We start from the raw sequence: 55,314 nt of genomic DNA, 5'->3' as shown, positions 1-55,314 counted from the left end.
CATGCCGCGCTCGCCCTGGTTCAGGAGGAAGTCCATGATGTGCGGCAGGCCGCCGGTCAGCCAGGTGCCCAGGGCTACGGCGGCCGTCACGGCGGCGCCGGCGAGCACCACCTGGATGCGCTTGTGGCTGGCGATCACGATGGGAACCAGGACCGCCGCGGGCCACACTTTGATCCAGGTGGCGATGCTGAGCAGGACGCCGGCCACGACGGGCCGTTCGGCGGCATAGAGCAGGGCAATCAGCACGATCGGCGCGGTAATACCCTCCACCCGGGCGAAGCTGAGGTAGCCCATGAAGACGGTGAAGAACAGCCACCACCAGGCCGGGGCGATGCCCGTGACCTTCCGCGGACCACGGGTCAGGTAGAGCAGGCCGACGGCGTTGAGCAGTGTGATGATCAGGAACCAGGCCAGCAGGTACAGGCTTGGCCCGGCGATGTTGGCGAGGAAGATGGGGATCTGCGCCAGCACGGGGTAGACCCAGGGGCTGATCTTGCCGGTCAGGTCCGCCGGGTTGTAGCCGGCCATGGCCCACTGCCGGTACTGCTCGGTGTCGCTGAACGTGTCCCCGTTCAGGAAGAAGGACGCCATCCAGCCCAGGAAATACAGATGGACGACGGCGAAGCCCCACCACACGCTGGACGGACGGGCGAACCAGTCCACCACCTTCGCCGGCAGGACTTTGCTGCGGACCGCCACCAGGCGGTCAAAGAACCTCGTGGAAATCTCAGGACTCCTTGAGCGCGGGGGCGGGCACGGCGGTCTTCCGGCCCAGGGAGTACAGGCGCCGGACGCTCCACAGGAACAGGACCACCAGCAGGACGTTCCTGATGGTCAGCACCAGGGCCATCCACGGGTTGTTGTGGCTGAGGGCGTCGTAGAACAGCGGGTAGATGAAGTACGTGGCCACGGCGATCGCGATCAGCATGGCGGCCGGGACGCGCCATTCGCGCCAGCTGTGCGCCAGGCCTACCGCGACGGCGGGGCCCAGCCAGACCATGAACTGCGGGGACCCAACCTTGTTGAACACCACGAAGGCGGTGGCCAGCGTGAGGGCGCCGGCCAGGAGCAGTTCGGTGCGGTCCACGCCGCCGGCCACCTTGTGCTGCTTGCCGTTGTGCAGGGCCCAGAAGGTCAGCCCGGCCACCAGCAGGGCGGCCAGGACCAGCAGGGGCTGCATCAGCACGGACATGGTGGCGGTGCCGGGGCCGTCCACCTGCATGGAGTTGATGTCCGTGTTCATGTACATCCGGGAGCCGCCCACGTTCAGGACGGAGAGCCAGAGCCAGGGCGTGGTGAAGGTGGCTTCGAGCTGCATGCCGCGGTCGCCCTGCTGGGTGAGGAAGTTCAGCAACTTGGGGACGCTGCCCAGGGCTGCTGCCAGCGCAACGACGCCCGCCGTCGCCGCAATTCCTGCCAGGACCACCAGCAGGCGGTTCTTCACCACCGCGAACAGGGCCAGCATGATGGCGGCGGGCCAGACCTTGACCCACGTGCCGATGGCCAGCAGGACCGAGGCGATGAAGGGTCGCTTCACGCCGTAGGCCAGGGCCACCAAAACCAGGGGGGCCGTAAGGCCGTCCACACGGGCGAAGCCAAGCCAGCCCATCAGGAAGGTGAAAGCCAGCCACCACCAGCCGGCCGGAATGGCCTGGTTGTCGCGGCCGCGTTCAGTCAGTTTCAGCAGCGCCCAGCCGTTGAGGAGCGTGGTCATGAGGACCCAGAGGAAGAAGAACGGTCCAGGCCCCGCCAGGCCGGCGATGGCCATGGGGATAAGCGCCAGGATGGGGTAGACCCAGGGACTGGGGCCGCCGCTCAGGTTCGCGTCGTTGAAGCCGGCCATGGCCCACTCGCGGTAGATGAAGGTGTCGCTGAAGGCCTCGCCCCGCAGGGACAGCGACGCGGCGAAGACCAGGAAGACCAGGTGGACCACGATGAAGCCGCCCAGCAGGCCGCGCCCGGTGTTCAGCCCGCGCCGGACCGGAGCGGGGAGGATGACATTGCGGATCCGGGTGAGATTTCCGAAGAGAGCGTCGGTGGAAATGGCGGAATCCTTGTCAGGTCGTTGCACAGTCAGCGGTCGCGCAAAAATGGCTCGGGTCATGCCGCGAAGCGGGCGTCAGGGGCACTGGAGGCCTAAAATACCGGCTTCCACTCCCGTCCAACTCTAATTCACGGCACCTTGCCACCGATAATTGTCAGGACAAAGGAGGACATGCGGGCCTCTGACCTGCAGCGTTTATCTAAAGTTGCTGGCCCATGCAAGCTCAGGCACCATGGTTCGAGGCGCTTCGGCGCCCACCGCCTATGCAGCCAGCGGGGAGCGCTGGGCGGCGTTGTGCCCATCCACCCCTAAAGACATAAGGCAACACCATGAACTTCCCGCTCACCCTCACCGTGTCCGACCGCCAGAGCATGGACAGCGAGCTCGACGCCGCTGTTGCAGCCGCCAAGGCCCACGCGCTCACCGGCAGGCGCCACGGGATTTTGGTGACCCGGCACGGCGTTGACAAGTTCACGGTCGACCTCAGCGAGGCAGTTCCCTTCGGCCTCACCCGGGAGTGCCAGGCCTGGTAGGCCCCAGCCCGGCCGGGGGAAGGCGGTCCCGGCTCAGCTGCCCGAACTGTCCCCTTCGCCGGACACGCGGTTGCTGCGCTGCTGCAGCCTGTCGATGTGTTTTGACGCCTCCGCCTTGCTCAGGTCTGCGGGAAGTTCCTCCCCGGCCTCCCGCGCCAGCGTATCGAGGTAGCTGCGCTGCGCTGCCGTCATGGGTTCGTCACCTGTCACCCAGTCTTCCGGATCCCTGTTAAGGCCTGCATTGGGCTCGGGTTCGGGGCTGCCGATGGTTTCCTGGTTGCTCTCGCTCATGCAACCGAGTCTAGGACGGGCCGCCGACATTCGGCAGGAACCGGCAGTCCTGATGAATAACCAGCTCAATCCTGGAAACGTTGCTTTGGTAGGCAAAACCAAACAATTGACCAGGAGGATGACGTGACGGACAGCAAACTCAATGTGGCGGTGCTGGGGACCGGAATCATGGGGGCGGCCATGGCCCGGAACATTCTCCGCGCCGGCCACCGGGTGTGGGTGTGGAACCGGGACCCGGCAAAGACGGAACCGCTGGCCGAAGAAGGAGCCACGCGCGCAGCAGACCCTGCCGAGGCCGTGGCGGCGGCCGACGTTGTCCTGACCATGCTCTATGACGCCGCGGCTGTTGACCAGGTCATGCGGCAGGCCCGGCCCGGCGTCAAGGCAGGAACGGCCTGGATCCAGTCCACAACGGTGGGCGTGCAGGACGTTCCAGCCGTGGCAGCTCTTGCCGCGGAACTTGGCCTTGACCTGGTTGAGGCCCCCGTTTCAGGCACCCGCGCGCCCGCCGAAGCGGGCCAGCTGCTGGTTCTGGCCGCTGCCCCGGAGCCTGTGCGCCAGCGCGTTGCTCCGGTCCTGGACGCCATCGGGGCCCGCACCATCTGGACAGGCGACGACCCGTCCGCCGGTTCGGCGGCCCGCCTCAAGCTCGTGGTCAACAGCTGGGTCATCGCCGCCTCCAATGCCGCCGGTGAAGCGGTTGCCCTTGCCCAGGCGCTGGGTGTCGATCCCGGGCAGTTCCTTGACGTGGTGGACGGGGGGCCCCTGGACCTTCCCTACCTCCGGATGAAGATGGACCTCATCCTGAACGACACACTTGAACCAGCTTCCTTTGCGGTGGACACCGCCTGCAAGGACGCCCACCTCATTGTCGATGCCGCCGCCGAACACGGCCTGAAGCTTGACGGCGCTGAAGCGTTCGCGGCCAGGCTGGACCGGGTGGCCGGCCAGGGACGCGGCAAACAGGACATGGCTGCCGCCTACTACGCGGGCCGGTAGGCCGCCGGACCCCGCCAATCCGCCGGGATAGCGCTTGCCCGTTGACGTTGCGTACGTCACGTCCTATAGTTGGTGAATCGATTCAAGAGCTGCCCTCCGGTCCAAGCGACCGGCGCAGACAACCCCCTGAACACCTGCTTCAGCCAGCAGTTCCGGTTTCCTTGCCAATGAAGACGAAGGACAAGCACATGAGCACCACCCCAACCCGCGTGCCCCTCACCAGCCAGGGTGCTGGAACCGGTTCGCGGGACCCCAGGAAAGCCGCGATGAGCGGCTGGATCGGAAGCGCCCTGGAGTACTACGACTTTGCGCTGTACTCGCTGGCCGCCACGCTGGTCTTTCCCACCATCTTCTTTCCTTCGGAGAACCCCACCGTTGGAATCATCGCTTCGCTCGCAACATACGCCGTCGGGTATGTTTCGCGCCCGGTAGGCGCGGTGGTCCTGGGCGCCTACGGTGACCGGCACGGCCGCAAGAAGGTCCTCGTCTTCGCCATGCTCCTCATGGGGTTCGCCACCTTCGCTGTCGGCCTGCTGCCCACCTACGGGCAGGTGGGCCTCCTGGCCCCGGCCCTCCTGGTGGTCCTTCGCCTCATCCAGGGCTTCGCCGTGGCCGGCGAACTGGGCGGGGCCAGTGCCATGATCGTTGAGCACTCTCCGGACGCCCGGCGCGGATTCTTTGCCAGCTTCAGCCTCCAGGGCACCCAGGTGGGCTCCATCCTGGCCACCGCCGTCCTGCTCCCGCTTGCCGCCGTCCTGCCGGCGGACCAGTTCGGCTCCTGGGGCTGGCGCATCCCCTTCCTGCTCAGCGCCGTCGTGATCCTGGCGGGCTACTTCATTCGCCGGCGGGTCCAGGAACCGCCCACCTACGTTGCCCAGTCCGGCCAGCCGGAGGCCAGGCGATTCCCGCTCGTCGAGCTCCTGCGCACCCGCCCCGGCGTCCTGGTCCGCTGCGTCGCGATGACCTTTACCAACGTGATCGGCATGGCCACCCTGATCTTCGGTGTTTCCTACGCCACCCAAAAGGGCTATGGCAACGGCTTCTCCAGCAGCGAGTTCCTCTGGGTGACGCTCGTGGCCAACATCGCCGCGGTGGTGACCATCCCGCTGTTCGGCGCGCTGTCCGACAGGATTGGCCGGCGGACGCTCATGGCAGCCGGCGGCGTGATCGGCGGCGCGCTGGTGGGTGGCTACCTCTGGGCAATTGAGCAGGGAAGCCTGCCGCTGGTCTTCGTTTGTGTGGTGGTCGTGCAGGGCATCTTCTTCCAGATGTGGAACGCCACCTTCGCCACGTTCTTCCAGGAGCAGTTCCCCATGCGGATCCGCGTGACCGGCTTTGCCGTTTCCCAGAACATCGGGCTCATGATCGCCTCCTTCTTCCCGAGCATTTTCACCGCGATCGCACCCCCGGGTTCCGCCAACGTCCCGCTGACCATCGGCCTGACCACCCTCGGCATCTGCCTCGTCTCCGCCGTGGCCACCATGCTTTCCCCGGACACCAAGGGGACCTCGCTGCAGGACCTCGAGGCGCAGAAGGCGGGGCGCCCCTAGGCGGGCGGCACCAAACCCAGGGCCGACGACGGCGGGACGTCCCGCCGTCGTCCGTTCGCCGGATGCCCGGCAGGGAAGTCCCTGCCGGGCAATTTTGTGCGCGGGCACCCGCCGGTACCTGCCTGGAAGCGCCCTGTATAGATGTATACAAGTATGATTCCTGGTGGAGGTGCATCTTGCCCGAAACGCCAGCCCGGAACACCGGAGCACATGTTGTCTACGCCGAGCTGAAGCGGCGCATCCTTGCCCTGGAGCTGAAGCCGGGGGAGCGGATCTACGAGCCTGCCATGGCTGCGGCGCTCCATGTCAGCCGCACACCCCTGCGCGAGGCGGTGCGGCGGTTGATTTCGGAAAGCCTGCTGGAACAGCAGCCCACGGGGGCCGTGCTGGTGCCCGCGCTGGACGAGGCGGCCATGTCCGACCTCTTCGAAGTCCGCGCGGCCATGGAGTCCCTGATGGCACGCAACGCCTGCCCCAAGGCGACGGCGGCGGACATCGAGGTGCTGCGCGGCATCCTCGCCCGCAACGCCGCCATGGTGGGGTTTGCTGATGATGCGATGCAGCAGGGGATGTCGCTGCACGCCAAGATCGCCCAGATGGCGGGCAACGCCTGGGCGCGCCGCTTCCACGGCCAGATCACGGGCCATATGGAGCGGTACCGGCACTTCACCAACAGCACCCAGGAGCGGCGCGACCAGGCCCTGGTCCAGCACCGCGCCCTGGTGGAGGCCATCGCCGCCGGTTCCCCCGACGAGGCAGCGGGTATCGCCTTCGAGCACGTCATGGCCGCCCGGGACGCAGCACTCCGGGCGATGTCCGGCAACGCGCAGGCCGGCAATCCCCCGGCTGGCGATCCCCCGGCCGGCGACGCCGCCGCCGGCGCATGATCGGCGAACTCGGGCGCCGCTCCGCCACCGCACTCCTGCTCCATTCGGCGCTGATCCAGGCGGTCACCTTCCTGGTCCGGCCTGCGGCCACCTACCGCGCCCTGGAGCTTGACGTCCCCGACTTCGCGCTGGGCCTGCTGGCCGCCAGCTACGCGGTCTTTCCGCTGCTGCTCGCGGTTCCCACGGGCGGCCTGGTGGACCGTCTGGGTGAGCGGCGGCTGATGGGGACCGGGTCCGCCGTCGTGCTTGCCTGCTCGGTCTTCCTGCTCCTGTGGGGATCGTCCATTGCCGCGCTGGTGGTGGGCACCGCGCTGCTGGGCGCCGGCCAGCTCGCCTGCGTCGTGGGGCAGCAGGCCGTCGTGGCCAATAACGCCGCCCCGTCCCGGATGGATTCGGCCTTCGGCTACCTGACCTTCGCCGCCTCCCTGGGGCAGGCGCTGGGGCCGCTGGCGATTTCCCTGGTGGGCGGCGCCACCGTCCGGCCCGACACCCAGGCCATCTTCCTGCTGGCCGTGTGCATGGGCCTGGTGCTGTTCGCGTCCACCTTCGCGGTCTCGGCCCAGGTCAGCGGCGGGAAGCGGAAGGCGGTCGCCGCCGGCGGCAGTGCGGGCGGTGCCATGGCGCTCCTGAAGACACCCGGCGTGGCCCGCGCCCTTGCCACGAGCGCAACCGTGCTGGCCGTGGTGGACCTGACCATGGTCTACCTGCCCGCGCTTGGCGCCGACCGGGGGCTCACGGCCGCAACGGTGGGCGCCATGCTGACCGTCCGCGCCGTATTTTCCATGGTCTCCCGGCTCCTGCTGGGCAGGGTTTCCCGGAGGATCGGCCGGATGCGGCTTCTCGTGGTGAGCCTGGCACTGTCCACCGTTGCGCTGGCCGCCGCGGCGGTCCCCATGCCGGCGTGGCTGCTCTTTATGGTGATGGCCGTGCTGGGGCTGGGCCTTGGCATCGGCCAGCCGCTGACCATGTCCTGGCTTTCGGCGCAGGCACCCGCCGGGCAACGCGGCCGGGCACTGGCCCTGCGCCTCGCCGGCAACCGGGTGGGCCAGGTGGTGCTGCCCAGTGCCATCGGCGTGGTTGCCGCAGGGCTTGGCTCCGCGGGCGTCTTCCTCGCCTCCGCCGTGGTGGTGGGCGGGACCATGGTGCTGCTCCGCGGCGTGCAGCTGGATTAGCTGCCGCGGCCGCGTCACGCAGGGCAGGTTTCAGGCAGGGCACGACGGCGGGAGGCCGGGTTTCCGGGGCTTCCCCGCCTAGGGTGGGCCGAAAGCCTGCCGTGCGTGACGCCGTCGTGCGTCTTTTGGGGGCTGGCGGTGTCAGTAGACGGAGCCCTCGAGCAGCTCGGAGAGCCGGCTGGCCGCGCGGCGCAACTCCGGGACCCCGGCTTTCAGGGTGGCCTCGCTGGCCGCTTCCACCGGGCTGGTGAGCGAAATGGATTCCGTGGGCCGGCCCGTCCGGTTGGGGACCGCCATGGCCACTGACAGGACGCCGGTAGCGCGCTCATCGGCGGAGAATGCGTAGTCGGTTCCCGGCTCCGGGAGCCGCGCTCGCAGTTCCTTTGCCGTCAGGTCCGCGTCTTCCTGGCCGGCTGCCACGGCCGCCGCCACCGCCTGCTGAAGTTCGTCATCGGACGCCGATGCGAGCAGGATCTTTCCTGCGGCACCGAGCGTCAGGGGCAGCCGCTTGCCCAGCGGGAGGTCGTAGCGGAGGGGTGCCTCGCCGTCGACGCGGGCCACCAGGATGCGCTCGAAGCCGAGCCGTGAATACAGCGACGCCGTCAGTCCGGTCTGCGATGCCACCTGCTGCAGGACGGGGCGGGCCGCGACCACCAGGGGATCGTTCTCCAGGAAGCTCCGTGCGGCGGGCAGGACGGCCGGGCCGATCCGGTAGGACTTGTCCGTCTGGCTCACCATCCCGAAATCCTGCAGCACCCGGAGGATCCTCAGCGTGGTGGGCAGGCTCATGCCGCAGTTCCGCGCCAGATCGCTCAGCCGCTGCGGCCGTTCGGCCCGCTGCAGTTCGGCGAAGACCTCCATGGCCCGCGAGAGGGAGCGCATGTTCGAGGACTTGGGGCCCTCTTCTGCCGTGCCGGCCGTACTGGAAGTCGTCGTCGCCATTCTTCCATCCTATGTAAGTTCCTTGCGCTTGACAGTACCTGTGTCTCCTGTCACTATTTCTCAGTACGCAATATAGTTTCATTCTATGAAACGCAATGACGCGCTGTGAAAAGGAAACTCATGACAACGGAGTCAGTCACGACGAAAGCAGGGAGCACGCTTCGGGTCGCCCCGGGTGTGCTGGCGGGAATCGGCGCCTTTGCCGCCGTCGGCAGCTATGTCCTGGTCAGTTCGGTCGGTCTGGGGCTCTGGACGTCCCTCGGCCCGGGCGCCGGACTGTTCCCCTTTGCGATGGGGGCGCTCCTGGTGGCGATGTCGGCAGTCTGGCTCCTCCAGGAACTCCGCCGGCCGAGCGCCAGGGGTGACGGTGTGGACGCGGGGGTAGTCATTTCCGTCGTGGCGAGCCTGGTCATCCTGGCATCCGTCATGGACCTGGTGGGCTTCCAGCTGGGCATGTTCGCGTTCCTGCTCTACCACCTGAAAATCCGGGGACGCCGGGCATGGGTGCCCTCACTGATCATCGCCTTGGCGGGAAGCGTCGGCGCCTTTTACGCCTTCAACTACGGCCTGAATGTGGCCCTTCCCGTGTCGGCATTTACTCCGCTGAACCTGATCGGACTCTAGGCATGGAAACCCTGAACGAACTGCTTGGCGGCTTTGCCACCGCCATGACCTGGCAAAACCTGCTGTTTGCCTTCCTGGGCTGCCTGCTCGGCACCATCATCGGCGTCCTGCCCGGCGTCGGACCCGTCGCGGGCGTGGCACTGCTGATCCCCCTGACGCTCAACCTGGACCCCGCAGGGTCCATCATCATGTTGTGCGCCATCTTCTACGGCACCCAGTACGGCGGCACCATCACCAGCGTCCTGCTGAACACTCCCGGCGAAGCGTCCTCGGCCATCACCACCATCGACGGTTACGCGATGACCAGGATGGGGAGGGCCGGAGCGGCCTTGACGCTGGCCGCCGTCGGGTCCTTCGTCGGCGGCACCATCGCCACCGTCGGCCTTGTCGCCGCCGCCAAGCCGCTCGGCGAGCTCGGCCTGCTGGTGGGGCCGCCCGAATTCTTCGCGCTCATGGTGGTGGGCATCTCGCTGCTGGTGGCATTGGCCGGAAAGTCCATGGTCAAGGCCCTCATCTCCGGCGCCCTGGGCCTGCTCATCTCCATGGTGGGCATCGATCCCGTGGCCGGCGCTCCGCGCTTTACCTTTGGCATCGACAACCTGATGGACGGTGTCAGCTTCGTGGCTGTCATTGTCGGCGTCTTCGGGCTTTCGGAAATCCTCTCGTTCCGCCGGGACGCGCCCACCCCGGTGGTGCATGCCCCCGGTTTCCGGCAGTTGTTTCCATCCAGGACGGAATGGCGCCGCAGTGCACCTGCCATGGCCCGCGGGACCGGCGTCGGCTTCGGTCTGGGCCTGATTCCCGGCATGACCGGGTCCGTGTCAGCGCTGCTTTCGTACGCCACGGAAAAGCGGTTCAGCCGCTTCCGCCACGAACTCGGCAAGGGTGCCGTCGAAGGCGTTGCCGGGCCCGAGACCGCCAACAATGCCCACGCCAACGCGGCCCTCATCCCGCTGTTCACCCTCGGCATCCCAGCGTCGCCCACCATCGCGGTGCTGATGGGGGCGTTCCTGCAGCAGGGCCTCACCCCGGGACCCAGCCTGTTCACGGAACACTCGGAGATCGCGTGGGCCATCATCGCCAGCCTCTTCATTGGAAACGTCCTCCTGCTGCTGTTGAACGTCCCGCTGGTGGGGCTGTGGACCTCCATCCTCCGCGTGCCCACCCCGGTCCTGACGGCAGTGATCCTCGTGTTCATGGTCATCGGCGCCTACACCATCAACTTCAGCGTCTTCGATGTCTACGTCATGATCGGGTTCGGCCTCCTGGGCCTGGCATTGCGGAACCTTGACATTCCGCTGGCCCCGATGGTCCTCACCCTGGTGCTGGGGCCGCTGATGGAACGCTCCCTGCGTGAATCGCTGGAGATATCCCAGGGCGACTTCACCGTCTTCGCCAGCCGTCCCATCTCCGCCGTACTGATCGGTATTGGCCTGCTCATTATCTGCAGCCCGCTGCTCAAACTCCGTAAGCCCAAGGCGCTCACGGAGGACCCCGAAGCCTGACCTCCACCCCAAACCGCACACCCGCACCACTTCAAAGGAGAAGACCCATGTCCCGCAGGAAAATTTTCGCAGCCGTCGCAGCTGCCTCGCTGCTCGCCCTCACCGGCTGCGGTGCCAATGCCGGAGCCAGCAATTCCGGTGCAGCAGCCGGTGACTTCCCGAAGAAAGGCAAATCCATTGACCTCATCGTCGCCTTCTCCTCGGGCGGCGCCGTAGACACTGCGGCCAGGCTCATCCAGCCGGTCCTCGAAAAGGAACTCGGCACCAACGTTGAGGTCATCAACAAGCCAGGTGCCGGCGGCCAGATCGGCTACACCGCCCTGACGGGCGCCAAGCCGGACGGCTACACCATCGGCGCCACCGGATCCCCCTCGGTAGTGGTCTCACCCCTGGACCCGGCCCGCGGCGCGAAGTACACCAGGGACAGCTTCCAGCCGCTGGGCCGGCAGGTGATCGACCCCACCGTCATCGCCGTCCAGCCGGACAGCCCGTACCAGACCCTGAAAGAGCTGCTGGACGCGGTCAAGGCCAAGCCGAAGTCACTCACCGCCAGCACCACCGGCATCCAGACCGGTGAACACTTCGCCCTGGCCCAGATCCAGGAGAGCACCGGCTCGGAGTTCGCGCCGGTCCACTTCTCCGAGGGTGCGTCCCAGGCCACCACCGCATTCCTGGGCAAGCACGTAGACGTCCTGGTGGCCAACGTCAGCGATGTGACCGACCTCAGCAAACAGGGCAAGGCACGGGTGCTGGGCGTCATGTCCGGGGAACGCGCCCCCTCGCTGCCGGACATCCCCACGTTCAAGGAATCCGGCTACGACCTGACCGCCGGGACCGCCCGCGGCTACTCCGCCCCCGCGGGGCTCCCGGACGACGTGGCCAAGAAGCTCGAAGCTGCCATCGAGAAGGCCATCGAGGACCCAGCCGTGGTGCAGAAGATGAAGGACCTGGGCCTGCAGACCAGCTACCTCAACGGTTCTGACTACGAGAAGTTCTGGGCAGGCCAGGAGGACGACTTCAAGAAGGTCCTTCCGCTGGTCCAGAAAAAAGACTGACCCACACCCCCGAAGGAACTGACCATGACAACTCCAGCCATCGACACCAGCGCTGACTTTGACCGCCCGGACCCAGCCATCGTGGACCGGCTCGCCAACCTGCCCGCCGCCAATATCGGTGACGCCATGGACCGGCTCGGCGTCGCGGACTCCGCCATCCAGGCCGTATGGCCCGGCGCAAAGCTCGCCGGGCCGGCGTTCCCCGTGTGGACCCGTCCGGGCGACAACAAGGGGATCCACGCCGCCCTGCAGCTGGCCCGCCCTGGAGACGTCATAGTGGTCGCCGGTGGCGCCGATGAATCCCGCGCGCTCCTTGGTGAATTGATCGGGGAGCGGGCCATCAACCTTGGCGTCGCCGGCTTCGCGCTGGACGGAGCAGCGCGCGACGCCGAGGCGCTGGGTGAGATCGGCATGCCCGTCTTCGCCAGGGCTACTTCGCCCGCCGGTCCCTACAAGGACGGCCCGTTCAGGCTGGGAACCGCCGTTGCCTTCGGCGGAGTCCCCGTCCTGCCAGGCGACATCATCATCGGCGACTCCGACGGCGTGGTGGTCATCCCCCGCGAACAGGCAGCAGCCGTCGCAGAAGCTGCGGAAGCAGTATTCGCCGACGAAACCAGCCGCCGCCAGGCGATCGTCGCCGCGCGCTCCTAGAGAAGAAGGACCCCAAACCATGACAGCATGCACCGTTATCGGCCTCGGTGAAGCCGGAGCCACCTACGCCGCAGCCCTTGCCGCTGCCGGCCATCAGGTCACCGGTTTCGACCCGGTGGCGCCCACAACCCCTGCGGGCGTCACCCGCGCCGCAACCGCTGCCGCTGCTTGTGCAGGCGCCGGTATCGTCCTGGTGATGACCGGGGCGGCCGCCGCGCGAAATGTGGCGGAGGAGTGCCTGCCGGTCCTGGCCGCCGGCAGCGTCTACGCAGACTTCACCTCCTCATCGCCCGGCGTCATGCAGGAGCTCGGACAGCTGCCCACCAAAGCTGCGTTCGCCGACGTCGCCATTCTTGGCCCGGTCTCCGCGCTGGGTGAGAAGACGCCCCTGATGGTGAGCGGTCCAGGCGCCCAGGCGGTTGCCGCCCTGCTGCGTCCCCTCGGCGTGCAGGTGGAAATCGCCGACGGCGAGCCTGGGGCGGCGATGGCCCACAAACTGCTGCGCAGCGTCCTCATGAAGGGCCTGGCGTCCGTGGTGGTGGAGGCGGTCACGGCCGGCAAGGCAGCCGGCCTGGAGGACTGGATCCGGGGCCAGATCGCGAACCAGCTGGCGGGGGACGGCCAGGCGGTCATCGACAGGTTCCTCACCGGCAGCGCCAAGCACGCCGTCCGCCGCTCCAAGGAAATGCAGGACACCGCAAGCTATCTCTCGGACCTCGGCGTCCCGGCCGAGATGACCACCGCATCGGCCGCAGCCCTCGCCCGCATGGCGCAGGCCGCCGAACCGGCCTTGCGCTGACAGCACAGCAAGGCACAATCAGGAACGGGTATTACATGATTTCGACAGCAACCGGCATTCCGCCGTCAGGAGCAGCAGCATGATCGGCATCTGGGCACTTGGCGCCTACCTTGCCGCCATCCTCCTCTGGACTACGGCCATGAAGCGCAGCGTGGGGGAAGCCATGATCCTGGGCTTCCTGGTGGTCCTGCCGTTTACCGGGGCCGCCGCAGCACAGGTTGGTTGGTCGGCGCTCTATTCGGCGGCGACCGACGAAATTGTCTACGCCACCATGGCATTCGTCTTCATGGGCTACCTGCTGGACAAGGGCGGCGTGCTGGACCGGCTGATCGACCTGCTGAACTCGCTGATCGGCGGAGTCAAGGGCGGTCCGGCCTGGGTCTCCACGGTAGCCTCAGCAGGCCTGGGCGGAGTGGTCCACAATCAGGCGGCCATCGCCGCGACGGTGGGCTCAGTGACCATTCCGTGGATGGAAAAGTCCAGGCTCGACAAGCCAGCTGCCGCAACCCTCGTGGCCGGGAACGCCGGGATGGGCATCACGTTCCCCTTCAGCGCCTCAATGTTCGTCCTCGTCGGCTCCGCCACGGTGGGGCCCCTGCTGGACATCAACGCCCTGGTCCTTCCCCTGCTGTTCGGCGGCCTGTGGTGTTTCCTGCACCGGCTCATCGTCACCTGGCTGCTCATCAGGAAGAGCGGGATGGCGCCGCTCGACGCCGCCCACCGCCTGTCTGTCCGGGCCGCGTTCGGCCGGGGTGGGCCACGCTCCTGCTGTTCGTCGTCGTCGCCATTCCCCTGGTCATCACCTCCGGGTTCCTCACTTCGGCGCTCTCGGACTGGACCGGCGGCGACGTCAGCAAGTCGGTCAGCGTCATCGTCTGGATCCCGGTGGTCCTCCTCATCACCGGTGCGCTGTTGGGCAGGAAGCAGCTGCCCCGCACCGGGCGTGCCTGGGGAAAGCTCCTGCAGGGTTCGGCCCCGCGGTTCGGCATCGTGGGCGTCACCGTGCTCTTCGCCTTCGCCGGCGCGAACGCCCTGGCCGCCACAGGCCTTCCCAAGCAAATGACCGCCCTGCTGAACGGGATGAACCTTCCCCTCTGGCTGCTCGCCATCCTGATCGGGCTGATCGTCATCGCTGTCGCAGCCCCGCTGTCCGCCACGGCCACCATGGCCGCCGTCGGAACGGTCGGCGTCGCCGCCCTCGTCGCGGCCGGTGTTCCGGCCACCACCGCGGCTGTGGCTGTCCTGGTGTTCTCCTCCTGCGAGGCCGCGGTCCCGCCCGGCGGGGCACCGCTTTATGTTGCCTGCGGCATCGCGGACGTCAACCCCATCAAGACCTTCGCCCGCCTGCTCACCCACTATGCGCTGCCCCTGCTGGTCATCGGCGTGCTGATCATCCTCGGCGTCCTGCCGATCTAAGGAACTCGATGCAAACATCACGAAGGTTCTTCGAAACCGTCTTCGTCATCACCCTCGGAGCGCTCCTGATTGGGGGTGTCCTGTTCGTGGCCGGGCAGGCCGCCGGACTGCTGGCCGGGCAAAATGGGTGGCTGGAGTTCTTCAACACCACCATCAAGCCGCCCATGTGCATCGCGGCGTCCGTGTGCGCTCTGGCCGGGTTCCTGCTCAGTTACAGGCGCCCAAAAGAGCAGGTGCAGCGCCGGCAGGAGGCCCAGTCCCGGTGACCGATGACATCACGGTTCCCCGGTTTGCCGACCTCCTCGACAGGGCGGGTGCCCTGTCCGGCACTTCCTGGGGACTCTTTCCGGAGCCGGAGCGGGGAACGCCGTCCTTCATCACTCCCGGCGTGGTCCGGGAAGCCAAGAACAGCATCAGGACCGGGACAGTGTTCGGACTGGATTATCCGGCCGACGCCTTCGACCCCGGCATGTCCCTCAAACGCGGCGCACCCCGGCACACGATCTACTCCTCCCATCCTGCCCACCGCGATGACTACCTTGACGGGTATTACCTTCAGGGCTCGAGCCAGATTGACGGGCTCCGGCACCGGCGGGCCGACGACGTGGGGTTCTACAACGGCGTCCCGGACCACCGGATCACCGAAGGCACTCCGGACCTGGGTATCCAGGAGTGGGCCGAACACCCCATCGCCGGAAGAGGTGTCCTGGTGGACGTTGACGGGTTCCGAAACGGTATTGGCGAGCCCATCGACCATGCCGCCGGAGAACCGCTCACCCTGGACCTGGTCCGGTCAGCCCTGCAGTCCCAGTCCCTGGCCACCCGCCCCGGCGACATCCTCATGCTGCACACCGGTTGGTGCGAATGGTTCCTCGCACTCGATCCCGAGGAGAAGCAGCGCCTCCGGAAGAGCCGGAAGGCGTCGGGCGTCGCACAGTCACATGAGTTCGTGGCCTGGGCGTGGGACAGCCGGTTTGCGGTGATCGCCGCGGACAACTTTGCCTTCGAATGCCTCCCCGCCGTCCCTGAAAGCCCCTACCGGGAGTCCGCGTTCAACGACCACGGCATGATGCACCAGCACCTCCTGGCCAAGCTCGGCATGCCCCTGGGTGAGCTCTGGCGGCTCGGCCCGCTCGCACGGCATATGCAGTCCACCGGCCAGTGGGACGCCTTCATCACCATCAAACCGCTGAACATTACTGGCGGCACCGGTTCACCAGTCAACGCGACCGCCATCACCTGAAGTAACCGCGCCTGCGTCACGCCGGGCAGCTTTTGGCGGAACGCCCGACGGCGGGAGGCCGGGTTTCCGGGGCTTCCCCGCCTATGGTGGGCCGGAAGCGTGCCGTGCGTGACGCCGTCGTCCGTGTTCCGGGCAGGGTCAGCTAGGGCAGCCGGGAAGGCCGCAGCAGGCTCGGCTCACCGGCGCGGGCCGGATCCAGCGGCACCGGGCTGACCAGCACGGCCGGGCCCCGGTGCAGGAGCCCGCCGGACACGGCGCGGCAGCGGATGCCGCCCCGGCCCCGCATGGCCGGATGCGCGCCGGGAGCCAGCATCCCGTTCATCCACGCACAGGGCTGGGCATGCCGGCCGCCGTGGAACCGGACCACGGCCCCGCCGGACTCCAACGCAAAGTCATGCCCCAGCAGCGGTGCCAGCTGCGCGCCGCGGAGCACCACGTTGCGGCGGGTCAGCAGGGGATCGAACGGACCGGCGCCCAGTTCGGCGGCGATGGCTTCAAGGGATTCGATGGCGAACAGGGTCACCGCGGCGTCCATGTGTGCGGCCTTGCCGAAGAACCGGTCGCCCACGATGCCCTTGCCGCCCACCACCTCCACCGTGTCCGCGTCAGTGGTGGGAACGTCGGCTGCGCCGTCCCGGGCCCGCCCGAAATAGGCGTGCGCGGGGGACACCAGCAGGTGCAGGATCTCGACCTCGTACCGGTAGGTCCCCATGTGCTCCCTTACTTCGCAAGCTCGGCCACGGAAGCCCGCGGCTGAGGGTCCTGATGAAACCAGCGTAGGCCAGCCGGCATTGAAATCCGGCCCTCCAGTGGCAGGATCAGGAACCATGGACACCACTTCCGCCCCGGAACCCACTCCGCCTGCCAGGCGCCGGACCGCCCTCTTCTGGGCGTCGGCGGTGTGCGCAGCCGGCCTGGCGGGAGTTGCGGTGTGGATGCTGGCAGGCAACCCCGCCGTCCTGGGCGGACACCCCCTGCTGCCGGGCCTCCTGCTCGCGGCTGCCGTGGCGGGCGCGGCATGGGGAATCCAGCTCTGGCGCCGTCGTGACACGCCCCGGTCCCGCTCCCGCGGCCGGTTCGTTGCCGCCTGGGCCGGCCGGCTGGCCGTGCTGGCGCTCGCCGCGGGCCTGGCCTGGCTCAACCCCTTCGCCTACCAGCCGGGGCCGGCGGCGGAGGCCGGGCCGACGTCGGACCTCACCGTCACCGAAACTCCCACCGCCATCACCATGTCACCCGAGGGCGGCACGACCACGAAGGGTCTGGTCTTCTATCCCGGCGCCCGGGTGGATGCCCGCGCCTACCAGGACATCCTTGCCCCCGCCGTGGGCGCCGGATACCGGGTGGTCATCCTGAAGGAACCACTGGAGCTCAGCCTGCTGGACGGAAACCAGGCCCGCAGCGCCATGGCGGACAACCCGGACATCAGCACGTGGGCGGTCGGCGGCCACTCCCTGGGCGGAGTGTCCGCATCATCCTTCGCGCTCAACAACAGCGACGTCAAAGGCCTGGTCCTGTATGCGTCCTACCCCATCGATTCGCTGCAGGACCGCAGTGGCCTGTCCGTCCTGTCCCTCTCCGGCGGCAACGATGGCCTCAGCACTCCTGCGAAGATTGAGGCCTCACGGGAGCTGCTGCCCGGCGACGCCGAATTCGTGGCCATCCGCGGCGGAGTGCACGCCTTCTTCGGCGACTACGGCGAACAGCCCGGCGACGGCCAACCGGGCATCAGCCGCCAGGCCGCCCAGCAACAGATCGCCGCCGCCACCGTATCCTTCCTGGAGCAGCTGTAGGCGCCGCCGGGTTTCGACGGGCCCCGCCGCCTGGAATTGGCCTCGCTCAGGCGCCCACGTAGGTGGCCAGGTGCCGACCCGTCAGGGTCTCCCGCCCGGCCACCAGCTCGGCCGGCGTTCCCTCGAAAACGATCGTGCCGCCGTCGTGCCCTGCGCCCGGCCCGATGTCGATGATCCAGTCCGCGTGGGCCATCACCGCCTGGTGGTGCTCGATCACGATGACTGACTTGCCGGAATCCACCAGCCGGTCCAGCAGGCCCAGGAGCTGCTCGACGTCGGCCAGGTGCAGGCCCACGGTGGGCTCGTCAAGGATGTAGACGTCGCCCGCCTCGGCCATCTGGGTGGCGAGCTTCAGGCGCTGGCGCTCGCCGCCGGACAGGGTGGTCAGGGGCTGGCCCAGGGTGATGTAGCCCAGACCGACGTCCGCCAGGCGTTCCAGGACTTTGTGGGCGGCCGGGGTCTTGGCATCACCCTCCGCAAAGTAGGCCAGCGCGGCCTCCACCGACATGTCCAGGACGTCCGCGATGTTCATGCCGCCCAACGTATATTCGAGGACGGCGGGTTGGAAGCGGCGGCCTTCGCAGTCCTCGCAGGTGGATTCGACCGTGGCCATGACGCCGAGCTCAGTGAAGATCACGCCGGCGCCGTTGCAAGTGGGGCAGGCGCCCTCGGAGTTGGAGCTGAAGAGCGCCGGTTTCACGCCGTTGGCCTTGGCGAAGGCTTTGCGGATGGGTTCGAGCAGTCCGGTGTAGGTGGCCGGGTTGCTGCGGCGGGAGCCCTTGATGGCGCCCTGGTCGATGACGACGACGCCGTCACGCCGGGCCAGGGAACCGTGGATGAGCGAACTCTTGCCGGATCCGGCGACGCCGGTCACCACGCAGAGGACGCCCAGCGGTACGTCCACGTCCACGTCCCGCAGGTTGTTCGTGGAGGCACCGCGTACCTCCAGCGCCCCCTTGCGGGCCCTGGTCGAGTCCTTCAGCCGGGCGCGGTCGCCCAGGTGGCGGCCGGTGATGGTGCCGCTGGAGCGCAACCCGTCGACGTCGCCCTCGTAGACAATCTCGCCGCCGCCGGTCCCGGCGCCCGGGCCGAGGTCGACGACGTGGTCGGCGATCGCGATCATCTCCGGCTTGTGCTCCACCACCAGGACGGTGTTGCCCTTGTCCCGCAGCTGCAGCAGGAGGGTGTTCATCCGCTCGATGTCGTGCGGATGCAGGCCGATGCTGGGCTCGTCGAACACGTAGGTGACGTCGGTCAGCGAGGAGCCCAGGTGCCGGATCATCTTGGTCCGCTGCGCCTCACCGCCGGACAAGGTACCGGCCGGTCGGTCCAGGGAGAGGTAGCCCAGGCCGATTTCGGTGAAGGCGTCCAGCAGGTCGCGGAGGCCGGCGAGCAGGGGGCGGACGGAGGGCTCGTCGAGGTCCCGGATCCAGGCGGCGAGGTCGCTGATCTGCATGGCGCACAGGTCCGCGATGTTCCTGCCGTTGATCCTTGACGCGAGCACCTCGGGCGTGAGCCGGGTGCCGCCGCAGTCCGGGCAGGTGGCGAACGTGACGGCCCGCTCCACGAAGCGCTTCACGTGCGGCTGCATGGCCTCCACGTCCTTGGAGAGCATGGATTTCTGGATCTTGGGGATGATGCCTTCGAACGTGAGGTTGACGCCCTCCACCTTGATCTTGGTGGGTTCGGCGTACAGCATCGTGTCCAGCTGCTTCTTCGTGAAGGACGCGATGGGCTTGTCCATGGGCAGGCCCATGCCTTCGAACAGGCGCCCGTACCAGCCGTCCATGGAGTAGCCGGGGACGGTAAGCGCGCCCTCACTCAATGATTTCGAATCGTCGTAGAGCGCGGTCCGGTCGATGTCGCTGATGTTGCCCATGCCTTCGCAGCGCGGGCACATGCCGCCAAGGTAGGTGACCTGGCGGACCACGTTCTTCTCCACCCGGCCGCCCTTCTCGGTGCTCATGATGCCGCTGGCCTTGCGGGTGGGTACGTTGAAGGAGAACGCGGTGGGCGGGCCGACATAGGGCTTGCCCAGGCGGCTGAACAGGATCCGCAGCATGGCGTTGGCGTCGGTGGCCGTGCCTACGGTGGAGCGCGGGTTGGCGCCCATACGCTCCTGGTCCACGATGATCGCCGTGGTCAGTCCCTCCAGGCGGTCCACCTCGGGGCGCGCCAGGCTGGGCATGAACCCCTGCACGAACGCGCTGTAGGTTTCGTTGATGAGCCGCTGGGATTCGGCGGCGATGGTGGCGAACACCAGGGAACTCTTGCCGGAGCCGGACACGCCGGTGAAGGCGGTGAGCCGCCGCTTGGGCAGCTCAACGCTGATGTCTTTGAGGTTGTTCTCGCGGGCGCCCTGGACGCGGATGAGATCGTGGGTGTCGGCGATATGGAGTCCGGCCGGGGAGGTTTCCGTCCCCGGGTCCATGCTGGTGTCCGTGCTCAAGGTGTCCCCCTTCTGGTGGAGCGGCACCGGTGCGGGGCTGTGCTGGCAGTCCCGCTCCGGCGTCGTCCGTTATATACGTGACTGTTGATATGCCTATGGCTGCTGGTTGATGCGGACGGTGTTGCCGGCCGGGTCGCGGAAGGCGCAGTCGCGGATTCCGTAGGGCTGGTCGATGGGCTCCTGGACGACGTCGGCCCCGCTTGCCTCCACCTTGGCGAAGGCGGCGTCCACGTCCGGGGAGGACAGGACGATGGTGGCGTAGGTGCCCTTGGCCATCATTTCGGCAATGGTGCGGCGCTCGTCGTCGGTGATTCCGGGGTCGACGGCCGGCGGGCACAGGACGATGGAAACGTCCTTTTGGCGTGCGGGGCCAACGGTGATCCAGCGCATGGTGCCGCGGCCTACATCGTTGCGGATCTCGAAGCCCAGGGCGTCGCGGTAGAACGCCAAAGAGGCGTCCGGATCGGTGGCGGGAAGAAAGGTTGAGGAAATGTTGATGTCCATGCCAGTCATGCTATTTGCGCCTCGCGGGCGGGCGCTTCTCGATTCCTGACCGGTCTGGTGACCTGTTTCGCCACGCACGCGGGGATGCCCGCCGTCGAATGCTGCGCCTCCTGTTTATAGACGCTCGGCGGCATGCCCACCACCTCGCTGAAGCGGGTGCTGAAGGTTCCCAGCGAGGAACAGCCGACGGCGAAGCACACGTCGGTGACGCTGAGGTCACCTTTGCGGAGCAGCGCCATGGCGCGTTCGATCCGGCGGGTCATGAGGTAGCTGTAAGGCGATTCGCCGTAGGCGAGCTTGAAGCGGCGGCTGAAATGGCCGGCGGACATGTGGACATCCCGGGCGAGGGATTCGACGTCGAGCGGCTGCGCATATTCCCTGTCCATCCGGTCCTTGACGCGGCGCAGCTGCACGAGTTCGCGCAGGTACGGGTCGGGGGATGGGCTGCTGGTCACAGCTCCGATCGTGCTACGTGGCGGGGGTCTTGTCCAGACGTGCCCGGTATCACGGTCCAGCGGGCAAAATCGCGCGTGCCTGCAGGATATGATTGTCCCGCCGGCCAGTATGAGGTCCTCGCCCGAACAGGGCTCGAGTAAACGCAGCGTCCGGCAAACCAACTCTTAAATCACCTGCAAAACCCCTGCCCAATTGCTGTGCTCGGGTAACACCTTGAAAGGACGCCATGGAACTGCTGTGGGAAATCGCCGGCTGGGCAGGGGCGGTTGCGATACTCAGTGCGTACCTGGCAGTTTCCATGGGCTGGTTGAAAGCCGGCAAGGGGTTCCAGACGGCCAATCTGTTTGGCTCCGTTGCCTTCATCATCAACGGAACCCTGCACGGGGCGTGGCCGTCGGTGGTTACCAATATCGCCTGGTTCCTGATCTCTGCCGTTGCGCTGGTGCGCATGCGCGCGGAGGAGGCGTTGGTTGAGCCGGCCGAGGCCGCACACGTTCAATACCCGGGAGTTCCGGATTCCACCGGCCAGATGGCCGTCGTCGAGGCTTTCACCGAGGCCCTGCCCGTTGTGGGTTCGGCGCCAGGCCTGGCAGACGGGCCGCGGCTGGCCCTCTAGGCCGACAATGGCGGTTCGCGCCGGGGGTGGGGCGGTTTCACGGCCCCTTTCATTTCTAGTCCTATTGACAGGACAAAGCTTCTCTCATAACTTTTTTAGAGCGCTCCATCTGCGGCCGCCCTTTCAAAGGAGAGAACCCCATGAGGCTTGGTGTCTACAACGCGGTCCTGCATGACCGTCCGCTGCCCGAGGCGCTCGCAGTCATCGCCAGCCTGGGCCTGACGGGAATCGAGATCAACACCGGCGGCTTCCTTCCCCCGGTGCACGTTCCCACCTTTGACCAGATCCTGGTGAGTGACGCCGCGCGTGATGACTACCTGGCGCTTTTTGAGGGGACCGGGGTTTCCATTGCGGGCTTGAACTGCAACGGCAACCCGCTTCACCCCAACCCGCAGATCGGGGAAAAGCATGCCGAGGACATTCGCCGGTCGATACGGCTGGCCCACCGGCTGGGCCAGAACCGGGTGGTCACCATGTCCGGCCTGCCCGGAGGTGAACCCGGGGCGACTGTTCCCAACTGGATCGTGAACGCCTGGAACTCGGCTGCTCTGGATGTCCTGGACTACCAGTGGGGGATTGCAGCCTCGTTCTGGAAAGAGATGGACCGGCTGGCCCGGGACCTGGACGTCAAGGTGGCGCTGGAGCTGCACCCGCAGAACCTGGTTTTCAACACCGCGGACGTGCGCCGGCTGATTGAGGCGACCGGCGCCACGCATGTGGGGGTGGAGCTCGATGCATCACACCTGTTCTGGCAGCAGATGGACCCGGTGGCAGTGGTCCGTGAACTGGGCCCGCTGGTGTTCCAGGCCGCGGCCAAGGATGTCCGGATCAACCCGGGGAACGCGGCCCTTTACGGAGTACTGGACAACAGCTTCCGCCGCCTTTCCCCGGAGGAAAACCGCACCAACCTCGGCGGCGACGAATGGGTTAATGAGTGGCCAAAGGATTCTGCCTGGGACTTCGTGGCCCTGGGCCGCGGCCACGACACCGCCTACTGGACCGAGTTCCTGCGCGCCCTGCACGAGGTCGACCCGGACATGCTGGTCAACATCGAGCACGAGGACGTTTCGCTGGGCAGGATCGAGGGGCTTGAAGTGGCTGCGAAAGTCCTGCTGGATGCGGACGCGGCACTCCGGGAGTCGCTGGTCGGGCGGTAGGCCCTTTTGGACGCCCGGGTTGGCCCTTGGATCGCTTGTGACGGTCGTTCTTCAGGCGCGCGGAACCCACCGCGGCTCTTGGCCTGATCCGCCTAGACCATCCGCTCGCCCCATGCTCGACGGCGCGGACTCACTCCGCGGCGGCGACCCCGAGGTCCGCGGCGTGGCCGCTGATGACGCGTGCCAGGTCGATGTCGCGGCTGGTGATCCCGCCGACGTCGTGGCTTGAGAGCGTGACGCCGACTTCGGGGTAGGTGAGAGTGAGGTCGGGGTGGTGGTTGGCCTCCTCGGCGGAGGCGCCGATGCGGTTCACGAGCTCCAGCCCGGTGGAAAACTTCCGGGTCCTGAAGGTGGCGGCGAGGGCCTCGCCGGTCACGCGCCAGCCGGTAAGACCCGCCTCGGCGAGCTCGGCGGCCGACAGCTTCCGTTGGGGATCAGTCATGGTGCCATGGTGCACCGGTACAGAAACCAGTACAAGTCACTTCGGGCCGAACCGCACGAGTACCGGGTACCCGATCCTCGCCGCCGTGGACACGGGGCCGGCCCCAACAACTCCTACTTCGCCGTCATCCTGTAGCGCTCGATCTGCCGCAGCCGCCGCAGGAGGCTGTCGCGCCGGGGGTGCGGGACGACGTCGGGCGCCTCGGCAGTCAGGTCCACGTGCGCGGTGCCGTATTGCCACAGCAGGAGGTCGTCCAGGAGCCGGTCCGGGCCGGGGGAGTAGCGGTGGTCCAGGGCCTTGCGCACCTCAGTGATGCGGTTGGCATTCAGCAGCCCGGCCAGCTGCATGGTCTGGTTCAGCCTGTGCGCCGCGAGCAGTTCCGCCGCCCAGCCCCAGTCGTCGTCCACCTTGCGGTCCACGTGCGGGAGCAGGGTCCGCCACACGTCCCGGATCCGGTTGGGAGTGAGCGGCGCGGCGCCCTCGCCGTCCATGTCCCAGTAGCTGCGGACTTCCTCGTACCGCTCATGCAGGTCGGCGAAGGCCGTCTCCACGGTCTCCAGCATGGCCGCGGTGGCGGTGAACTGCCGGTCAAAGTGCGGGGTCCAGGCGCGCGGGTCCTCCGCCTTGAACCGGATGTCATGCTCGATCTCGCTCCACGCGTGGGCGAAGATGGTGCGGATCTGGCACTCGAAGAAGTAGCTGCCGTTGGGCTGCAGGTCCGGGTTGAAGACGTGCTGGTACTCCTTCACGGCCTCGTTCTGGATGGTGCGCAGGATCAGGTGCCGGCTGGAGTAGCCGTACGTGCCGGACTCGATGGAGCCGATGTCCTTCTCCCGGTCGCCGCGGCAGTCGAACAGCTGCCGCTGGCGCTTGATGATGTTGGCCACCGCGGCATTTTCGGCCGGCAGCTTGGTGATCACCCGGATGCCCACCATGTCATTGAGGGTGCGGAACGGGTCCGGGAACTTCAGCAGCCGCCGCCCGCCGGGCTCCAGCGGCTCCTCGGTGCGCGAGATTTTCTCCTTGAAGGACTCCACCGTCTTGGTGCGGCCGGTGACGAACAACGGCGTGACTTCGGTGTCCTTCAGCATGTCCCGCAGCACCAGCAGGACATCCCGGGTCACCAGCTTCAGGGCAGGCCGGACGCGCTCGTAGATCTCCACGTTGTGCTGCACCGACTCGCGCAGCGGCTCGTCCAGGCTTTCCCAGTTACTCGGCATGGTCCCAGCTTACGGCCGGGGTCCGACAGGAAGCCGTCGCGCACGTTTAAGTTGCGGCGGCCGAGGTGGAGCCGCGCACCACCAGCGAGCTCTCCAAAACGAGCTCCTCCTGCTCCAGCGGCTGCCCCTCCATCAGCCGGCGCAGCTGCTCCCCGGCCTTGAGGCCCAGCAGGGCCGCGGGCAGGTGGACGCTGGTCAGGCCCGGGCTGCTGGTGGCCGAGTAGGGCAGGTCGTCGAAGCCCGCCACCGCCAGCTCCTCCGGAATCCGCACCCCCTCCACGCGTGCCTCCTGCAGCACACCGTAAGCGTGGGTGTCCGTGGCACAGACGACGGCGGTCACCCCCTCGCGCTGCCATCCCGGCCAGGCTGCGGCGAAGGCAGCCGCCGCGTCACCGACGTCGATGGTGGTGGCGGGGATATGCTCCGGATCCACTGTCATGCCGCGCTCCACGGCCGCCGCCAGGAACGCCTCGCGGCGGATGGTGAACGTCTCCGTTCCCGTGACGCTGTCCAGGTAGGCCACACGCCGGTGGCCCGCGTCCGCCAGGTGGGCTGCCAGCTCCCGCGCACCCTGGGCCACGTCAAGGTTCACGGCCGGGGCAAGCGATTCCAGCCCGGGGGCGTCCAGTAGAACCAAAGGTCCGGCCACGGAGAGGTCTGCCAGGAAGCCGGCGTTCGGCGCATCAACTAAAAGGCCTGCGGGTCGCAGGGACATCAGCTTCCGAACGTCGTCCGCCTTGGGGAACTCGCCGGAATCGGTGACGGACAGCAGCAGCTGGTACTGCGGACCCAGGGACTCCCGCACCCCGCCGATCACCTTCGCAAAGAACGGGTTGGAAATGTCCGGTGCCACCAGGATCACGATGGAGCTGACGCCCTTGGCCAGCGAGCTGCCGATTCCGTCCACCACGTAGCCCAGCTCGGCGATAGCGTCCCGCACCCGGGAAATGTTGTCCTCGGACACCCGGCCGGCCGTCTTGCCGTTGGCCACCAGCGACACGGTTGCCACGGAAACGCCGGCCCGTGCCGCGACCATCGCCGCCGTCACCCGCCGCGGCCTGCCCCGCTGCTGCACCTGTTCCCCGGATTCCATACATCGATCCTATCGGCCGGAGCGCACACCAGAAGGCCCAGCGCATCAAGCGTTTGACGTGGGCAAATGCCGAACTCACGTTAAGCGTTTGACGCAGGCCACAAAACCCTGCCATGATCACTCCCGGAATACTCAAACCCCTGCCCCGGCAGGCCCCAATGACGTGGAGCACCATCGTGGAACCAAAGCCCCAAGAGCACCAGCCCCGGACGAATCCAACGGAGCGCAGGAAGATCATCCTGGACTGCGACCCCGGCCACGATGACGCCGTGGCCCTGCTGCTGGCGCACGGCAACCCCACCATCGACCTGCTGGCCGTCACCACGGTAGTGGGCAACCAGACGCTCGAAAAAGTCACCCGCAACGCCCTCGCCGTCGGCACTATCGCCGGCATCACCGGCGTCCCCTTCGCTGCCGGCTGCCCCCGCCCGCTGGTCCGCAGCATCGAAACCGCACCGGACATCCACGGCGAGTCCGGCATGGACGGCCCCGCCCTGCCCCAGTCCACCATCGAGCTGGACCCGCGCCACGCCGTCGACCTCATCATCGACACCGTCATGGCCCACGAGCCCGGCACCGTCACCCTGGTGCCCACCGCCGGCCTGACCAACATCGCCATGGCCGCCCGCAAGGAACCGCGCATTGTGGAACGCGTGAAGGAAGTGGTCCTCATGGGCGGCGGCTACCACGTGGGCAACTGGAGCGCCGTGGCCGAGTTCAACATCATCATCGACCCCGAGGCCGCCCACATCGTCTTCAACGAGAAGTGGCCGGTGGTCATGGTGGGCCTGGACCTCACGCACCAGGCGCTGGCCACCCCGGACGTGGTGGAAAAAATCGCCGCCATCGGCACCACGCCCGCGAAGTTCGTTACCGAGCTGATGGACTTCTTCGCCCACACCTACAAGGACGCGCAGGGCTTCGACTACCCGCCGGTGCACGATCCCTGCGCCGTTGCCTATGTCATCGACCCCAGCATCGTCAGCACCCGCAAAGTGCCCGTGAACATCGAGCTGCAGGGCACCCTCACCCTGGGCATGACCGTCGCGGACTTCCGTGCGCCCGCCCCGGCCGACTGCCACACCAGCGTGGCCGTGGACCTGGACCACGCACGGTTCTGGGACCTGGTCACCGACGCCCTGGAGCGCATCGGCGAGCCGGGCGCGAATACCACAGTGGACGACGGCGGCCCGCGCCACGGTGCGGACCGTACCTTGGGCAAGGCGTCCGACGTCGGACTTAGCCAAGCTGCCTCCCTCACCGCCGGAGGGGTCAAGTAAATGACTGCCACCCTGACCGGAACCAAGACGGCCCGCGGCAACACCGCCGCTCTGATGACCGCCCTGCTGGCCGCCTGCGTGGCCTTCCAGCTCAACGCCTCCATGCTTAGCCCCGCCCTGGTGACCATGGGCGAGGAACTGAAGACTGACCAGGCCGTCATCGGCCTCTCGCAGACCTGGTTCTTCACCGCCGCCGCACTGTTTTCCCTGTTCCTGCCCCGCCTGAGCGACATCGTGGGCCGCAAGAAGGTCCTGGTGGGCATGATGGTGCTCATGGCCTTGGGGTCCGTGATCGCGGCCCTCGCTCCCGACGTCACCTGGCTCTTCGTGGGCCGCATCATCCAGGGCGTCAGTGGACCCACCGTGCCGCTCTGCCTGATCATGCTGCGCTCCGCCGTCAGCAACCCCCGCAAATACGGCACCCTCATGGGCCTCATCACCGCGGTCAACGGCGGAGTGGCCGGCGTTGACTCCTTCGTGGGCGGCTACTTCGCCGAGCACTACGGCTTCCGCAGCATTTTCTGGCTGATGGTGGTCCTGGCCGCCGCCGCAACGGCCCTCGTCGTCTTCCTCGCCTCCGAAAGCAGGCCCGCAGCGGGTACGCGGATGGACTGGCTGGGCGTGTCCTTCATCGTGGTGGCCGTCGGCGCACTGCTGACCGCCCTGAACGAAGGCTCCAAGCTGGTGGCCGGCTTCTCCTCCGGCACGCTGCTGCTGAGCCTGGCGCTGGTCCTGGTATCCGCCGTCGCGTTCTTCGCCTTCTGGCGCACCGAACAGCGCGCCGCACAGCCCATGGTGGAAACCGTGCACCTGCGCCAGCGCTCCACCTGGGCGCCGCTGCTGACCACTACGCTGACCATGACCGGCATTTTCGCGGTCATCAACGGCATCGTCCCGGCCTACGTCCAGGCCGCGGCCCCCGGTTTCGGTGTAGGCCCCACCGAAATGTCGCTGATCATCCTCACCCCGTACGCCCTGCTCGGCTGGCTGGTGGGCCCGCTCAGCGGAAAGCTGGCGCCCGTCCTCGGGTACACGAAGGTGCTCCGCATCGGACTCCTGGGCAGCATCGCGGCGCTCGCGGTGATCGCGTTCCTGGGCCTGAACAGCCTGCCGCTGATGATCGCCGGCACGGTCTTGCTGGGCATCATGTACGCCGGTACGGTCAACATTATGCTCAACGGACTGGGCGTTGTCCTCTCGCCCGCCGGCAACCCCGGCTTCCTGCCCGGCATGAACGCCGGCGCGTTCAACCTCGGCGCTGGCCTCAGCTTCCTGATCCTGCCCGCCGTGCTGGTGGCGACGTCGGCACTGGGCGATGCCAAGGCGTCCTACCTGACCGTCGTGGTGGTCGGCCTGGCACTGACCGTCGCCGCCTTCGCAGCGTCGCTGCTGATCCCCAAGCCGGTTGAGGCCGAGGTAGCCCCATGAGTGCCGCGGCTGCCGCTTCAGGCCGGATCGTCGTCGTCGGCTCGCTCAACGCCGACCTCACCATCTACTGCGACCGCCTCCCGCAGCCCGGTGAAACCGTCCAGGGCAACGGGTTCGCGGTGAATCCCGGCGGCAAGAGCGCCAACCAGGCCGTGGCCGCCGCCCGGCTGGGCGGCCACGTCAGCCTGGTGGGCGCCGTGGGGGAGGACGCCAACGGCAACATGCTCGAGGCCTCGGTGGCCGGGGCCGGCGTGGACGTCAGCCATGTGCGCACCTCCAGCGAACCCACCGGGGTGGCCGTGATCGCCGTGGACGCGCGGGGCGAGAACAACATCATCATTTCCGCCGGCGCCAACGGCACCCTGTCCCCGGCGGACGTCGCCGGGGCGTCGGACGTGCTGGAGGGGGCCGCCGTCGTAAGCCTCTGCCTCGAGGTGGCCATGGAGACCGTGCTGGCGGCGGCGCAGGCAGGGCACGACGCCGGTGCCACAGTTTTGCTGAATCTCTCGCCGTACGCGGAGATCCCGCCAGCCCTGGCCGGGTTGGCGGATGTGCTGCTGGTCAACGCCCACGAGGCAGCGCTGTTTTTGGGGTCGGAGATACCCGGCGCGGACGCCCCCGATGAGGAGTGGGACGCGGTGCGTGGGCGGTTCGCCGGCCACGGTATCCAGCAGGTCCTGCTGACTTTGGGTTCGCACGGGTCCGTGGTGCTGGATTCCCTGGCAGCAGATGGCTCCCGCGTGGCCCGGATCCAGCCCACCCGGGTGGACGCCGTGGACACCACCGGAGCAGGCGACGCCTTCACCGGAGCGGTGGCCGTGCGCCTGGCCGCGGGCGATGCGCTCGCCGACGCCGCAGCTTTCGCCTCCGTGGCTGCCGCGCTGGCCACCACCCGCAAAGGCACGCAGGCGGCGTACCCCGACACGGCCGACGTCGAACGGCGCCTCCGCATTCAATAACCCATCGACTGCTGAGTACTTGTCGTTTTCAGACCCGAAAACGACAAGTACGGAGCAATCGAATGGTGGGGAATCCTGGATCAGGCCCGGGCCGGCGCGCGGACCGAGGCCCGCTCCACCGGCGGGCAGTTGATCCTGGCGGGCCCGTCCGGAGCAGCATCGATCCCCAGCAGGGTCCGCACCCCGGCGGCGCCCAGCTCGTAGTGCGGCAGGGACACCGTGGACAGCGGCGGCCGCAGGTGGGCGGCGATGACTTCCTGGTTGTCGAAGCCCACCACGGCCATGTCGTCCGGGATGGACAGGCCGCGCTCCCGCAGCCCGTCATAGAGGCCCATGGCCATCCGGTCGTTGTAGCAGTACACGGCGCTGACGTCGCGCTTGAGGAGTTCCGCGGTGGCCCCGTAGCCGCCCTCCTGGTCCGGGTAGGCCTCCATCACCAGCGCCGGATCGAATGCCACCCCCGCATCCTCGAGGGCTTCGCGGTAGCCGGCCAGGCGTCCGTCCTTGGCCGGAGCCGGGATGGTGGCGTTGATGAAGGCGATCCGCCGGTGGCCGTTGCGGAGCAGGATGTCGGTGGCTGAGCGGCCGCCCTGGACCTCGTCCGGAACAACCGCCCGGGTCCCCGGCTCGGTGGAAAAGCAGTTGACCAGGACAAACTCCGCTTCCCGCAGCGGCTCCGGGATGTCCGTTTGCCGGTGGAACCAGGTGGAGTAGAGGATGCCACGGACCTTGTACTCGAGCATCATCTTGATGGCGTCCTGTTCCAGTTCGCCGTTGCCCTCCGTGTTGGCGATGAGCAGGGCGTACCCGTGCTTCCAGGCCTCGTCCTGTGCGCCGTGGATGATCTGGCCGGCGAAGGGGGTGGTGGCCACGCCGTCGGCCACCAGCCCGATGAACTTCGACGTCCCGCTGACCAGTGTTTTCGCCATCGCGTTGGGCCGGTACCCCAGGGTGCGGATGGCGTCCTTGACGCGCTGCCGCGTCTCCTCGGCGATCCGGGCGCTCTTCTTCTTGTTGACCACCAGGGACACGGTGGCCGTGGAGACCCCGGCGGCTTCTGCCACTTCGCGGAGGGTTACCGGGTGGGCCCGTTCGGGCAACCGCGGTGCAGGGGCGGCGGGCACCGCCTCACCTGGCTTGTTCTCCGTTGACATCTTCTGGCCTCCGTCAGGAGTATATCCGCCTGCCGTGGCCGTCATCCCTTGGTCGCCCCGCTTTCCAGGCCCTGGATCATGGCTTTGTTGAGCACCAGGAACACCAGCAGCAGCGGAGTGATGGTGACGCAGACGGCGGCGAAGGTGGCGGTCCAGTCCACCTTGCCCATGGCGCCGATGTAGTTCTGCAGGCCCAGCGGAATGGTCTTCAGCTCCTCGGACAGGACGAAGGTGTTGGCGAAGATGAAGTCGTTCCAGATGAAGATGCTGTTGACCAGGACCACGGTGACCACGGTGTTCAGGGACAGCGGCAGCGTGATCAGCCCGAAGATCCGGTAGGGGCCGGCGCCGTCCAGGGATGCCGCCTCATAGGTTTCCTTGGGGATGTACTCGTAGAAGGAGCAGAACAGGTACACCGACATGGGCAATGAGAACCCGGCCAGCGGGATGATCATGGACTGGTACGTGTCCAGCAGGTTCACCGCGGAGTAGTCGATGAACAGCGGGACCAGGGCGATCTGGACCGGGACGATGATGCCGATCATGAACAGCCCGCGGACCAGTTTGCTGAGCCGGAACCCGAGCACCTGGATGGCGTAGGCGGCCATCATGCCCAGCAGGACGATGAGGATGTTCGCGCCCATGGTCACCACGAAACTGTTCAGGATGTTCCGGCCCAGGTCACCGGTTTCGAACGCCCTGGCGTAGTTTTCCCAGGTCAGGGCGCCGGGCAGGGCGAAGGGATCGCCGGTGGCAAAGTCGTGCTCGGTGCGCAGGCTGGTGAGGAACAGCCACGCCAGCGGGTAGACCTGCACGATCACGATCAACATGACCAGCACGCGGGACAGGGTCCGGAACAGGTCCGGCCGCCGCCTGCGGCGTACGGGCCGCAGGGGAGGTTCGACGGCGGCGGGCCGGGTTGGCGGGGCTGCCTGGGTGATCATGCGTCTGCCTTCCGCTTGAGCAGGAACAGAATGAGGCCCACGGCCACGAGGCACTCGACCACGATGAACACCGAGATGGTGCTGGCGTAGCCGAAGTCCGTGCTGGTGAAGGCCGTCTTGTACATGTAGGTGGTCAGCAGCTCCGAGGACTGCCCGGGCCCGCCGTTGGTCATCAGGTACGGGATGTCGAAGCCGCGCAGGCCGTAGGTGGTGGCCATGATGGTGGTGGTGATCCACACGGGCCGGATATACGGGAACCGGATCTTGCTGAACAGGGTCCAGCGCGAGGCCCCGTCCAGGACCGCGGCTTCCTCCAGCTCCTTGGGCACCGCGAGCAGCGCCGCGTAGATGATGAGCATGTACAGCCCGGTGAAGCGCCAGCCCTCCGGTGCGGACACCGCCGCCAGGACGGTGTTGACGTCCGAGAGCCAGGGCCGTTCCAGGCTACCCAGCCCGATCCACTGCAGCAGCTGGTTGAGCAGGCCCACCGGCTCCAGCGAGTAGATCCGGACGAAGAGGAAGGCGATGGCCACCGTGGAGATCACGGCCGGCAGCAGGTAGAGGGTCTTGATGAGCTCCCGGCCGCGGCGCAGCGAGGTGAGCAGGCTGGCCACCACCAGCGCGCCGCCCAGCTGCAGAACCAGGCAAATGGCCAGGTAGAGGAGCGCGTTCAGGAAGGCGCGCCAGAAGATGTCATCCGCGGTGAACATGCGCAGGTAGTTCTCCAGGCCCACGAATTCCATGTCGCTGATGCCGTTCCAGGAAAAGAAGCTCAGGAACAGGGACTGGAGGATGGGGAAGAGGACGGCCGCGCCGTACAGCAGCAGCGGCGGGAGGAGGAAGACCAGGACGGAGGTCCTGGACCGGTTGGGAAGCATCCTGTTGGGAAGCATGGCGGGCCTTTACTTGAAGAACTTGGGGGCGTTCTGGGCGATGGTGCTGTCCATGGTCTCCGTGAACTGCTGCGGCGTGATTTCGCCCTGCACCAGCAGGACGAGTTCCTGCTGCAGCCGCCCGTTGGTGGTGGGATCCAGCTGGGTGTCCCACGGCATGGCCTGCTTGGAACCGAGGTCCTTGGCCTGGTCCAGCGCCTTCCGGTACAGCGGGGTGGCGTTGGCCGGGACGGTGGTTTCGACGTCGGTGGTGGGGGAGAGCGCCCCGGTGGCCGCGTACTCGGCGGGGTACTTCTGCAGGGCGAACTTAAGGAAGTCGCTCACCAGCGGATCGTAGGTCTTGGCGTTGACGGCCATGCCGATCCCCGATGGCGAAACGAACTCATTCGCCGCCGTCACCGAGCCGGCCGTGGTGGGCAGGGTGAAGAAGTCGATGTTGTCGCGGACGGCGGGGTTGAGCTTGTCCGTGGCCAGACTGGGCAGTTCCCAGGTGCCGATGTTGTACATGGCGGCCTGGCCCGAGGTGAACTGGTTCTGCGCGTCGGAGTAGCCCTGGGCGGAGAACCCGTCCTGGAAGCACTTGGCCTTGCCCAGTTCCGCGAGCCAGTTGACGGTCTTCTGCCCGGCGGGATCGGTGAACTTTGCCTCGCCCTTCTTCAGCTTCTGGACGTACTCCGGCCCCGCCTCACGGAATGCCTGGTAGGCGGCGTAGCGTTCCAGCGGCCATTGGTCCTGGCCGTCGAGCGCGATCGGTGTGATGCCGGCGCTGCGCAGGGCCGTGCACATGGCGGGGATATCGTCCAGGGATTTCGGCACGGACACCCCGGCTTTGGCCAGCAGTGCCTTGTTGTACCAGACGTACTCCAGTTCGTACTGGAACGGGATCATGTACAGGGACCCGTCATCGAACCGCTGGTAGTCCAGGGCTCCTGGGCGGTACTTGTCGTAGATGCCGAGCGTGGTCAGCAGCTTCTCGGCGTCGAGCATCTTTCCCTGCTTCGCCAGTTGCTGGGCGAAAGGCGTGGCGTCGGTGTCGAACAGTTCGGGCAGCTTGTTGGCAGCGGCCAGGGTTTCGAGCTTCTGGATGTAGGAGGGCCGGTCCGGGGTGGTGATCAGGTTCAGCTTGAACCCGGGGTGGTCCTTGCCGTAGTCGTCGGCCAGCTTCTTCATGATGTTGATGACCGCGCCGTCGGCGGGACGGGAGAGCAGCCAGGAGATTTCCCGCGGCTTGATCTCGCCGGTGGGGGCGACGTTGGTGGAACTGGTGGAGGCTCCGCCCCCGCAGCCTGTGAGGGCGAGGGCGGTGACTGCTGCGACGGCGGCAGCGCGGAAGAGGTTTTTCATTGCGGCAATCTCCCTTGATTGGAGCGGATCTATTAGGTGGGTCGGATGGAACGGAAGGGTGGTATTCAGTTGTCGGTGCGCTTGCGAACTTCGAAATCGGTAACAGTAACGGACCCTTCGCCGGCGAAGACGCCTATTCCGCCGGCGGCCAGGTCGTAGATGCGGGTGCTGAGAGCCACCTGCCGGTCCACGACGGCGACACACAGGTCGCCGTCGACGATGACTTCCAGCGTGTGGCTTCCCGGTGCGAGGTCGCAGGGACGCTCAAGTTCGATGGCGAACGGGACATCCCCGGACACCTGCCATTGCCCGTCGCCGGTAATGGTCCGGGGCCAGCGGTCGAAGACCAGCCGTCCGCGCTTCGGCTCGAGGCGGAGGACATAGGAGTGGTCGCCGTCCGGGGTGGAGCGGATCAGCAGCCCGCATTCGGTGGTGCCGGCCTGGATGTCGAACACTGCCCTGGCGTGAAACTGGGTGGGCATCGGGTTGCCGGAGACGGCGGCGCTGTAGCCGTCCGGGACGTCCAGCCGGAGGGGCAGCGTCGGGAAAGGCGCGGCACCGTCCAGCTCCAGAGGCACCTCGTCCCAGAAGCTGTCCACCAGTTCGTCGCTGAACCCGAACGCCAGCGTCCCGTCCGGGTTCTGCCGGGCCTCCAACACCGCCATGGTGCCCGCCCACTGCCAGGCGCCGTCGTCGGAATGCCCCTCTTTGCTGGCGATCCAGCCGAAGAAGAACCGCCGGCCGTCCCGCGCTGCCGTTTTCGAGGCGTAGAACGCGCGGCCGTCCACGCTGTCCAGGGCCGGCACCGTCCAGGGACCGGTGGGGCTCTTGGCCATGCGGTACCGGGTGGTGAAGGTTTCGGAGAACTCCGAGTAGACCAGGTACCACCAGCCGTTCCACTCGAACACGTCAGGGCATTCGTGGGTGATGTAGCGGCGCGGATCCCAGAAAGGCTCCGTGTGGGTCCAGGTCATCAGGTCGGTGGAGACGCACTGGGCGATGACGCCGCGGCGGCGCTCCGGGCCTTCGGAGTGCCTGGCGGCGAGCAGCATCCGCCACAGGCCGGCGGCTTCGTCCCGGAAGACGAACGGGTCCCGCCAGTCGCCCGGCTCGTACCCTGCGGGTGCGCCGAAGGTGAGTTCCGGGTGCTTGGTCCAGTTGTCCATGCCGTCCGTGCTGGTGGCGTGCATAACCAGCTGCAGGGGCAGTCCGTCGGCGCCGAGGCGGGCGGGGTTTTGCCCGGTGTAGAACAGGTGGTGGATCCCGGACCCGTCGGCCACGATGCTGCCGGTGTAGCAGTTGAAGTCGGGATCCGCGCTGCTGCCGTGGGGGAGGGCCACGCCGTGGTCCTGGAACTGGACCAGGTCCTTGCTGGTGACCAGGTTCCAGGCGGTTCCCGGCTTGGGCTCCGAGCGGATTTCGTGAAGGTAGAACAGCCAGAACTCGCCGTCCTTCTGGAAGGGGATAAGGTCGCCAACCCAGGCATCGGCGGGCTGGAAGAAGACGGGATAGCTCATCGGCGGTGATGTCCATTTCTGCTAAAGCGTTTGATCACCTTGAAGGTAGCGCGGAGGGCGGTATTTGATCAAGCGTTTTAGCAAGATTTCTTTTCCCCGTCGATTGTTGCCGGCTCGCCGTGGGGGCTGACGCGCTTAAACGCTTGACCGATAAAGTTGCCCGGCGTTACCCTCTTCTGCTAAAGCGCTTAATCATTTCCGCAGGCTGGGGTCGACGTCGTTCCCGCCGCGATGGTGGCGCTTCCCGGCGGATCCTCCGCCCCATGAGAGGAAGTCAACGATGACCCATGCCATGTCCTGCCGCAATGCCCTGTCCCGCCGCCATCTCCTCCAAGGAACCGGAGCCGGCGCGTTCGCGCTTTTCCTTGGAAATGCCCTGGCCGCTCCTGCCGGCGCCCAGGCCTCACTCCGGGCCAATTTCCATATGACCCCGCCAACGGGCTGGCTCTGCGATCCGCAGCGGCCGGTCTTCCTCAATGGCGCGTACCACCTTTACTACCTGCACTCGGCGCAAAACAACGGACCTGGTGGCTGGGACCACGCCACCACTGCGGATGGCGTGGCCTTTACGCACCACGGCGTGGCTTTGCCGCTGCAGCCGGACTTCCCGGTCTGGTCCGGTTCCGCCGTCGTGGATGCTGCCAACACGGCGGGCTTCGGCGCAGGCGCACTGGTTGTCCTGGCAACCCAGCCCACGGGGGGCATCCGCAAGTACCAGGAGCAGTACCTCTACTGGTCCACGGACGGCGGCTATACGTTCACGGCCCTGCCGGATCCGGTGATCCCCAATACCGGGGGCCGGACCGCCACCACGCAGGCTGAGATCGAGAACGCCGAGTGGTTCCGCGACCCCAAGATCCACTGGGACGCGGCCCGCGGGGAATGGGTGTGCGTCATCGGCCGCGCCCGGTACGCCGCGTTCTACACATCCGCCAACCTGCGCGACTGGCAGCTGCAGCGCAATTTCGACTATCCGAACCACGCTTTGGGCGGCATCGAATGCCCCGATCTCTTCGAGATGACGGCCGGCGACGGCACGCGGCATTGGGTGCTGGGTGCCAGCATGGACGCCTACAGCATCGGGCTGCCCATGACGTACGCCTACTGGACCGGAACCTGGGACGGCCAGCAGTTCCTCGCCGACGATGTCACCAACCCACAGTGGCTGGACTGGGGGTGGGACTGGTACGCGGCGGTGACGTGGCCCGTCCTGGAGGCGCCGGACACGCGCCGATATGCCGTGGCCTGGATGAACAACTGGAAATACGCCGCCCGCGATGTTCCCACCGATGCCACCGACGGGTACAACGGCCAGAACTCGATCGTGCGGGAACTGCGCCTGGAACGCCAGGCCGGCGGCTGGTACAGCCTGCTGAGCAGCCCCATCACTGCCCTCAGCCAGCACGTCACCTCCACCACCACGCTCCCGGACCGGACCGTCAACGGCAGTGCCGTCCTGCCCTGGCGCGGACATGCGTATGAGCTGGAGCTGGACATTTCGTGGGCGGCCGCCACGAACGTGGGGGTTTCCGTTGGCCGCTCAGCGGACGGGCTGCGGCACACGAACATCGGCAAGTATGGCGCTGACCTCTATGTTGACCGGGCGCCGTCGGATCTCACGGGGTACTCACTGGTCCCGTACACGCGGGCTGCCGCACCCATCGATCCCAACGCCCGGTCCGTGCACCTGCGGATCTTCGTGGACACCCAAAGCGTGGAAGTATTCATCAACGCCGGGCACACCGTGCTCTCCCAGCAGGTGCACTTCGCTGACGGCGACACCGGGATCTCCTTCTACACAGACGGCGGCCCGGCCACCTTTTCCGGAATCACCATCCGCGAGCTGGCGGCACCGGCTTGAAGGGCTAGGCCAGTGCGCCGAGGGTGACGCCGGTGTGCTCCGCGAGCCGGGCCAGCAAGGCGTCCTGGAAGCGGGGGTCGTTGGCCGCTGGGTGCGGTGTTTGCCGCTGCCCGTGGTACCAGTAGCCGCCGCTGGAGAGGGCCTCGGGATCGTCGCTGGTGGCCAGCCATTCCTGGGTCCGATGGCCCAGTTCCAGGTCATCCGGGGCTGACCGGCCGCCCATCCGGGTGGGCACCCAACCCGGGTCGACGGCGTTGCTGGCGACGTGCGGCACCAGCCTGGCCAGCGCTGCCGACAACGCAGTGACCTGCAGCTTAGTGGTGGAGTAGGAAGCCGTCGTCGTCCGTCCTGCCCAGTCCAGGCCGTCCAGGCCGGTGGTGCCGCCGCGGTGCATGCCGCTGCTGAGGTACACGAGCCGGAGCGGGCCGGGGATGAGGGCCGTCAGCAGGTAGGGGGCCACCACGTTGACCGGCAGCAGGGCCGGGCCGCTGAGCACGCCGGCGTTGTGAATGACCGCGTCAATGCCGCCGATGCCGTTAGCCTGCTCCGCAATCTGCCGGTTGTCCGCAGTCACGGCCAGGTCCCCGAGGACGCACTGCGCCCCGCGGTCCAGCAGGTGCTGCACCGCGGGGAGCCGCTCCGCGGACCGCGCGTGGAGAATCACCTCGTGCCCCTCCCGGAGCAGCGTCTCCGCCGCCGCCAGGCCAAGCCCGTCCGTGGATCCGGTGATGAAAACGCGTGCCATGCGCGGCCCTCTCTGGATTGCTTTGGTTCCCAGTATCGTCCCGTTCAAGCGGCGTCGGTGGGCGCGGCCCTGTGGTCTATCGCTGCCGTCAGCTCGTCGATCCGCTCCATGGCGGCATTCAGCTTCTCGACGCTGGCCCACAGGTCCGGATGCTGTTCCCGGACCTCGTCAAGGCCGGTACCCGCGGAGCGGAGCGAGCCCAGGTCGAAGCTGACGTTGGTGCGTGCCCCGGCGACGGCGGCGCGGAGGGCGCCGAACGCGACGACGACGTCCGCCACCAATGCCCGGTTGCCCTTGGTTGCCAGCCAGGCGAGATCGTCAATGGCGTCGATGGCCCGTTCGCCCAGGACCGCAGAGGCTGCCGCCGCTTCTACTGATGCCTGCCGGATCGCTTCCTCCCGCTCCTTGCCCGGTTCGAGCCGGAACGCGGCACCGAATGCCTTCGAGGCGGCGGCGTCGTCATCGGCCAAGTCCAGGGCTTCCTTGCGCAGCGCCTGGGCCCGGCCGCGGATCCTGTCCGGCTCGCCGCCGTCGTCATCGCCGTAACCGGCAACCATGGACGTCAGGGACGCCGCGACGGCGAGCATCAGCCCCGTCCCCGCACCGCCGCCCGGGGAGCCGGTGGACTCCGCCAGCGCCCGCGTCCAGTCCGCCACCGTTGAATCCTGCGTGGTCACTTCCTGATCTTCCATGCGGGAACCGTGCCCACCGGACGGTGCGGCTAAACGGACCGCTGGCGTGGCGCGCCGCACGAACTGGCCCAGTTTGAGGGTTCTGTCTGCGGACACAAGGCCCACTTCCGGTGATGGGGGCAGCTAAAGTGGGCCAGTGCAACGCCACCGCTATGAATACGGCCAGGACCCGAGCCAGTGGGGTGAACTCTTCCTGCCGGACCTCCCGACCGGCGGGAAACACCGGGGCGTAGTGGTGGTGATCCACGGCGGCTACTGGCGCTCCACGTATGGGGCCGAATTGGGTGAACCGCTGGCGAAGGACCTGGCGGAACACGGCATGGCTGCCTGGAACCTCGAGTACCGGCGCGCCGGGAACGGCGGGGGCTGGCCCGGCACGTTCCAGGACATCCTGGCCGGGATCGACAAACTCGCCGCGCTCGCCGGGCCGCACGCCCTGGACCTGGGCAAGGTGGTGGCCCTGGGGCATTCCGCGGGCGGCCACCTGGCTGTGTGGGCTGCCGGGCGGGACCGGCTGGGGAGGCTTGGCCTGGCGGCGGCTGACCGTGGGGTACAGGCTCACGGGGACGGCGTCCGCCTGACCGGGGTGGTGAGCCAGTCCGGCGTGCTGGACCTGGCAGGGGCCGAAAAGCTCAACCTCAGCAACGGTGCGGCGGCCACCCTGCTGGGCGGACCGTCATCGGACGTTCCGGAACGGTTCCGGTATGCGGACCCGATGGCCGCGCTGCCGCTGGACGTGCCCGTCTACGCCGTCCACGCCGACAATGACGACGACGTCCCGCTGGCCATGTCCACCACGTACGTGCAGGCGGGCCGCCTGGGCCCAGTGCCCCCGCAGCTGGTCACCGTTCCCGGCGACCACTTCGCGCTGATCGACGTCACGTCGGAGGCCTACCGGACGTGCCGGGAGCTGGTTGGCCGGCTGCTGCGCTGACATGAACTGCTGAGCGCGCCCCGTTTCTGGCAGAGTATGTCCATGCTCACAGTTATCGGCGAAGGCCTTGTTGACGTTGTCCAGCGTGCCTCCGGCATTGAGGCCCACGTGGGCGGCAGCCCGCTCAACGTTGCCGTGGGCCTGGCCCGGCTGGACCACCCGGTGCAGTTCATCGGCCGCTACGGCCGTGACGCCTACGGTGACTCGGTGGCGGCCCACCTGCGCTCCAGTTCAGTGATGCTGCCGGTTCCGCCGGACGACCTGCCCACCAGCGTGGCCACCGCACTGATTGACGACGACGGCGCCGCCACCTATACGTTCGACCTCACCTGGGAGCTGCCCGGCATCGCCGACCGGCTCGGCTTCATGCTGCAGGGCACCACCCTACTGCACACCGGCTCCATCGCGACCATGCTGATGCCGGGTGCCACCGAGGTGCTGGCCGCCGTCGAATACGCCCACCCGTCCGCCACCATCAGCTTCGACCCGAACTGCCGGCCGAGCATCGTCACGGATGTGGACTTCGCGCGCCGGCAGGCGGAAAAATTCGTCACGCTCTCCGACGTGGTGAAGGCCTCCGACGAGGACCTGGCCTGGCTGTACCCCGGGCAGGACGTCCTGGACTCGGCACGCGACTGGCTCGCCCTGGGCGGCGAGGAAGGGCCCGCCCTGGTGGTGGTCACCCGCGGCGCGGACGGGCCGTGGGGCGTCTGCCGGACCGGCGAAGCCAAGGTTGCCGCGCCCCGGGTTGAGGTGGCGGATACCGTCGGGGCGGGCGACTCCTTCATGGCGGCGCTGCTCTCCGGCCTCGTGGACAGGGAACTGGACGGCGCCCAGAACCGCCAGGAACTGCGCGAACTTCCTGCCGAAGGCCTCGCCGAACTGCTGGCCCACGCCGCCAAGGCTGCTGCCGTCACGGTCTCCCGCCCAGGGGCCAACCCGCCCACGCGGGCCGAGCTGAACGCGCTGGGCGGGTAGCCGCTACCCCTCCTGGTTGTAATAGGGCCAGGGAAGGAAGCGGCGCTCACCCCTGCGGTCCGGCCCTTCGAGCGTGACCTTGCCCGTGGCCGCCCATTCGACGCCGCGGGGGAACATTCGGATGAATTCAATCCGCCGGAAGGTGTCGATGTCGTGCCCGATGGTGATGGTGAAGCTGCGGCCGTTGCCGTAGTTGTTGATCCAGGCCAGCGGTTGCAGGGTGTTGATGCCGGGAAGGCCGCTGGGTCCTTCCGGCGGGATGGCCACCGGATAGTGGGACATCGGCCACATGGGTGCTTGCTCGTACGATTCCAGATCATCAAACACTGAGAGAAGCACCTCCGCTCCTTCGTGCAGCTCCACCCCGGTGAGGATGTCATCGCCCGTTACCGTCCAGGTGTTGCTGATGCCCTCGGTGATGGGATGGCGTGGTTCGGCCGTCTGGAGCAGCGCCTCACCCCAGGGGCGGGGGCGCAGGCCGGTGGGAACGCTGAGCTTCGCGCCCCGCATGGTGTTGTACTCCTCGGGATATCCCCAGTCGTCCTCCTGCACGGCAGAGCCGTGGAACCAGACCATGCCCTTGCCGTCTTCGCGGACAAATTTCAGCAGGGCGGCGTCGGTTTCAGCACCGAAGCCCACCGCCTTCTCGTGGTAGCCGTCGCGGCCTTCGAACACCACAATCACAACGTCGTATTTGTCGATCACGCTCGCCCCGAGGCCGCGCGGATCCTCCACCACGCGCACCCGGAACCGGCCGGTGTCTTCCAGTACTGACGTCAGCCACTGGTTGTGCTGGCGGAAGCTGCGGAATTCGTTGTCGTGTTCCCGGGTCATATGCCCGGAGAGGATGAGGGCGTTCAGGATGTCGGTCATGGCACCATTGCCTCGCTTCGGTAGTTTGGAAGAAAGTCTACAAACTTTTGCTGGAATCTAACATAACGATGTTACGCTGGTTCTGCACCTAGAGAGAGTGAGCAATGATGCTTCTCGAAAGAGACCTCATCCAGTCATCCGGCTTCCGCAACGTGCGTGAGGGCGGCAGAATCACGGGCTTCCAGTTCCGGCTCCGGATGCCTTCCTACCGGGGAATGGCAGCCTCCCTGATCGACGGCGTCGCCGTGCGCGTGGGGAACCTCGTGAACGTGCCGGCCGACGTTCCCCGCTGGACCTTCGGCGGCAGGCAGTACTCGCTGCAGGAACTCTGGAACAGCGACGGCGTCCGCTGGCCCCTGGAGGAGGCGGCCCTGGTCACGGTTCCGTTCGACGGCGGCCTTCCGCAGGGAGTCCACGAGCTCAGCATTGAGCTCCGGCTCCGGATGTCCTACATTCCGCTGGAGCACCAGCCCTCCACCTACCGCGTCAGCCGCGCGGTCACCCTCGCCCCCGAGGGCGGCGAGGGCACCTTCCGCTACGGCGTGTCCCTCTACAGCTACATGGACGACTTCGGCACCGTGATGGACCTCGAGACTGCCCTGGCCTCCGTCGCCGACGTCGGGGCCACCGGCGTCGAGATCCTCGGTGAGGCGCACGTGCCGCACTATCCCGAGCCCTCCACCGCCTGGACCGACAACTGGTTCGCGCTCCTGGAGAAGTACTCCCTGGAGCCCACCAACTATGGCTCCTGGATTGATACCCGGCTGCACCCCGGCCGGTCCATGACGGTCACCGAAGGCGCCGCGGCGCTGCAGCGGGACCTGAGGCTTGCCCACCGCCTCGGGTTCAGCTTTGTCCGGCCCAAGATCGGCGTGGTCTCCAGCGACCTGGTTCCGGACCCCATCTGGACCGAATCGGTGGAGCGTTCGCTGGACCTGGCGCATGAACTGGGCGTCATCATCTGCCCCGAAATCCACTCGCCGACCCCCATCAAGCACCCGGTGGTGGACGATTACATCGCCCTCATCGAGCGGACCGGCACCAAGAACTTCGGCCTCCTCATCGACACCGGAATCTTCCAGGACCGCCCCATCCCGCTGCGGCACGGCGAGACCCGCGAAACCCGCCCGGCCTTCCTGGACGGCATTGGCGTCGACCCCGCGGACTTCGCCCAAATTGCCCAGTACGTGGTCTTCATCCAGGCCAAGTTCCACGACATCAACGAACAGCTCGAGGACCAGCAGATTCCATGGCTCCCGGTCCTGAAAGCCCTCAAGGACGCCGGATACACGGGCTACCTCTCCAGCGAGTACGAAGGTGAACGGACCCCCTGGCGGGCGATCGAACAGGTCCGCCGCCAGCACGCGCTGATCCGCCGCATCGCCGGACAACTCGACTGACCACCGCCGCGCCAACATTGAAGAGTGACACCATGCCCAACGGACTTATTGATGATGCAAGCCTGCGCACGCACCCGGACGGTCTCGCGCTGTCCCTGACCATCCCGTGGTACCGGAGCCTGTGGCTCTCCTCGGTATCCAAGCTGACCCTCTCCGTGGATGGACAGGAGGTTCCGCAGGAGGACCTGAGCCTTGAACTGGACGGAACGCGGTACGCGCTGGCTGACCTGCCCGCCCAGAGCGAAACCCTGTGGTACCTCCAGCAGCACCCCCATCTGATTGCCAGGCGCGATACGCCTGTGGTTCTGGGCGAGGTGCACGCTGTTGCGATCAGCGGAGAGCTGAGGCTGCCATACATGCAGATTGCGCCCGGTGAGGAGGGCGGGCCGGGCATGTATGTCCCCAACTTCGTGCGCCAGTCCCTGGAGCTCACGGTGATGGACCGGAACGCGCCGGCACCGGAGCCGGCAGCGGTAACTGCGCCTGCCCCGCAGCGTACCGCGGAAGACCCCTTTAAGCTGGGGCTGACCCTCTACTCAGCAAGCGCCGAATTCCGTGCCGGCTGGTACGACTTCGACGGCCTGCTCAAGCGTGTCGCGGACCTGGGCATCGGCCCCGGCATCGAAATCGTCGCCTCGCAGGTGCTGCCCACGTATCCCGTGGTGGACGACGGGTTCGTGCGCACCTGGAAGGCTGCCTTCGACAAGTATGGCTTCGATGCCAGCTCCTTCGGGGCCAACCTTGACATGGGCCGGCGCCGTGACCGCGACATGACCCCGGACGAGGAATTCGAGTTCACCAGGACCTTGTTCCAAGGCGCCAAGACGCTTGGCTTCCCGCTGGTGCGCATCCAGAGTGCGAAGCCGCAGCTGCTCCGCCGGCTCCTGCCGCTCGCGGAACAGCTGGAACTGAAGCTGGCCTACGAAATCCACGCGCCCCTGGGGCCGAACTCCCCGGAGATCATGAAGGTCCGGGACGTATACGCGGAGCTCGATTCACCCTTGCTGGGGTTCGTGGCCGATTTCTCCTCCACCATGCACAGCATGTCGCCAACGCTGCTGCGGGCCGTCCGCCGTGCAGGCCTTGACGATGAAGCCATCAAGAAGCTGCAGGCCATTTGGGCCACCGATGCCCCCATGCGTGAACGCCAGGAGGAATTCATCGGATACCTGCGCAGCCGGGACTTCGACCCCGGCCGTCTCGGCTCCTTCGCTCACCTGGCCTTCAACATGCACGGCCACGTCCGGCCCGCGGAGTGGGCCGACATCATGCCGCAGATTATGCACGTCCATGCGAAGTTCTACGACATCGACGACGACGGCAATGAGCCGGCGATTGACTACCCGGAGCTGGTCCGCGTCTTTGTCGACGACGGCGGCTACCGCGGGTACTGGTCCAGTGAATGGGAGGGGCACGCCTTCGCCGAACTCGGCGAGGTGGACCCGCTCCTGCTGGTGCGGAAGCAGCACGACCTCATCCGGAAGAGCATGCGGTCCGTGCCGGCGTCCGCCTAGGCGGCATTCGTAGCTGATGGGCCCGGCCGGGGATAAGGCCGGGCCCACGGTCTTTTAAGCTCCTGTGTCCCGGCCGGTGTGCCTAATTCGCCCCCTTGGCAGCCGAAGCTGCCACCACGTCCGCAGCCTCCTTGAACAGGCCGCGCATCCACTCGTGTTCGGAGTCCCGGTCGTGCACAGGATGCCACCACAGGGCGTTGACCAGCGGTGTGGCGTCAAAGGGCAGCGGCAGGATCCGCACACCGTCGAGCTGCAGCGCAAACGGGGCAAGGGCGGACTGGATCAGTCCTATCCGCTGGGTACCGGCCACGAAATGGGGGAGCGACAGGAAACTTTCCACCACCACATCCACCCGCGGCTCAATCCCCAGCTGCTGGATCTGGCGCTGCGCCGAGGTGAAGGCGGACCGGGACTGGTAAGTCATGACCCACGGGAGCTCGGCAATATTGTCCATCGTGATCTGTGTGCCCACGGCGTCGTTGGATGAGGAGACAACGGCAACCCACCCGTCGCGCCAGAGGTCCTGGTACGGCAGCCCGTTGAGGAAGCCATGCGGGATCACCATGCCGTCCACGGAACGAAGCCGGTTGGCGGCATCCTCCACCACCAGGGGGTTATGGAGCATGAACCGGAATCGCACCCCCGGGGCACGCTCGGCCGCAAGCTCCGAGACAGCCCGGCCGATGGTGCTGAAACCGTAGTCCGAACCATAGATGAGGAACTCCCGCTCGGACTCAGCCGGCTCCCAGGTCGCCTGGCTCTCAAAGACACGGCGGGCCGCCTCCAAGGCAGTGGTGGTGTGCTCGGCAAGACGCAGCGCGAAGGGGGTGAGCTCATAGGCATTGCCCCTCCGCGCCAGGATGGGGTCCCCGAAGTGGGACCGCAGCCGCCCCAGGGAAGCGCTCAGCGCCGGCTGGCTCAGGTGCAGCCGCTCGGCCGCGCGGGTCACGCTGCGCTCCGTGATGAGTGCATCGAGCGAAATCAGCAGGTTGAGGTCAAGCCGGGACAGCTGGGAATAGTTCGTCACGGAACAGGTCTTCCACTCGTGAAATACGTCACCCGAGCTTATCAGCGTCGCCGATATGAAGCGGGCTTTGCATCATCTACCACTATGCAAACCGGGTGGATTTGTGCACCACGGCCAGACTTATGTCTGTCATAGCAAAGACTTATGTGCTTTTCCTGCACATCTCCCTCATACTTGAGGGTGACCGGGGTCACCGCTCCCGGATGTTCTTCGACAACGAAGTCTGAAAGGCTGAACATGACACAGCACCGCCGCTCCGCGGGTTTGAAGGTTATCGGCGTCCTCGCCGTCCCCACCATCGCGGCCCTCGCTCTCACCGGCTGCTCAAGCTCTGCCGGCAGCAACTCATCTGCGGGTGGGTCCAAGGAGTTTTCCCTGTCGTTCGCGACATCCAACACCATCGAGAGCCCCTTCCAGGTGTTGGCAGAGGACTACATGAAGTCGCACCCGGACGTGAAGATCACGTTCAACCCGCAGCCGAACGACTCGTATGACCAGACCCTGCGGACCCAGCTCCAGGCCGGGAACGCCTCGGACATCGTGGTCACCACCCCCGGTTCCGGCCAGGGACGCAGCATCCTGCCCCTCGCTGAGGCCGGCTTCCTCGAGCCGCTGGACGACGCCGCCAAGAAGCTGGTTCCCGAAGGAAGCGCCACCCTTTTTGGCAAGGATGACAAAGTCTACGGCCAGGCCGCGGAAATCACCGTTGTTGGCCTGGTTGCGAACGAGACGGCCGCGAAGGCTTCGGGCGTTGCCGACTTCCCGTCGGACTTCGCCTCGCTGGAACAGCAGTGCAAGACCCTGCAATCCAACGGCAAGTCCTTCTTCGCCGTTGCCGGGTCGGCCGCCCCCAACACTGGCCTGATGGCAATGTCGCTGGCGGGATCCCGGGTGTACGCCGAGGACCCGAAGTGGAACGAAAAGCGGGCAGCCAACCAGACCACTTTCGCCGGCTCTGACGGCTGGAAGTCGGCCCTCGAAGCCGTCACCAAACTCAATGACGCCGGCTGCTTCCAGCAGGGCGTCGCGGGTGCAGGCTTTGACGCCATCACCCAGGGCCTGGCCACCGGAACTTCGCTTGCCGGCTTCATTCCCGCTCCCAGCTGGAAGCAGCTGAAGTCGGCGGCAGCCGGCTCGGACTTCGATGTCCGCGCACTGCCTGCGGCGAAGGACGACAAGCCCTTCACCTACGCAAGCGCCAACTACGCGTTCTCGATCAACGCTGCTTCCAAGAACAAGGACGCCGCCAGGGCCTTCCTCGACTGGGCAGCCGAGCCTGAACAGACCAAGGCCTTCGCAGAAATCGACGGCGCCCTGCCGGTCAGCGGCCTGGACAGCTACGACTTCAGCAGCGGAGCCTACAAGAATGTCGCCGACCTCATCAAGGGTGGAAAGTACGGTCCGCTGCCGAACACCCAGTGGCCCAACTCGGCGGTCTACGACGCCCTCGCGTCCGGCGTGCAGGGGCTGATCACCGGCCAGAAGACGGTGGACCAGGTCCTTCAGGCCATGGACGCCGCCTGGGGACAGTAAAGCCCGCCGACAACCACGTTCCGACGACTCAAAGGGACAAGCAAGGAATACCATGACTGCGACGATGCAACCCAAGAGCGAAGCAGCTGAAGCACCCCGGCGAGGCAGGCGCGTACCGGGGGCGGGCAAGACCGCCCGCCCCCGGTCCCGCTCCATGGAGTTCGGACACTGGTGGTGGGCACTCCCCGGAATCGCCCTCGTGGTGGCCATCCACTACGTGGCCACCGGAATTGGCGGCTTCTTTGCCTTCACCAACTGGACCGGGATCGGATCCTTCAAGATCACCGGGTGGCAGAACTTTGAGGTGATCTTCAAGGACCCCACCAAGGTCGGCGCCCTTTCCAACACCCTGTTCCTGGCCTTCGGCTCGGTGCTGCTCGGCAACATTGCCGGGCTGGTGATCGCCTTGGGACTGAACCGCGTCCTCAAGACGCGCTACATCCTGCGCACACTCTTCTTCATGCCCGTGGTGCTCAGTCCCCTTGCCACCGCCTACATCTGGAAATACATCTTCGATTTCAACGGTCCCATCAACGTCATCCTCAAGTCGATCGGCGCAGGCGGGCTGGCGAAGCCCTGGCTTGCCGATCCGCAGTGGGCCATCTGGACCGTCCTGGTGGTGCTGGTCTGGTCCTCCACCGGCTTTGCCATGGTGATCTTCATGGCGGGCCTGGCCGGAGTTCCGGTTGAAGTGGAGGAGGCGGCCGCCATCGACGGCGCCAACCTGTGGCAGCGCTTCGTCAACGTCACGCTGCCGGCGATCCGCCCCGCCGTCGCCATCGCCACCACGCTGGGCATTGTGCAGGGCCTCCGGGTCTTCGACCCCATCATGGCGCTCACCGGCGGCGGTCCCGCCGGTGCAACCGAAACGCTGGCCACCCAGGTCTACAAGCAGGCGTTCGCGCTGGGCAACTTTGGCGGCGGCGCCGCCCTGGCCCTGGTGCTTGCCGCGATCATCCTGATCTTCGCCGTTCTTCAGCAGCGGCTGACGCGATCGAACCCGGAGGACTAACCCATGTTCCGCTACAGCAAACTGACCCTGCTCCGGGAAATCGGCCTCTGGGCCCTGGCCCTGGTCTTCCTCGCCCCGTTCTACTTCCTGGTGACCACCGCTTTGAAGCCTGACAGCGAAATGTACACCACCTCCGCCCTGGCGCTCCCCGCCAACCCGGACTTCAGCAACTTCGTCAAAGTCCTCACGGCCACAGGCAACTCAAACGTCGTCGCAGGCCTGGTCAACAGCATCATCATCACCGCCGGAAGCATCGTCGGGCTGATCGCGCTCGGGTCCATTACGGGCTACGTCATTTCCCGCAGCACCCGCCGCTGGAGCAAAGCGGCCTACTACCTCTTCCTGGTGGCCATCATTCTTCCGGGCCAGCTCGGCGCCGTGCCGCTGTACATGGGCGCCCGTTCCCTCGGCCTGACGGGATCAGCCTGGGGCCTGATCGTGCTGTACACCGGCATGCTCCTGCCGCTGTCGATCTTCCTGTACGCGAACTTTTTCCGCGGCCTGGGGACGGACTACGAGGAAGCCGCCACGATCGACGGCGCCACCAAGACGCAGATCTTTTCCAAGGTGGTGTTCCCCATGATGGCTCCCGCCACTGGAACGGTCACCATCTTCGCCGGGCTCATCGTGTGGAATGACTTCTTCACGTCACTGATCTTCCTGGGCGGGTCCGCCAACCAGACCCTGCCGGTGGCCATGTACTACTTCATCGGCTCATTGGTATCGAAGTGGAACTCCATCTTCGCCATCGTCATCGTGTCGATGATCCCCATCCTGGCCTTGTTCCTGTTCGCGCAGAAGCGCTTCATCCAGGGCTTCTCCGGCGGCCTTAAAGGCTGATCCGCCATGACTGACAACCGCGCGGCGTTCGAACGCTTCGTGGAGATCTTCTACACCCAAAAACGGGTGCGGGAAGCCTTCGAATTCCTCGTCGCAGACGATTACCGCCAACACAATCCCACCATCGGCGACGGCCCCGAAGAGGCTATCCGGATGCTGGCGCCCAAATTCGACGGCTCCCCGGACTCCCGCTTCGAGGTCCAGCGGATCCTGGTGGACGGCGACCTGGCCATGGTCCACATACGTGCGTCGGGCCCCGGACGCCCGGATGCCGCCGTCGCCGACATTTACCGCTTCGAGGGCGGCCGGATCGTGGAGCACTGGGACGTACTCCAGCCGGTCCCTGACCGGCCCGTCCACGACCATCCCATGTTCTAGAGCACTTCAACTTTCCAAGGAGTAAACCATGTACCAGCTTGCACCCAACATCGACCTGCTGTTCGCCGAGGCCGGGGAGGCCCCCGACCGCGTCCGCGCCGCCGCGGCCGCAGGCTTCGACGCCGTGGAGATGTGGGGGCCCACGGGCAAGGACATCGCGGCGCTCAAGGCGGCACTTGAGGAAACCGGCGTCCAGCTCACCGCCCAGCTGGCGGAGCCGCGGATGCAGTTCATGATCCCGCCCAAGGACCACGCGCCCTTCTACACGGGGCTGGACGCGGGCGTGGACGTGGCCCGCCAGCTCGGTTGCCCCCGGATCGTCGTGGGCAGCGGCACCGGTTTCGGCGGCCGGAAGCGGCAGGACCAGCTGGATGAGCTGATCGAGATCTTCACCAAGGGCGTGGCCCACATTGAGGGTTCCGGCATCACACTGGTCCTCGAACCGGTGAACATCCGGGTGGACCACCCCGGTGCACTCCTGGACCGCACCTCGGAGGCGGTTTACGTGGCCAAGGGCGTCAATTCGCCCAACTTCGGCGTCCTCTACGACCTCTACCACTCCACGGTTGAAGGCGAGGACGTGGCCGCCGAGCTGGCCAACGCCGGAGACCTCGTCAAGTACGTGCAGATTGCCGACGCCCCGGGCCGCGGCGAGCCCGGCTCCGGATCCATCGACTGGGCCGCCCGCCTGGGTGACCTGCGCAGCAGCGGTTATGCAGGCCCCATCGGGCTTGAGTACTACCCCACCATTGATTCGGCCAAGTCCGTCCGGCGCATCCAGGAACTGGTGGCAGGCAAGTGAGCACCGGCCGCTACCCCGGATCCGTGGATGTCGCCATCGTCGGCAGCGGCCCCACGGCCTCGGCCTACGCCCGGATCCTCAGTGAGGAAGCTCCCGGAGCCACCATCGCGATGTTCGAGGTGGGCCCCACGGTCAGCAACCCGCCCGGCGCCCACGTCAAGAACATCGAGGATCCGGACAGCAGAAGCCTCGCCCAGCGTGCATCGGAAGGCCCCGGCGCGGGCGCCGAGACGGTAAGTTCTCCCGGCGCCGTCAAGAGCGGGGAGCGGAGGGCAAGGCCGGGAACGTACCTGTTGCAGGACGGCTACTCTTTCCCCGGTGAGGACGGCATGCCCGTCGCGGCCATGTCCAGCAACGTGGGCGGCATGGCCGCACACTGGACCGCCGCGTGCCCCCGGCCCGGCGGCAAGGAGCGGATTCCGTTCCTTCCGGACCTGGACGAACTCCTTGCGGACGCGGACCGGCTCCTCGGCGTCACCACGCACGCCTTCGACGGTGCGCCCTTTTCCGATCTCGTCCGGACGCGCCTGTCCGCCGTGGTGGACGCCGGCCGGGCACCCGCCTATCGCGTCCAGCCCATGCCCCTCGCCGTCCACCGGCGCGCGGACGGGCGCCTGTTATGGTCCGGCTCCGACGTCGTCATGGGGGATGTCACCCGGGAAAACCCGCAGTTTGAACTTTTTGATGAGTCGTTGGTGACCCGTGTACTGGTCGAGGGCGGCATCGCCGCCGGCGTTGAAGTCCATGACCGCCGCCGTGGCACCACCCACCGGGTGGGGGCCCGCTACGTCGTGGTGGGTGCCGATGCCCTGCGTACCCCCCAGTTGTTGTGGGCTTCGGGCATCCGGCCGGACGCACTGGGGCGCTACCTGAACGACCAGGCCCAGGTGGTGTTCGCCAGCAGGCTGCGGGACGTCACCGCCCCGAAGGGGCCGGCCACCGCCAACGGCGCACTCAGTGAACAGAGCGGGGTGGCCTGGGTTCCCTACACCGACGAGGCTCCCTTCCATGGCCAGATCATGCAGCTGGACGCATCGCCCGTCCCGCTGGCGGACGATGACCCCGTTGTGCCGGGCTCCATCGTGGGGCTGGGGCTGTTCTGCGCCAAGGACCTGCAGCGCGAGGACCGGGTGGCATTCGACGACGGTGCCAGCGACTCCTACGGCATGCCCGCCATGAGGATCCACTACCGCCTCACCGGGCGGGACCGTGAGGTGCTGGAGCGCGCCAAAAAGGAGATAGTCCGCCTGGGCAAGGCGGTCGGTGAGCCGCTGGACGAGCGTCCATTCGTCCTCCCGCCGGGATCGTCGCTGCACTACCAGGGCACCACGCGGATGGGCGTGGCGGACGACGGCGAGAGCGTCTGCTCGCCCGACAGCCAGGTATGGCAGGTCCCCGGCCTCTTCGTGGCCGGCAATGGCGTCATTCCCACCCCCACCGCATGCAACCCCACGCTCACGGCAGTAGCGCTCGCGGTGCGGGGGGCCAGGAGGATCGCCGCCGGGATCGGCAGCGCTTTACTTATGTCAGAATCAGACAATACAATGTCTAAATAATGAAGAAGAGGCATCACGCCACTTTTCCACGCAAGTACAGGCAAGGAATGCCGCAGACAAGGAGGTCGCGATGATCGCCGACCGCATCATTGAGCAGGGAACACTGACCACCGGCAGTGGCCGGACCGCCGTCGAAGTCCGCATCCCCTGGTACCGGGCCCTTCCCGGGTCCTGCATTGCAGGGGCGGCCCTGACGGTGGACGGCGTCGCCGCCCCGAAAGAGTCGCTGCGCTGGACCATGAACAACCGCACCTTCAGCTTCGATGAGCTGGTGGACGAAACCGGTGAGTGGTGGTTCCCGCTGGACTCGGCCGTCCTTTCCGGCGATCTTCCGGTTGCGGACGACCAGGCGGAGCACGAGGTCCGCGTGGACCTGAAGCTCTACATCCCCTACATCATCACCGACCACGGCGTGCTGCACATCGAAGAGCACGACACTAAAACCATGAAGGTGGCACAGCGATGACCAGCCCCGGCACGCCCATCCAGGGCGTCACCCTCTACAGCTTCACCCGGGCCTTCCACGGCCGGCAGTACGACCTTGACGGCCTGATCCGAAAGGTGGCGGCAGAGGGTTTCGGCCCGGGGCTCGAAATCATCGGCTTCTCCAGCCTCCGCGGCTTTCCGGACCGCGTCGACGATGCCTTTGTGGGCCATTTCCGGGACCTCGTGGAAGAGGTGGACCTGGTCCCTACCTCGCTCGCCGTCAATGTGGACACGGGAATCCGGCGCGACCGGCTGATGAACCACGACGAGCTTGTGGAGTACATGCGCAAGCAGATCGAAATGGCCGCCAGGCTCGGTTTCCCGATTGCCCGCGTGCAGATCTCGCTGACTCCGGACGCCATGGAGAGCCTGCTGCCCGTCGCTGAGCAGTATGGTGTGACCCTTGCCCTGGAAGTCCACGCCGACCAGCACGGCGCGCACGAGCGTGTCCTTGCCCTGCGGGACCGGTACGAAAAACTCAACTCCCCGCTGCTGGGATTCACCGCCGACTGGGGTGCCACCGTCACCGGTTTTGCTCCCTCCCTCCTCGAGGCCTACCGCCGCCGCGGTGCCTCCGAGGATCTGCTCCGGCAGGTAGTGGAGCTGTGGGACGGCTTTTACGCCGAGGGCCCGCCCAACACCCAGAAGGTCCACGGCGAACGGTTCGGCGCCTTCATCGGCCTCGCCGCCCGGAACGGCAGGCCGGACCTGGGCATCGACTTCGGGATCAACGGCACGGGCCTGTTCGGGCCGGCCCCGATCGACACCTGGCTGGAAATCATGCCGTGGGTCCGCCACGTGCACGGCAAGTTCTTCGGCATCGACGAGAACGGCGAGGAGCCCTCGGTTCCGGTACGGGACCTGGTCCGGCAGCTGGTGGAAAACGGCTATTCCGGCGCCATTTCCAGCGAATACGAAGGCTGGCACTGGAACAACTGGCAGGACCCGTTCGAGATCATCCGCGGCGAACAGGCCGTCCAGCGCTCAGCAGCGGCCAACGCCGGTTCCGCCATGATCACCGACGCAACAGAGGCCCGCCGCATCCTCAGCAGCCACCTCGCCCAACCCGTCCGCGGCTAAAGCAAAAGGAATTAAGACATGTCAGAAGGCATCGCAGGCTCAGGCATTGAGCTTGGCATTACCCTTTATTCGCTTACCTCCGAATTCGCTGCCGGGCTTTACACGCCCGAGACGATGATCAAGGCGGTGGCCGATGAAGGCCTCGGCCCCGGCGTCGAATTCAACATCGCCCAGATGCTGCGCACCTATCCCGACGTCGACGCCGACTTCGTCAAGCTTTGGCGCGACAGCATGGACCGCTACGGCCTGACCCCCAGCGCCGTCGGCACCAACCTGGACATGGGCCGCCGCAAGGACCGGGACATGACCCCGGACGAGGAGTTCGACTTCTTCGCCAGGCAGCTCAAGACGGCCAACACGCTCGGCTTCCACAAGATCGTCATCCGGTCCGCCGGCAAGGAACTGCTGCGCCGCCTCCTGCCGCTGGCCGAAAAGTACGACCAGAAACTGGGCTACGAAATCCACGCCCCGCAGGGCCCGAACGACCCCAAGATCCTCCAGATCCGCGAGATGTACGAGGAACTCGGCAGCGACCGGCTGGGTTTCACCGCCGACTTCAGCTCCACCATGCACAGCCTGTCACCCACCCTGTTCCGCACCCTGACCCAGATGGGCCTGCCGGAAGAACACTTCGCTGTCATGCAGGACATCTGGCGCAAGCCGCTGCCCATGCAGGAACGGAACCAGGAGTTCGAGGACTACCTGCGCGCCAACAACTTCGATCCCGCGCGGCTGGGTCCCTTCACGCGGCTGGCCTTCAACATGCACGGCCTGGTTCCGCCGGAGGAATGGCTGGACATCATGCCGCAGATGTTCCACGTCCACGCCAAGTTCTACGACATCGACGAAAACGGCAATGAGCCCGCCATGGACATCCCGCGGATCGTGCGCCAGTTCGTCAAGGGCGGTTACACCGGCTTCCTGTCCAGCGAATGGGAGGGGCACGCCTTCGCCGACCTCGGCGAATCGGACCCGATCGAGCTGGTCAAGAAGCAGCATGCACTCATGCGGCGCGCCATCGAAGAGTCCGTGGTACCGGCCTAAGGAGACCCATGCCTGCAATCGATACAGACTTTACGGCAGAGGTGGAGCGGCTCCGGGGCGAACTGGCCGAAGCCCTGAAATTGGCCCGCAGGGCCAATGACCGGGGCGACATCGAGAACCTGTTCAACCGCTATATGTACCTCCACAATGCCTTTGAGGATGAACAAATCATCCCGCTGTGGGTCAAGCCGGGTACCCCCGGCATCCGGGCGAGGTACACCAACGCCGGCCAGTACACGGACCATGACAGCGTCATCCGCTACCACCAGGACCGTCCGCGGCCCGAGGGCAAGCTGATCCTGCACTACACCACCACGCCCGTCATCGAGGTGGCCGCGGATGGCAACACCGCCAAGGGCGTCTGGATCATGGCCGGCAACGAGTCCGGCCTGACCGACCCGGAAGTGGCCAAGGACAGCCCGGACTACATGTACTCGCCGGGGGAGGTACAGGGCAAGAAGGTCTGGGCCCACTGGGTCTGGTGCAAGTACGCGGTGGACTTCCTGCGCCAGGACGGCGAATGGAAGATCTGGAAGTTCCGCTGCTACGAGCTCCTCCGTGCACCTTTTGAGGAAAACTGGATCAGTTTTGCCGGGAAGAACCAGCACGCCTTCGCGCTGGACCTTATGTACTTCGGCGACGATGGCAAGCCCGTCTTCATGCCTCCGGCGGACGAGCCCGTCCCCAGTGAATACCACCCCTATCATCCGTCGGCCAGGCAGACGCTGGAACCGCAGCCGCCAGTGCCCCACCAGACATTCGTCGAGACCTTCGAGTAAGGACCATCATGGCAACCCACAACTCCCTGTTCCAGGACGCTGACGTCCGCCGGCACCCCGAGGGCATCTCCGTCTCCGTACAGCTGCCCTGGTACCGCAGCCTCTGGCTGTCCGCCGTCGACGATGTGGCGGCCACTGTCGACGGGAAAGAAATCCCCAAGGAATCACTCCGCTTCGAACTTCAGGGCAACTCCTATTCCATCGCCGAGCTTCCGGACCAGTGGGAGACCCTGTGGTTCGTCGCCGACAAGCCGGAGATCATTATCCCGCTGGACCGTGTCCCGGAGGCCGGCGAGGAAATCGACGTCGAAGTGATCCTGACCCTTCGCCTCCTGTACATGCAGATCGCCCCCATGCGCTACGTGGGCAACCGGGTGGCCGTCGAGCGCAAGGTAGTGCTGGCATGACACGCCTCCGCGTAGCCATGATCGGCTACGGCTTTATGGGAGCGGCCCATTCGCAGGGCTGGCGCACCGCCCCGCGGGTCTTCGACCTGCCGGCAGAGCCGGAGATGGCCGTCCTCGTGGGGCGCAACGCGGAGGCGGTGGCAGCCGCCGCGCAGAAGTGGGGATGGGCTGAGTCGGCCACCGACTGGCGCGAGGTGGTGGCCCGGGACGATATCGACGTCGTCGACATTGTCACACCCGGTGACTCGCACGCCGAGATCGCCATCGCAGCGCTCGAAGCGGGCAAGCACGTGCTGTGCGAGAAGCCGCTCGCCAACACGGTGGCCGAAGCCGAGTCGATGGCGGAGGCGGCTGGAAAGGCGGCGGCACTGGGAATCCGCGCCATGGTGGGCTTCACCTACCGGCGGGTCCCCCCC

The 55,314-nt window shown here is 66.8% G+C and carries 55 protein-coding genes and 1 pseudogene (1 of these 56 only partly in view); 36 read left to right on the top strand and 20 right to left on the bottom strand.

Annotated features, from left to right (window positions below; genetic code table 11):
• On the bottom strand, positions 1-699 hold the 5' portion of the coding sequence (locus tag RM50_RS14330; protein ID WP_043453937.1) for a glycosyltransferase 87 family protein. Its footprint begins 558 nt before the window's first position; only the first 699 of its 1,257 coding nucleotides appear in the window; it begins with the start codon at positions 697-699; its stop codon lies beyond the left edge, outside the window.
• A 28-nt stretch (positions 700-727) separates the two neighbouring features.
• Positions 728-2,071: a glycosyltransferase family 87 protein gene (locus RM50_RS14325; RefSeq protein ID WP_082007089.1), complete on the bottom strand. Its 1,344-nt coding sequence runs from the start codon at positions 2,069-2,071 to the stop codon at positions 728-730.
• Positions 2,072-2,373: 302 nt separating this feature from the next.
• Between RM50_RS14325 and RM50_RS14320 the strand changes: the two genes are divergently transcribed.
• Positions 2,374-2,577 carry a hypothetical protein gene (locus RM50_RS14320; protein ID WP_043453934.1) on the top strand — a complete coding sequence of 68 codons (204 nt, stop codon included), beginning with the start codon at positions 2,374-2,376 and terminating at the stop codon, positions 2,575-2,577.
• 33 nt (positions 2,578-2,610) lie between these two features.
• Here RM50_RS14320 and RM50_RS14315 read toward each other — a convergent pair whose 3' ends face one another.
• Entirely contained in the window at positions 2,611-2,868 is a 258-nt protein-coding gene (locus RM50_RS14315; protein ID WP_043453931.1) for a DUF3072 domain-containing protein, read from the bottom strand.
• A gap of 123 nt (positions 2,869-2,991) precedes the next feature.
• Here RM50_RS14315 and RM50_RS14310 point away from each other — a divergent pair, with 123 nt between their 5' ends.
• The 4 genes from RM50_RS14310 to RM50_RS14295 all read left to right on the top strand — a co-directional run bounded on the left by RM50_RS14310 (position 2,992) and on the right by RM50_RS14295 (position 7,476).
• Positions 2,992-3,867, top strand: a complete 876-nt coding sequence (locus RM50_RS14310) for an NAD(P)-dependent oxidoreductase (protein ID WP_043453928.1) — start codon at positions 2,992-2,994, stop codon at positions 3,865-3,867.
• Positions 3,868-4,055: 188 nt separating this feature from the next.
• Entirely contained in the window at positions 4,056-5,417 is a 1,362-nt protein-coding gene (locus tag RM50_RS14305) for an MFS transporter (RefSeq protein WP_043453925.1), read from the top strand.
• A 176-nt stretch (positions 5,418-5,593) separates the two neighbouring features.
• The gene (locus tag RM50_RS14300) at positions 5,594-6,304 is read left to right on the top strand and encodes a GntR family transcriptional regulator (protein ID WP_052260248.1); all 711 of its coding nucleotides are present in this window, start codon (positions 5,594-5,596) and stop codon (positions 6,302-6,304) included.
• On the top strand, positions 6,301-7,476 hold the full coding sequence (locus RM50_RS14295) for an MFS transporter (protein WP_043453922.1): 1,176 nt from the start codon (positions 6,301-6,303) through the stop codon (positions 7,474-7,476). Before RM50_RS14300 ends, RM50_RS14295 begins: the two co-directional genes overlap by 4 nt.
• A gap of 141 nt (positions 7,477-7,617) precedes the next feature.
• Here RM50_RS14295 and RM50_RS14290 read toward each other — a convergent pair whose 3' ends face one another.
• The gene (locus RM50_RS14290; protein ID WP_043453919.1) at positions 7,618-8,418 is read right to left on the bottom strand and encodes an IclR family transcriptional regulator; all 801 of its coding nucleotides are present in this window, start codon (positions 8,416-8,418) and stop codon (positions 7,618-7,620) included.
• Positions 8,419-8,538: 120 nt separating this feature from the next.
• On the opposite strand from RM50_RS14290, the gene RM50_RS14285 reads away from it, so the two are divergent.
• The 8 genes and pseudogenes from RM50_RS14285 to RM50_RS14250 all read left to right on the top strand — a co-directional run bounded on the left by RM50_RS14285 (position 8,539) and on the right by RM50_RS14250 (position 15,711).
• Complete coding sequence (locus RM50_RS14285; RefSeq protein WP_043453917.1) at positions 8,539-9,042, top strand: tripartite tricarboxylate transporter TctB family protein; 504 nt, start codon at positions 8,539-8,541, stop codon at positions 9,040-9,042.
• A 2-nt stretch (positions 9,043-9,044) separates the two neighbouring features.
• Entirely contained in the window at positions 9,045-10,547 is a 1,503-nt protein-coding gene (locus RM50_RS14280; RefSeq protein WP_043453914.1) for a tripartite tricarboxylate transporter permease, read from the top strand.
• 47 nt (positions 10,548-10,594) lie between these two features.
• Positions 10,595-11,602 carry a tripartite tricarboxylate transporter substrate binding protein gene (locus tag RM50_RS14275; protein WP_043453911.1) on the top strand — a complete coding sequence of 336 codons (1,008 nt, stop codon included), beginning with the start codon at positions 10,595-10,597 and terminating at the stop codon, positions 11,600-11,602.
• Between the two features lie 24 nt (positions 11,603-11,626).
• Complete coding sequence (locus RM50_RS14270) at positions 11,627-12,253, top strand: methyltransferase (RefSeq protein WP_043453908.1); 627 nt, start codon at positions 11,627-11,629, stop codon at positions 12,251-12,253.
• A gap of 19 nt (positions 12,254-12,272) precedes the next feature.
• Positions 12,273-13,052 carry an NAD(P)-dependent oxidoreductase gene (locus tag RM50_RS14265; RefSeq protein WP_043453905.1) on the top strand — a complete coding sequence of 260 codons (780 nt, stop codon included), beginning with the start codon at positions 12,273-12,275 and terminating at the stop codon, positions 13,050-13,052.
• 79 nt (positions 13,053-13,131) lie between these two features.
• Positions 13,132-14,468, top strand: a pseudogene (locus tag RM50_RS21225) (TRAP transporter large permease subunit).
• A gap of 8 nt (positions 14,469-14,476) precedes the next feature.
• Positions 14,477-14,734, top strand: a complete 258-nt coding sequence (locus RM50_RS14255; protein ID WP_043453903.1) for a hypothetical protein — start codon at positions 14,477-14,479, stop codon at positions 14,732-14,734.
• Positions 14,731-15,711 carry a cyclase family protein gene (locus tag RM50_RS14250; RefSeq protein ID WP_043453901.1) on the top strand — a complete coding sequence of 327 codons (981 nt, stop codon included), beginning with the start codon at positions 14,731-14,733 and terminating at the stop codon, positions 15,709-15,711. Before RM50_RS14255 ends, RM50_RS14250 begins: the two co-directional genes overlap by 4 nt.
• Positions 15,712-15,853: 142 nt before the next feature.
• Here the strand turns inward: RM50_RS14250 and RM50_RS14245 are convergent, their stop codons facing one another.
• The gene (locus RM50_RS14245; protein ID WP_043453898.1) at positions 15,854-16,423 is read right to left on the bottom strand and encodes an MOSC domain-containing protein; all 570 of its coding nucleotides are present in this window, start codon (positions 16,421-16,423) and stop codon (positions 15,854-15,856) included.
• Positions 16,424-16,538: 115 nt separating this feature from the next.
• On the opposite strand from RM50_RS14245, the gene RM50_RS14240 reads away from it, so the two are divergent.
• Positions 16,539-17,501 (top strand): alpha/beta hydrolase, encoded by a 963-nt coding sequence (locus tag RM50_RS14240; protein ID WP_052260246.1) that lies wholly within the window; start codon positions 16,539-16,541, stop codon positions 17,499-17,501.
• Positions 17,502-17,547: 46 nt separating this feature from the next.
• Here the strand turns inward: RM50_RS14240 and RM50_RS14235 are convergent, their stop codons facing one another.
• From RM50_RS14235 to RM50_RS14225, 3 genes are all read right to left on the bottom strand, one after another.
• Positions 17,548-19,932 carry an ATP-binding cassette domain-containing protein gene (locus RM50_RS14235; RefSeq protein ID WP_205622277.1) on the bottom strand — a complete coding sequence of 795 codons (2,385 nt, stop codon included), beginning with the start codon at positions 19,930-19,932 and terminating at the stop codon, positions 17,548-17,550.
• Between the two features lie 111 nt (positions 19,933-20,043).
• The gene (locus RM50_RS14230; protein ID WP_043453895.1) at positions 20,044-20,463 is read right to left on the bottom strand and encodes a VOC family protein; all 420 of its coding nucleotides are present in this window, start codon (positions 20,461-20,463) and stop codon (positions 20,044-20,046) included.
• Positions 20,460-20,909: a helix-turn-helix transcriptional regulator gene (locus RM50_RS14225; RefSeq protein ID WP_043453892.1), complete on the bottom strand. Its 450-nt coding sequence runs from the start codon at positions 20,907-20,909 to the stop codon at positions 20,460-20,462. Before RM50_RS14225 ends, RM50_RS14230 begins: the two co-directional genes overlap by 4 nt.
• 227 nt (positions 20,910-21,136) lie before the next feature.
• On the opposite strand from RM50_RS14225, the gene RM50_RS14220 reads away from it, so the two are divergent.
• Complete coding sequence (locus RM50_RS14220; RefSeq protein WP_043453889.1) at positions 21,137-21,526, top strand: CBU_0592 family membrane protein; 390 nt, start codon at positions 21,137-21,139, stop codon at positions 21,524-21,526.
• Positions 21,527-21,666: 140 nt separating this feature from the next.
• A complete protein-coding gene (locus RM50_RS14215) occupies positions 21,667-22,683 on the top strand; it encodes a sugar phosphate isomerase/epimerase family protein (RefSeq protein WP_043453887.1) in 1,017 nt (338 codons plus the stop codon).
• Positions 22,684-22,813: 130 nt separating this feature from the next.
• Here RM50_RS14215 and RM50_RS14210 read toward each other — a convergent pair whose 3' ends face one another.
• The 3 genes from RM50_RS14210 to RM50_RS14200 all read right to left on the bottom strand — a co-directional run bounded on the left by RM50_RS14210 (position 22,814) and on the right by RM50_RS14200 (position 25,381).
• The gene (locus RM50_RS14210) at positions 22,814-23,125 is read right to left on the bottom strand and encodes a 4a-hydroxytetrahydrobiopterin dehydratase (RefSeq protein WP_043454014.1); all 312 of its coding nucleotides are present in this window, start codon (positions 23,123-23,125) and stop codon (positions 22,814-22,816) included.
• Positions 23,126-23,238: 113 nt separating this feature from the next.
• Positions 23,239-24,345, bottom strand: coding sequence for a GTP pyrophosphokinase (locus RM50_RS14205; RefSeq protein WP_043453885.1), 1,107 nt, complete (start codon positions 24,343-24,345; stop codon positions 23,239-23,241).
• A gap of 46 nt (positions 24,346-24,391) precedes the next feature.
• On the bottom strand, positions 24,392-25,381 hold the full coding sequence (locus RM50_RS14200; RefSeq protein ID WP_205622276.1) for a LacI family DNA-binding transcriptional regulator: 990 nt from the start codon (positions 25,379-25,381) through the stop codon (positions 24,392-24,394).
• A 215-nt stretch (positions 25,382-25,596) separates the two neighbouring features.
• Here RM50_RS14200 and RM50_RS14195 point away from each other — a divergent pair, with 215 nt between their 5' ends.
• From RM50_RS14195 to RM50_RS14185, 3 genes are read left to right on the top strand one after another with little or no spacing between them, the layout of a single operon-like run.
• Entirely contained in the window at positions 25,597-26,718 is a 1,122-nt protein-coding gene (locus RM50_RS14195) for a nucleoside hydrolase (RefSeq protein WP_043453879.1), read from the top strand.
• Positions 26,719-28,146: an MFS transporter gene (locus RM50_RS14190; protein WP_043453876.1), complete on the top strand. Its 1,428-nt coding sequence runs from the start codon at positions 26,719-26,721 to the stop codon at positions 28,144-28,146.
• On the top strand, positions 28,143-29,105 hold the full coding sequence (locus tag RM50_RS14185; RefSeq protein WP_043453873.1) for a ribokinase: 963 nt from the start codon (positions 28,143-28,145) through the stop codon (positions 29,103-29,105). Before RM50_RS14190 ends, RM50_RS14185 begins: the two co-directional genes overlap by 4 nt.
• An 80-nt stretch (positions 29,106-29,185) precedes the next feature.
• On the opposite strand, the gene RM50_RS14180 is transcribed toward RM50_RS14185, so the two are convergent.
• The 5 genes from RM50_RS14180 to RM50_RS14160 form a co-directional block, all read right to left on the bottom strand.
• Entirely contained in the window at positions 29,186-30,259 is a 1,074-nt protein-coding gene (locus RM50_RS14180; protein WP_205622275.1) for a LacI family DNA-binding transcriptional regulator, read from the bottom strand.
• Between the two features lie 41 nt (positions 30,260-30,300).
• A complete protein-coding gene (locus tag RM50_RS14175; RefSeq protein ID WP_043453870.1) occupies positions 30,301-31,203 on the bottom strand; it encodes a carbohydrate ABC transporter permease in 903 nt (300 codons plus the stop codon).
• A complete protein-coding gene (locus RM50_RS14170) occupies positions 31,200-32,081 on the bottom strand; it encodes a carbohydrate ABC transporter permease (protein WP_043454011.1) in 882 nt (293 codons plus the stop codon). Before RM50_RS14170 ends, RM50_RS14175 begins: the two co-directional genes overlap by 4 nt.
• Positions 32,082-32,105: 24 nt before the next feature.
• Complete coding sequence (locus RM50_RS14165; protein ID WP_043453868.1) at positions 32,106-33,440, bottom strand: ABC transporter substrate-binding protein; 1,335 nt, start codon at positions 33,438-33,440, stop codon at positions 32,106-32,108.
• 65 nt (positions 33,441-33,505) lie between these two features.
• Complete coding sequence (locus RM50_RS14160; RefSeq protein WP_043453865.1) at positions 33,506-34,957, bottom strand: glycoside hydrolase family 32 protein; 1,452 nt, start codon at positions 34,955-34,957, stop codon at positions 33,506-33,508.
• Between the two features lie 280 nt (positions 34,958-35,237).
• Between RM50_RS14160 and RM50_RS14155 the strand changes: the two genes are divergently transcribed.
• Entirely contained in the window at positions 35,238-36,818 is a 1,581-nt protein-coding gene (locus tag RM50_RS14155; RefSeq protein ID WP_052260244.1) for a glycoside hydrolase family 32 protein, read from the top strand.
• A 4-nt stretch (positions 36,819-36,822) separates the two neighbouring features.
• Here the strand turns inward: RM50_RS14155 and RM50_RS14150 are convergent, their stop codons facing one another.
• Both RM50_RS14150 and RM50_RS14145 read right to left on the bottom strand, forming a co-directional pair.
• Entirely contained in the window at positions 36,823-37,563 is a 741-nt protein-coding gene (locus RM50_RS14150) for an SDR family NAD(P)-dependent oxidoreductase (RefSeq protein WP_043453862.1), read from the bottom strand.
• A gap of 44 nt (positions 37,564-37,607) precedes the next feature.
• Positions 37,608-38,255 (bottom strand): cyclodeaminase/cyclohydrolase family protein, encoded by a 648-nt coding sequence (locus RM50_RS14145; protein WP_043453859.1) that lies wholly within the window; start codon positions 38,253-38,255, stop codon positions 37,608-37,610.
• A 136-nt stretch (positions 38,256-38,391) separates the two neighbouring features.
• Here RM50_RS14145 and RM50_RS14140 point away from each other — a divergent pair, with 136 nt between their 5' ends.
• The gene (locus RM50_RS14140) at positions 38,392-39,189 is read left to right on the top strand and encodes an alpha/beta hydrolase family protein (RefSeq protein WP_043453856.1); all 798 of its coding nucleotides are present in this window, start codon (positions 38,392-38,394) and stop codon (positions 39,187-39,189) included.
• Between the two features lie 42 nt (positions 39,190-39,231).
• Positions 39,232-40,167 carry a carbohydrate kinase family protein gene (locus RM50_RS14135; RefSeq protein WP_043454007.1) on the top strand — a complete coding sequence of 312 codons (936 nt, stop codon included), beginning with the start codon at positions 39,232-39,234 and terminating at the stop codon, positions 40,165-40,167.
• A gap of 3 nt (positions 40,168-40,170) precedes the next feature.
• Here RM50_RS14135 and RM50_RS14130 read toward each other — a convergent pair whose 3' ends face one another.
• Positions 40,171-41,040 carry a ThuA domain-containing protein gene (locus RM50_RS14130; RefSeq protein WP_043453854.1) on the bottom strand — a complete coding sequence of 290 codons (870 nt, stop codon included), beginning with the start codon at positions 41,038-41,040 and terminating at the stop codon, positions 40,171-40,173.
• 107 nt (positions 41,041-41,147) lie between these two features.
• On the opposite strand from RM50_RS14130, the gene RM50_RS14125 reads away from it, so the two are divergent.
• Together RM50_RS14125 and RM50_RS14120 are read left to right on the top strand one after the other, a co-directional pair.
• Positions 41,148-42,440: a C-glycoside deglycosidase beta subunit domain-containing protein gene (locus RM50_RS14125; RefSeq protein ID WP_043454005.1), complete on the top strand. Its 1,293-nt coding sequence runs from the start codon at positions 41,148-41,150 to the stop codon at positions 42,438-42,440.
• A gap of 32 nt (positions 42,441-42,472) precedes the next feature.
• The gene (locus RM50_RS14120) at positions 42,473-43,954 is read left to right on the top strand and encodes a C-glycoside deglycosidase beta subunit domain-containing protein (protein WP_043453852.1); all 1,482 of its coding nucleotides are present in this window, start codon (positions 42,473-42,475) and stop codon (positions 43,952-43,954) included.
• An 82-nt stretch (positions 43,955-44,036) separates the two neighbouring features.
• Here RM50_RS14120 and RM50_RS14115 read toward each other — a convergent pair whose 3' ends face one another.
• Positions 44,037-44,981, bottom strand: coding sequence for a LysR family transcriptional regulator (locus RM50_RS14115; protein ID WP_043453850.1), 945 nt, complete (start codon positions 44,979-44,981; stop codon positions 44,037-44,039).
• A 237-nt stretch (positions 44,982-45,218) separates the two neighbouring features.
• Between RM50_RS14115 and RM50_RS14110 the strand changes: the two genes are divergently transcribed.
• The 12 genes from RM50_RS14110 to RM50_RS14055 form a co-directional block, all read left to right on the top strand.
• Positions 45,219-46,514 carry an extracellular solute-binding protein gene (locus tag RM50_RS14110; RefSeq protein WP_043453847.1) on the top strand — a complete coding sequence of 432 codons (1,296 nt, stop codon included), beginning with the start codon at positions 45,219-45,221 and terminating at the stop codon, positions 46,512-46,514.
• Between the two features lie 52 nt (positions 46,515-46,566).
• Positions 46,567-47,526, top strand: coding sequence for a carbohydrate ABC transporter permease (locus RM50_RS14105; RefSeq protein WP_043453845.1), 960 nt, complete (start codon positions 46,567-46,569; stop codon positions 47,524-47,526).
• Positions 47,527-47,529: 3 nt separating this feature from the next.
• Positions 47,530-48,366, top strand: coding sequence for a carbohydrate ABC transporter permease (locus RM50_RS14100; protein WP_043453843.1), 837 nt, complete (start codon positions 47,530-47,532; stop codon positions 48,364-48,366).
• 6 nt (positions 48,367-48,372) lie between these two features.
• Positions 48,373-48,744, top strand: coding sequence for a nuclear transport factor 2 family protein (locus RM50_RS14095; protein ID WP_052260242.1), 372 nt, complete (start codon positions 48,373-48,375; stop codon positions 48,742-48,744).
• A gap of 28 nt (positions 48,745-48,772) precedes the next feature.
• Positions 48,773-49,546 carry a TIM barrel protein gene (locus RM50_RS14090; RefSeq protein ID WP_043453841.1) on the top strand — a complete coding sequence of 258 codons (774 nt, stop codon included), beginning with the start codon at positions 48,773-48,775 and terminating at the stop codon, positions 49,544-49,546.
• Positions 49,543-51,102, top strand: a complete 1,560-nt coding sequence (locus RM50_RS14085) for a GMC oxidoreductase (protein WP_043453839.1) — start codon at positions 49,543-49,545, stop codon at positions 51,100-51,102. Before RM50_RS14090 ends, RM50_RS14085 begins: the two co-directional genes overlap by 4 nt.
• A gap of 70 nt (positions 51,103-51,172) precedes the next feature.
• Positions 51,173-51,568 (top strand): C-glycoside deglycosidase beta subunit domain-containing protein, encoded by a 396-nt coding sequence (locus RM50_RS14080; protein WP_043453838.1) that lies wholly within the window; start codon positions 51,173-51,175, stop codon positions 51,566-51,568.
• Positions 51,565-52,668: a sugar phosphate isomerase/epimerase family protein gene (locus RM50_RS14075; protein WP_043453836.1), complete on the top strand. Its 1,104-nt coding sequence runs from the start codon at positions 51,565-51,567 to the stop codon at positions 52,666-52,668. Before RM50_RS14080 ends, RM50_RS14075 begins: the two co-directional genes overlap by 4 nt.
• An 18-nt stretch (positions 52,669-52,686) precedes the next feature.
• The gene (locus RM50_RS14070) at positions 52,687-53,712 is read left to right on the top strand and encodes a sugar phosphate isomerase/epimerase family protein (RefSeq protein ID WP_043453833.1); all 1,026 of its coding nucleotides are present in this window, start codon (positions 52,687-52,689) and stop codon (positions 53,710-53,712) included.
• 8 nt (positions 53,713-53,720) lie between these two features.
• Positions 53,721-54,491, top strand: a complete 771-nt coding sequence (locus RM50_RS14065; protein ID WP_043453830.1) for a nuclear transport factor 2 family protein — start codon at positions 53,721-53,723, stop codon at positions 54,489-54,491.
• Positions 54,492-54,499: 8 nt separating this feature from the next.
• Complete coding sequence (locus RM50_RS14060) at positions 54,500-54,898, top strand: C-glycoside deglycosidase beta subunit domain-containing protein (protein ID WP_043453827.1); 399 nt, start codon at positions 54,500-54,502, stop codon at positions 54,896-54,898.
• Positions 54,895-55,314 (top strand): Gfo/Idh/MocA family protein (locus RM50_RS14055; protein WP_043453999.1); only part of this gene is annotated, 420 nt, incomplete at its 3' end. The genes RM50_RS14060 and RM50_RS14055, both read left to right, overlap by 4 nt.

Origin of the sequence: Pseudarthrobacter phenanthrenivorans (genome assembly GCF_000813845.1) — a bacterium.
Taxonomy (GTDB): Bacteria; Actinomycetota; Actinomycetes; order Actinomycetales; family Micrococcaceae; genus Arthrobacter; species Arthrobacter phenanthrenivorans_B.
The sequence above is the reverse complement of the archived record's forward strand: the minus strand, read 5'-3'. Positions and strand labels throughout refer to the sequence as shown.

Excerpts from the sequence above, each read along its gene's own strand:
- RM50_RS14320 (WP_043453934.1), top strand. The coding sequence starts at position 2,374 with ATGAACTTCCCGCTCACCCTCACCGTGTCCGACCGCCAGAGCATGGAC.
- RM50_RS14315 (WP_043453931.1), bottom strand. The coding sequence starts at position 2,868 with ATGAGCGAGAGCAACCAGGAAACCATCGGCAGCCCCGAACCCGAGCCC.
- RM50_RS14305 (WP_043453925.1), top strand. The coding sequence starts at position 4,056 with ATGAGCACCACCCCAACCCGCGTGCCCCTCACCAGCCAGGGTGCTGGA.
- RM50_RS14295 (WP_043453922.1), top strand. The coding sequence starts at position 6,301 with ATGATCGGCGAACTCGGGCGCCGCTCCGCCACCGCACTCCTGCTCCAT.
- RM50_RS14290 (WP_043453919.1), bottom strand. The coding sequence starts at position 8,418 with ATGGCGACGACGACTTCCAGTACGGCCGGCACGGCAGAAGAGGGCCCC.
- RM50_RS14285 (WP_043453917.1), top strand. The coding sequence starts at position 8,539 with ATGACAACGGAGTCAGTCACGACGAAAGCAGGGAGCACGCTTCGGGTC.
- RM50_RS14280 (WP_043453914.1), top strand. The coding sequence starts at position 9,045 with ATGGAAACCCTGAACGAACTGCTTGGCGGCTTTGCCACCGCCATGACC.
- RM50_RS14275 (WP_043453911.1), top strand. The coding sequence starts at position 10,595 with ATGTCCCGCAGGAAAATTTTCGCAGCCGTCGCAGCTGCCTCGCTGCTC.
- RM50_RS14270 (WP_043453908.1), top strand. The coding sequence starts at position 11,627 with ATGACAACTCCAGCCATCGACACCAGCGCTGACTTTGACCGCCCGGAC.
- RM50_RS14265 (WP_043453905.1), top strand. The coding sequence starts at position 12,273 with ATGACAGCATGCACCGTTATCGGCCTCGGTGAAGCCGGAGCCACCTAC.
- RM50_RS14255 (WP_043453903.1), top strand. The coding sequence starts at position 14,477 with ATGCAAACATCACGAAGGTTCTTCGAAACCGTCTTCGTCATCACCCTC.
- RM50_RS14245 (WP_043453898.1), bottom strand. The coding sequence starts at position 16,423 with ATGGGGACCTACCGGTACGAGGTCGAGATCCTGCACCTGCTGGTGTCC.
- RM50_RS14240 (WP_052260246.1), top strand. The coding sequence starts at position 16,539 with ATGGACACCACTTCCGCCCCGGAACCCACTCCGCCTGCCAGGCGCCGG.
- RM50_RS14235 (WP_205622277.1), bottom strand. The coding sequence starts at position 19,932 with ATGGACCCGGGGACGGAAACCTCCCCGGCCGGACTCCATATCGCCGAC.
- RM50_RS14230 (WP_043453895.1), bottom strand. The coding sequence starts at position 20,463 with ATGACTGGCATGGACATCAACATTTCCTCAACCTTTCTTCCCGCCACC.
- RM50_RS14220 (WP_043453889.1), top strand. The coding sequence starts at position 21,137 with ATGGAACTGCTGTGGGAAATCGCCGGCTGGGCAGGGGCGGTTGCGATA.
- RM50_RS14215 (WP_043453887.1), top strand. The coding sequence starts at position 21,667 with ATGAGGCTTGGTGTCTACAACGCGGTCCTGCATGACCGTCCGCTGCCC.
- RM50_RS14210 (WP_043454014.1), bottom strand. The coding sequence starts at position 23,125 with ATGACTGATCCCCAACGGAAGCTGTCGGCCGCCGAGCTCGCCGAGGCG.
- RM50_RS14205 (WP_043453885.1), bottom strand. The coding sequence starts at position 24,345 with ATGCCGAGTAACTGGGAAAGCCTGGACGAGCCGCTGCGCGAGTCGGTG.
- RM50_RS14200 (WP_205622276.1), bottom strand. The coding sequence starts at position 25,381 with ATGGTCGCGGCACGGGCCGGCGTTTCCGTGGCAACCGTGTCGCTGGTG.
- RM50_RS14195 (WP_043453879.1), top strand. The coding sequence starts at position 25,597 with ATGACGTGGAGCACCATCGTGGAACCAAAGCCCCAAGAGCACCAGCCC.
- RM50_RS14190 (WP_043453876.1), top strand. The coding sequence starts at position 26,719 with ATGACTGCCACCCTGACCGGAACCAAGACGGCCCGCGGCAACACCGCC.
- RM50_RS14185 (WP_043453873.1), top strand. The coding sequence starts at position 28,143 with ATGAGTGCCGCGGCTGCCGCTTCAGGCCGGATCGTCGTCGTCGGCTCG.
- RM50_RS14180 (WP_205622275.1), bottom strand. The coding sequence starts at position 30,259 with ATGTCAACGGAGAACAAGCCAGGTGAGGCGGTGCCCGCCGCCCCTGCA.
- RM50_RS14175 (WP_043453870.1), bottom strand. The coding sequence starts at position 31,203 with ATGATCACCCAGGCAGCCCCGCCAACCCGGCCCGCCGCCGTCGAACCT.
- RM50_RS14170 (WP_043454011.1), bottom strand. The coding sequence starts at position 32,081 with ATGCTTCCCAACCGGTCCAGGACCTCCGTCCTGGTCTTCCTCCTCCCG.
- RM50_RS14165 (WP_043453868.1), bottom strand. The coding sequence starts at position 33,440 with ATGAAAAACCTCTTCCGCGCTGCCGCCGTCGCAGCAGTCACCGCCCTC.
- RM50_RS14160 (WP_043453865.1), bottom strand. The coding sequence starts at position 34,957 with ATGAGCTATCCCGTCTTCTTCCAGCCCGCCGATGCCTGGGTTGGCGAC.
- RM50_RS14155 (WP_052260244.1), top strand. The coding sequence starts at position 35,238 with ATGACCCATGCCATGTCCTGCCGCAATGCCCTGTCCCGCCGCCATCTC.
- RM50_RS14150 (WP_043453862.1), bottom strand. The coding sequence starts at position 37,563 with ATGGCACGCGTTTTCATCACCGGATCCACGGACGGGCTTGGCCTGGCG.
- RM50_RS14145 (WP_043453859.1), bottom strand. The coding sequence starts at position 38,255 with ATGGAAGATCAGGAAGTGACCACGCAGGATTCAACGGTGGCGGACTGG.
- RM50_RS14135 (WP_043454007.1), top strand. The coding sequence starts at position 39,232 with ATGCTCACAGTTATCGGCGAAGGCCTTGTTGACGTTGTCCAGCGTGCC.
- RM50_RS14130 (WP_043453854.1), bottom strand. The coding sequence starts at position 41,040 with ATGACCGACATCCTGAACGCCCTCATCCTCTCCGGGCATATGACCCGG.
- RM50_RS14125 (WP_043454005.1), top strand. The coding sequence starts at position 41,148 with ATGCTTCTCGAAAGAGACCTCATCCAGTCATCCGGCTTCCGCAACGTG.
- RM50_RS14120 (WP_043453852.1), top strand. The coding sequence starts at position 42,473 with ATGCCCAACGGACTTATTGATGATGCAAGCCTGCGCACGCACCCGGAC.
- RM50_RS14110 (WP_043453847.1), top strand. The coding sequence starts at position 45,219 with ATGACACAGCACCGCCGCTCCGCGGGTTTGAAGGTTATCGGCGTCCTC.
- RM50_RS14105 (WP_043453845.1), top strand. The coding sequence starts at position 46,567 with ATGACTGCGACGATGCAACCCAAGAGCGAAGCAGCTGAAGCACCCCGG.
- RM50_RS14100 (WP_043453843.1), top strand. The coding sequence starts at position 47,530 with ATGTTCCGCTACAGCAAACTGACCCTGCTCCGGGAAATCGGCCTCTGG.
- RM50_RS14095 (WP_052260242.1), top strand. The coding sequence starts at position 48,373 with ATGACTGACAACCGCGCGGCGTTCGAACGCTTCGTGGAGATCTTCTAC.
- RM50_RS14090 (WP_043453841.1), top strand. The coding sequence starts at position 48,773 with ATGTACCAGCTTGCACCCAACATCGACCTGCTGTTCGCCGAGGCCGGG.
- RM50_RS14080 (WP_043453838.1), top strand. The coding sequence starts at position 51,173 with ATGATCGCCGACCGCATCATTGAGCAGGGAACACTGACCACCGGCAGT.
- RM50_RS14075 (WP_043453836.1), top strand. The coding sequence starts at position 51,565 with ATGACCAGCCCCGGCACGCCCATCCAGGGCGTCACCCTCTACAGCTTC.
- RM50_RS14070 (WP_043453833.1), top strand. The coding sequence starts at position 52,687 with ATGTCAGAAGGCATCGCAGGCTCAGGCATTGAGCTTGGCATTACCCTT.
- RM50_RS14065 (WP_043453830.1), top strand. The coding sequence starts at position 53,721 with ATGCCTGCAATCGATACAGACTTTACGGCAGAGGTGGAGCGGCTCCGG.
- RM50_RS14060 (WP_043453827.1), top strand. The coding sequence starts at position 54,500 with ATGGCAACCCACAACTCCCTGTTCCAGGACGCTGACGTCCGCCGGCAC.